Raw genomic sequence first — 52,876 nt, forward strand, 5'->3', positions numbered from 1 at the left:
TTGATCTCGTTGATCCCGGCGACCAGCTTCTGCATCTGCTCGTCGGCCTGCTCGATCTGCAGACGCGCCGAGAAATCCCCCGCCGCCGCAGCAGACACGACCTCGCCGACATCCGTCACGACCGCCTCCATCGACTGCGCCCGGGCGAGGCGAGCGGCCGCAGCGGCCTGTTCCTGCTGCTGTAGCATCGCGACCTTTTCGCTGCTCTCTCGGAGCACGGCGACGGCCCGCGCCATGCCGCCGATCTCGTCGCTGCGCGTCGTGTGCGGCACCTCGACAGCGTTGTCACCAGCCGTCAGCCGATCCATCACGGCGCCGAGATCGAGCAGCGGCTTGATGATGGCACGCCGCGAAAAGGCCACGGCGCCTGCGATCGAGAGCCCCAGCAGCACGAGCAGGGCGACCGGCAGCAGGACGCGCAGCTTGCTCGTAAAGGCCGCCGCCTCTGCCGAGGACGCCTCACCCGCCTCCTCGTTGAAGCGGCTGAACGCGGAGAGCTCCTCGATCAGCACCGTCCGGTTGCGCCGGCTGGCCTCGCTGTTGCCCCAGGCATCGGCGGCGCGGCCGGATACTTCCAAAGCGAGCCGAGCGGTTTCGGCGCGGGTCGTGGCGAAATCGGCGACCAGCTTGCTGATCTTGTCGGTCCGCTCGCGCTCGCTGGCGGGAACGGTCGCAAGGAAGATCTTAAGCCGCTCGTCGACGCGACTCAGCCCCTTCTCGATCGCGGTGGCGGCATTCTTCGCCTCGTTGGGGTTGCGCGCCATATAGGCGAGGCGGGAATCCTCGCTGAGCTGATTGACGGCGACGTTCAGGCGTTCCGTGGCCAGCGTGATGTCGCCCTGGTCGGCCACGCGCTTGTTCGTCGTTTCCAGCGCGGAAATGCCGACGAGCGCTCCTGCGAGCGCGATGACGGCTCCGATGGCGACAATACCTATCAGACCGAGGATCTTGTCCCGAATTGACTTCATCATACACCCCCGGCGTAGGCCATAGATAGATTCCATGCGTTTTACGGGGTGTAACTGAAGGCCGGGTTAAGTTTGGCCCGGACATAAGAGGAACATTCAAGGTTTCTCGTCGAAATGCTGGGGTTTTTCCTTTTATTGTGCCTCTTTCCTCGGCTTCGACTGCCCAAGGCGCGGGCAGGTGCCCAGTCCGCCCGAAGCGCGTCGTGTCGGCTGCGCGCCAAACGTCTTTCCAGAGCGGGGTGAAATGCTTTAGGAGGCTTCCAATCCATCGTGCGCGAGGCCAGCCGACAATGGCGAATGATCTGCCCCTTCCGAGCCAGCAACTCGTCACGGTTTTCGGCGGCTCCGGCTTCGCCGGCCGTCACGTCGTGCGGGCGCTTGTGAAGCGCGGCTATCGTGTCCGCGTCGCCGTGCGCCGGCCCGACCTTGCCGGCTTCCTGCAGCCGCTCGGAACTGTCGGCCAGATCCATGCCGTCCAGGCCAATCTGCGCTATCCGGCTTCGGTCGCGGCGGCGGTCAAGGGCGCGGACGCGGTCGTCAATCTGGTGGGCATCCTCCAGGAAGGCGGGCGACAGAGCTTCGCGAGCGTGCAGGCCAATGGTGCGCGCGCCGTGGCCCAAGCCTGCGCGGCCGCGGGCATTGGCCGTGTGGTGCATGTCTCGGCCATCGGTGCTGCACCCGATTCGCGCTCGCTCTATGCCCGCAGCAAGGCCGAAGGCGAGGCGGCGGTGCAGACTGCGGTGCCCGGCTCCGTCATTCTGCGTCCCTCCATCATGTTTGGACCGGAGGATGGCTTCTTCAATCGCTTCGCCTCGCTGGCGCGCATGCTGCCGGTGTTGCCGCTGGTCGGCGGCGGCGAGACCAAATTCCAGCCGGTCTTCGTCGGCGATGTCGCGGAAGCGGTCGCGCGCGCCGTCGATGGCGGCGTTGCCGGCGGGGTCTATGAGCTCGGCGGGCCGGAGGTGAAGAGCTTCCGCGAGCTCGTCGCCTATATTTGCACGGTCACGGATCGCAAGCCGCTGCTCGTCTCGCTGCCCTTCCCGCTGGCGCGGATACAGGCGCGCATCCTCGAGATCGTCAATACGCTGACGCTCGGGCTCCTGCCGGGGGCGCTGATGCTGACGCGCGATCAGGTGACCCTGCTCGAGAGCGACAATGTCGTTTCGCAGACAGCCGTCGCGGAGGGCCGCAGCTTCGAGGCGCTCGGCATCGCCCCGGTTTCGGCCGAGGCCGTCGTGCCGTCCTATCTCTGGCGCTTCCGCAAGACCGGGCAGTTCGACACCGCCCGCGCCGGCTGACGCCGCTGGACAGGTTAACGCGGCCATGCCCGATCTCGTCATCTATGATTGCGACGGCACGCTGATCGACACCGAGACGCTCTATGGCGAGGTCAGCCTCGCGGCCTGCCATGCGCTCGGCCTGACCGGGTGGACGCTCGACCATTATGTCGACAGCATCGTCGGCATCCCCTGGTCCGATGGCGTCAAGATCATCGAAGCTGCGCATGGCCGGGCGCTGCCCGCCGATTTCGAACAGAAGATCGAGGATGCGGTCGCGCTGCGACTCGAAACCGAACTGCGCGCCCTGCCGGGCGTGCGCGAGGCGCTCGATGCCATCGGAGGCCGCCGCTGCGTCGCCTCCTCGACGAGCCTCGCGCCGCTGCGGCGCAATCTCGCGATCACCGGGCTGATCGACCTGTTCGATCCGCACATCTTCTCCGCCTCGCAGGTCGCGCGCGGCAAGCCCCATCCCGACGTCTTCCTGCATGCGGCCGCGGAGATGGCTGTGCGGCCACAGGACTGCCTGGTGATCGAGGATTCCGTGCCGGGCGTGCTGGCGGCGCGGGCGGCCGGTATGCAGGTCGTCGGCTTCACCGGCGTCTCGCATGACAGGCAACGCAGTACCGCGCGGCTGGCGGAGGCCGGCGCGTTGGCTGTCATCGATGATTTCGCGCGTTGGCCGGACGTGGTCGCGGGGCTGCGCGCAGCAGCCTGACGTCTCAGAGCATACTGGGCAGCACGCGGTCCGGCGGCTTGTGGCCGTCCATGAAGGTCTTGATGTTGACGATGACCTTCTCGCCCATGTCGGCGCGGCCCTCATGCGTCGCCGAGCCCATATGGGGCAGCACCACGACGCGGTGATGGCGCGCGAGCTTGAGCAGGCGTGGATTGACGGCGGGTTCGCTCTCGAACACGTCGAGCCCCGCCCCGGCGAGTTCGCCCGCTTCCAGCATGCGCGACAGCGCTGTCTCGTCGACGATCTCGCCGCGCGCGGTGTTCACCAGAATGGCGTCGGGCTTCATCAGCTTCAGGCGCCGGGCCGAGAGCAGGTGATAGGTCGCCGGCGTATGCGGGCAGTTGACCGAGACGATGTCCATCCGCGCCAGCATCTGGTCGAGCGAATCCCAGTAGGTCGCGTCGAGCTTCTCCTCGATGCGCGAATCGAGGCGGCGGCGGTTGTGATAGTGGATCGAGAGGCCGAAGGCGGCGGCGCGGCGCGCCACGGCCTGGCCGATGCGGCCCATCCCGACGATGCCCAGCCGCTTGCCGGTGATGCGGCGGCCGAGCATCCAGGTCGGCGACCAGCCGTCCCATTCGTCGTCCGGAATAACGCGAGCGCCCTCGGCGATGCGCCGCGCCACCGCCAGGATCAGCGCGATCGTCATGTCGGCGGTGTCGTCGGTCAGGACGCCAGGCGTATTCGTCACGGTGATGCCGCGCTGCACAGCGCTGGCCACGTCGATATTGTCGACGCCGTTGCCGAAATTCGCGATGAGCCTGAGCTGATCGCCGGCCTGTGCGATCAGCGCGGCGTCGATCTTGTCCGTGATCGTCGGCACCAGCACGTCGGCGGTCTTGACCGCCTCGACCAGCGCGGCCTGGCTCATCGGCTTGTCGTCGACATTGAGACGCGCGTCGAACAATTCGCGCATGCGCGTCTCGACCACGGCAGGCAGCTTGCGCGTGACGACGACCAGCGGCTTTTTCTTCGTCATGGACGGCTCCCCCTCCGCTTCGGTCGCGCTCGCCGCCTTTTGGCCTCAACCCCTCATTAACCGCGGGGCTTCAGGAATGAGGACGGCGTGATCGCTCGGCTTCGCCCGATCTCTAAGTGGCGTGGCGGCGGATGACAACATGGCCCTTCGCCGGGGGCTCGATGCGATTTGCGGCGATGGCGGAATGGAGACCGGATTGATGGTGGGCTTGTCGAGACGTGGCGTTCTGGCCGGGCTGGCGCTGCTGGTGGCGCAGGCGGGAGCGGGCGCACAGGCTCAGGACATGCAGGCGGGGTCCGTCACGGGGTTGCCGGTGCCGCGCTATGTCAGCCTGAAGACCGATCGCGTGAACCTGCGCGAGGGTCCGTCCAAGGAACACCGCACCCGCTGGGTCTATCAGCGTGCCGGACTGCCGGTGGAGATCGTCGCGGAATTCGAGACATGGCGGCGCGTGCGCGACGCCGACGGCTCGGAAGGCTGGGTCCTGCACAGCCTGCTCTCCGGCCGCCGCACGGCGCTGATCGCACCCTGGTCCAAGGTCAAGGACGAGACCTTCACCTTGCGTAAGGAGGCTGATGAAGGTTCGGCCGTGGTGGCGCGCCTGCAGCCCGGCGTCATCGCCAATGTCGCCGCCTGCGCCAATTCATGGTGCCGGATCAGCGTCGCGAACACGCAAGGCTATCTCCGGCAGGACCGGCTTTGGGGTGTCTATCCCAACGAAAAGGTCGACTGAGGCGGCAGGGCGCCATGGCGCCCGCAATGCCTTGGCGGGCGCTCAGTTCGCCTGCTCGGGAGCGTCCGCGATCTTGCGCAGGCGCACCACGACATCGACGCGGGCGATCTCGTAGCCGGCCGGTGGCTCCGGCAGCGCTGCGACATCGACGGCCTCGGCCGGGATGTCGATCACCGTGTTCTCGCCGTCGACGACGAAGTGATGGTGTTCGCTGCTGTCGGTGTCGAAGAAGGTCTTGGCCCCGTCGATCGCCAGCTCGCGCAGCAGGCCGGCCTGTGTGAACTGGTGCAGCGTGTTGTAGATCGTCGCCAGCGAGACCGGGATCTTCTCCTTCATCGCCTCTTCATAGAGCATCTCGGCACTGATGTGCCGGTCGCCCCGGGCGAACAGGACCCAGCCGAGCGAGACGCGCTGGCGCGTCGGGCGCAGGCCCACGCGCCGCAGCCGCTCACGGATGTCGTGGAACGGGCAGCCCTTCCGTACGGTCGATCCATAGCCCTCGTTCTGGGAAATCAGATCGCTCATCGCTCCAGGCCGGGCCTTTCTCGAATGGTTGCGCCGACGGTGGCGCAGGCGCTTGTTTAGATTTGATGTAAGGCTTCAGGCCTGTGCTCGCAAGCTTTGCCGGTCCGTGCGGGCGCACGCATCCCGAAAAGGGCTCCATCCCCGCCCTTTCGTTTCGCCACGGCGGCGTGTTAGGCACTGCGCTGAGATCGCCGCTGGCAGCGGCCGGAATGGAGCGGACTGGGTTATGCAGCGGCAATCGTCTTTCAGCTACGAGGAGATCCTCGCCTGTGGTCGCGGGGAGCTGTTCGGGCCGGGCAATGCGCAACTGCCGCTGCCGCCGATGCTGATGTTCGACCGCATCACCGAAATCGCGGAAGATGGCGGCCCCCACGGCAAGGGCTTTGTTCGCGCCGAGTTCGATATCAAGCCCGATCTCTGGTTCTTCGATTGCCACTTCAAGGGCGATCCGGTGATGCCGGGCTGCCTCGGGCTGGATGCGCTCTGGCAGCTCACCGGCTTCTTCCTCGGCTGGCTCGGCCTTCCCGGCCGTGGCCGCGCGCTCGGGGTCGGCGAGGTCAAGTTCGCCGACCAGGTGCTGCCGTCGGTCAAGCAGGTCGTCTATGGCGTTGAGTTCAAGCGCGTCTTCAAGTCGAAGCTGGTGCTCGGCATCGCCGATGGCTGGCTCGAGGCGGATGGAAAGCGCATCTATACGGTCAGCGACATGCGTGTCGGCCTGTTCAAGCCTGAAGCGGCATAGGTCACGCTACATCGGGCCGACCGCCCGATGTGAAAGCGTGACCGTCCATTTGGAGATGAGCATCGCTGACGTGGAAAACCGGTTCCCACTTTTCCACGCGATGCTCTAGGAAAAAGCAGCGGCGCGACCTTGCGTCCCTGGTCCGCGCGGTCCATTTGCGCGGGAACGATATCGAAGCGCCGGAGCCGTCAAGGGCCCGCCAGCGCCCAATAGCAGCCGGAGTCAAAAGCATGAGACGCGTGGTGGTCACCGGGATGGGCATCGTCTCATCGATCGGCAACAATACGCAGGAAGTGCTCTCCTCCCTGCATGAGGCGAAATCCGGCATCTCCTTCATGCCCGAATTTGCCGAGCATGGTTTCCGCAGCCAGGTAGCCGGCGTGCCCTCGCTCGACCCCGCGACCGTGCTCGACCGGCGCGCCATGCGCTTCCATGGTGGCGGTTCGGCTTGGAACCAGGTCGCGATGGAGCAGGCGATCCTCGATTCCGGGCTCGAGCCGGCCGAGATCAGCCATGACCGGACCGGTATCATCATGGGCTCGGGCGGTCCGTCCACTCGCGCCTTGATCGACGCTTACGACAAGGCGCGCGAGAGCGGCTCCTCCAAGAAGGTCGGCCCCTTCGCTGTGCCCAAGGGCATGTCCTCGACCGCCTCGGCGACGCTGGCGACCTGGTTCAAGATCAAGGGCGTCAACTATTCGATCTCCTCGGCCTGTGCGACCTCGAACCACTGCATCGGCAATGCCTATGAGCTGATCCAGTGGGGCAAGCAGGACGTGATCTTCGCCGGCGGCTGCGAGGAGCTGGACTGGACGCTCTCGGTGCTGTTCGACGCCATGGGCGCGATGTCGACCGACTACAACGAGGCGGCGGCACGGGCTTCGCGCGCCTATGACGTCAACCGCGACGGCTTCGTCATCGCCGGCGGGGCCGGTGTCGTCGTGCTCGAGGAACTCGAGCACGCCAGGGCGCGCGGTGCGAAGATCTATGGCGAGATCGTCGGCTATGGCGCGACCTCGGACGGTTACGATATGGTCGCCCCCTCGGGGGAAGGCGCGGTGCGCTGCATGAAGATGGCGCTCGAAGGCGTCAAGGCGAAGGTCGACTACATCAACCCGCACGGCACCTCGACCCCGGTGGGCGACGCCAAGGAGATCGAGGCGATCCGCGAGGTCTTCGGCGCCGGCGAGAAGAGCCCGCCGATCTCGGCCACCAAGTCGCTCACCGGCCATTCGCTCGGCGCCACCGGCGTGCAGGAGGCGATCTACTCGCTGCTGATGCTGAATAACGACTTCATCTGCGAGAGCGCCCATATCGATGAACTCGACCCGGCCTTCGCCGACATGCCGATCGTGCGCAAGCGCATCGACAATGCGGGCTTGGGCTGCGTGCTCTCCAACTCCTTCGGCTTTGGCGGCACCAACGCCACCATCGTGATGAAGAAGCTCGAAGCCTGAGGACGCGACGATGCTCTTCATGGTGATCGAGCATTTCGACCAGGCGCGGGTGAAGGAGATCTACGCCCGCTTCCACGAGAAGGGCCGGATGATGCCGGACGGCCTGACCTATGTCGACAGCTGGATCTCCGCCGACTTCGCGCGCTGCTTCCAGGTGATGCAATGCGACGACGTCACCAAGCTGCAGGAATGGGTTCTCGCCTGGGGCGATCTCGCCCGCTTCGAGATCGTGCCGCTGGCCTCGTCCAAGGACACGGCGGCGGCGGTCAAGAAGCACCTGTAGCGTGACGGGTGGCGTCTAGACGATTATTGTGTTCGTCTAGACGAAGGAGGCGGGCTTGGCATTCCATATTCGCGACGAGCAGACCGATCGGGCGGTACGGGATCTGGCAGCCCGAAGGGGCGTCAGCCTGACCGAGGCCGTACGCGATGCAGTCCAGGGCGAACTCGCCAGGATGGACGAAGACAAACGCCCGATGCTGGAGCGGATCAGAGATATTCAGGAACGCGTCGCATCCTACCCCAGGACGGGCCTGAAAGCGGACAAGTCATTCTACGATTGTCTGTCGGGTGACGAATGATCTTCGTCGATGCGACGGCCATCGTCGCTTTCATTCTTGCCGAACCGGAGGCTGCGAAACTGGCATCGGCTCTCGATCAGGGCGACGATGCCTTTACATCGCCCATTGCCGTTTATGAGGCGTCTCTTGCGGTGGCCCGCATGGCCGCGGTGCCGGTCTCCATTGCCCAAACGGATGTAAGGCAGCTTCTACGACGCATGGCGATCAGCATTTTGGCGATCGACGACGATCAGGCCGCGCTGGCTCTCGCTGCGTTCGAGCGCTTTGGAAAAGGGCGGCATCCAGCCGCCCTCAATATGGGCGACTGCTTCGCCTATGCCAGCACTGCGTCGCGAGACGCGCGCATTTTGTTCAAGGGCAATGATTTCGGCCAAACCGACTTGCCTTCCGCTCTGTCCGCCTCCTGACAATAGAATCGAACGGTCCCCATGCTCCCTCTGATGCACAACAAGCGCGGCCTCGTCATGGGCGTCGCCAACCAGAATTCGATCGCCTGGGGCATTGCCAAGACGCTCCACGCCCATGGCGCCGAGATGGCCTTCACCTATCAGGGCGATGCGCTCGGCAAGCGGGTGAAGCCGCTGGCCGCAAGCGTCGGCTCGAAGCTCGTCATCCCCTGCGATGTCGAGGATATCGCGACGGTCGATGCGGCCTTCGCCGCGATCGACGAGGCCTGGGGCGGCGATCCCGAGCGGAACACGTTGGACTTTATCGTCCATGCCATCGGTTTCTCCGACAAGAACGAGCTCAAGGGGCTCTATGCCGACACCAGCCGCGACAACTTCTCACGCACCATGGTGATCTCCTGCTTCTCCTTCACCGAGGCGGCGAAGCGCGCGGCCGAGCGCATGCCCAAGGGCGGCAGCATGATCACGCTGACCTATGGCGGTTCGACCAGGATCATGCCGAACTACAACGTCATGGGCGTCGCCAAGGCGGCTCTGGAAGCGAGCGTGCGCTATCTCGCGGGCGATTTCGGCCCGCGCGGCATCCGCGTCAACGCGCTCTCACCCGGGCCGGTGCGGACGCTCGCCGGCGCCGGCATCTCCGATGCGCGCGCGATGTATTCCTGGCAGCGCGCCAATTCGCCCCTGCGCAAGTCCGTTTCTCTGGAGGAGATCGGTGGTTCGGCGCTATATTATCTCTCGGACCTCTCCGGTGGCGTCACCGGTGACATCCACCATGTCGATGCCGGCTACCATATCACCTCGATGCCAGCGCTCGATGGTCTGCGTGCCGCCGACGCCGGCAATGCCGAGTAGCGGAACCGTCGGCGCGCACCGCGGTTCTCTGCTCAAGCAGGGAGAACGCGATGGTCACGGTCAGGTATGAAATCGTCGAGCATGACGGCGGCTGGGCCTACAAGGTCGGCGCGGCCTTGTCGGAAACCTTCCGGTCCCATGACGCCGCGCTGAAGGCGGCGACGGCTGCCGCCGCGCGCCAGACGCTCGCCGGCCAGACGGACGGGATCGTCTACCAGGACGAAAACGGCCAGTGGCACGAGGAGGTGGCCGATGGCCGCGACCGCCCGGCGACGCGGGTCGTCGACCAGCCCTGACCTTTCCTATCGCGCGGTGAAGAAGGTCAGCAGCACCTTGTCCTTCTCGCCCAGCAGGCAGAGGAAGCGGCGCGGCTTGTCGGAACGGTCGGTCCGCAGATAGGCCTCGGCCATGATGATGCGCGTGACCGGCGTGTCCTCGACCTTCGTCTCCGAGACGGCGATGGTCGCGCCGTCCTCGTCGACATAGATGTCCTTGATGTCGGGCTCACGGGCCGAGAGCGTGCTGAGCGCCGCATTCTTGCAGAGCGCGACGGCGGGCGAGGCCGGCTTCTCGGCCGGTGCGCCGGAGGTCGGCCCCGCTGTCTGGGCCTGCGCCGTCGCGGCGAGCAGGGCACCGGCAAGCAGGGTGGTCGGAAACAGGCGGATCATGGCGTGACCTCTCGGGGGCGGGTGCCTTCCAACGCCCGAGAGGCCGATTGGTTCGCTCAGTCGCGCAGCGCGTCCGCGATCGTCCTCGCGAAGGGCGTCGTCGGACGCCCGATCAGGCGCGACAGCGTCCGCGTCTCGTCGTCGAGGGCGCCCTTGGCCGCCGCCGCATCGGACTCGGCGATCAGAGCCGCGAAACCCTCCGGCAGGCCGGCGCCCAGGAGCGCGGCCGCATACTGCGCTTCGGGCATGTCGACATAGGGGATCGTCTTGCCGGTCTGGCGCGACAGCTCGGCAGCGAATTCCGCCAGCGAATAGGAGCTGTCTCCGGCGAGTTCATGCACGACCCGCGGGCCTTCGTCGGAGACAAGCGCGACCGCCGCCGCCTCGGCATAGTCGATGCGGGCGGCGCTCGCGATGCGACCCTGGCCGGCGCTGCCGATGAAGGCGCCGTGCGCCAGGGCGGGCGGGATCGAGGCTGTGTAGTTTTCCGTGTACCAGCCATTGCGCAGGAAGCTGTGCGGCAGTCCGGATTCGGCGATGGCCGCCTCGGTCTCGCGATGCTCCGCGGCGAGGCCCAGCGGCGAGGTGTCCGCGCGCAGCACGCTCGTATAGGCGATCCGCGATACGCTGGCCAGCTTGGCGGCCGAAATCGCGTTGCGGTGCTGGGGGGTGCGCTGGCCGACGGCGTTCGACGAGATCAGCAAAAGCCGCTCGATGCCCGCGAAAGCGGTGGCCAGCTCCTGAGGCTGATCGTAGTCGCCCTTCCGGACCACGACGCCCTCGGGGAACAGCCCGGCGGCCTTCGCGGGATCGCGGACGATGGCCGCCACGGCGGAGGCGCCGACGCGCGCGGCCACAGCCGCGACGACGAGGCGGCCGAGCTGGCCGCTGGCGCCGGTGACGGCATAAAGGGGATTGGACATGGGAAACTCCGGTCTCATGTGGTAACTCGGTCTCAGATAGAGACTACGAGAGGCCGGCGGAAGACGGCACTTTCGTGTCACCAGGTTACCGTGGAGGAACCCGATGGATGCCTGCGAGGCGCTCGGCGCCAAATTCGAACTCTGGCAGACGCTGCAACTCGACCCGGACAGTTGCCCGGTCCGCGGGCTGCTGGACAAGATCGGCGACCGCTGGTCGACCCTTCTGATCTGCAGCCTCGCGGCCGGCCCCAGGCGCTTCAGCGCGCTGCACCGCCAGATCCCGGACATCTCCAAGCGGATGCTGACGCAGACCCTGCGGACCCTGGAGGCGGATGGCCTCGTCCATCGCGACGTCCAGCCCACCGTTCCACCGAGCGTGACCTATTCGCTGACGCCGCTCGGGCGCAGCTTCGCCGGCCCGCTGCTCGGCCTCGTCGAGTGGGCGGAGGCGCATTTCCCGACCGTGCTGCAGACGCGGGCGGAAACGAAAAGGGCCGCCTGAGGGGCGGCCCGTGATCGAGACGTCGAAGTCCGGAAGCCTCGCTCAGAGGCCGAGCTTCTTCTTGCGCTGGCCGAGCGTGCGCAGGCGCAGCGCGTTCAGCTTGATGAAGCCGGCCGCGTCACGGTGGTCATAGGCGACGGCGCCTTCCTCGAAGGTCACGAGATCCTGATCGTAGAGCGAATAGGGGCTGGAACGGCCGACGACGTGGACGCCACCCTTGTAGAGCTTGAGGCGGACCTGGCCGGTGACGAACTCCTGGCTCTTGTCGATCAGCGCCTGCAGCATCTCGCGCTCGGGCGAGAACCAGAAGCCGTTATAGATCAACTCCGCATATTGCGGCATGATCTGGTCCTTGAGATGGGCCGCGCCGCGATCGAGCGTGATCGACTCGATGGCGCGGTGGGCGGTGTGCAGGATCGTGCCGCCGGGCGTCTCGTACATGCCGCGCGACTTCATCCCGACGAAGCGGTTCTCGACCAGGTCGAGCCGGCCGATACCGTTGTCGCGGCCGAGATCGTTCAGTTTCGCCAGCAGGGTCGCGGGCGACATCTTCACGCCGTCGATGGCGGTCGCGTCGCCGGTCTCGAAATCGATCGTGATATAGGTCGGCTTGTCCGGCGCATCCTCCGGCGAGATCGTGCGCGAATAGACGTAATCCGGCACTTCCTGCGCCGGATCCTCCAGGACCTTGCCCTCGGAGGAGGCGTGCAGCAGGTTCGCGTCGACCGAGAAGGGCGCCTCGCCGCGCTTGTCCTTGGCGATCGGAATCTGGTGCTGCTCGGCGAAGGCGATCAGTTGCTCGCGCGAGCGCAGGTCCCACTCGCGCCAGGGCGCGATCACGACGACGTCGGGCTTCAGCGCATAGGCGGTCAACTCGAAGCGGACCTGGTCGTTGCCCTTGCCGGTGGCACCATGCGAGACGGCATCGGCGCCGACCTTTTCGGCGATCTCGATCAGCTTCTTGCCGATCAGCGGGCGGGCGATCGAGGTGCCCAGTAGATAGACGCCCTCATAGGCGGCATTCGCCCGGAACATCGGGAAGACGTAGTCGCGCACGAACTCTTCGCGCAGGTCCTCGATGAAGATGTTCTCCGGCTTGATGCCGAGCAGCAGCGCTTTGTCGCGCGCCGGGCCGAGTTCCTCGCCCTGGCCGAGATCGGCGGTGAAGGTGATGACCTCGCAGCCATAGGTGGTCTGCAGCCACTTCAGGATGATCGAGGTATCCAAGCCGCCGGAATAGGCGAGCACGACCTTCTTCACGCTTTTCTCGGTCATTTCTGTCATCTTCCTGCTGCTGCGCCAATCCGGTCTCGCGGGCCGCTTTTCGAACGCAATGGCGCACTATCCCAGCCCCGTAGGCGACGCAATCGGAACCTTCTGATCGATGTCGCGTCTTCGTGTGATGGATCGGTGTTGATGACGCCGGTCGGATGGCGCGTGGACATCCTCCGCACCTTGCGGTCGCGCATCGGGAGGCTCAGGCTCTGGATGCGCGACTTGAAACCTAGACGACCGACTCGGAGGCTGAATGCCGAATCGTCCTGTTCTGGACTTCTGGTATGAGTTCGCATCGCCCTATTCGTTCCTGAGCGCGCTGAGGATCGAACCGCTCGCCGAGGCAGCCGGGGTGAACCTGCGCTGGCGGCCGTTCTTGCTAGGGCCGATCTTCGCCGCCCAGGGCTGGTCGACCTCGCCTTTCGCGCTCTATCCGAGCAAGGGGCGTTACATGTGGCGCGACGTCGAGCGCCGCGCGGGCCGCAACGGCCTTAGTCTCGTCAAGCCCGAGACCTTCCCGCAGAACTCGCTGATCGCGGCCCGGCTCGCTCTGGCAGGGCGCGAGGCGGGCTGGCTGCCGGCCTTTTCCAAGGCGCTGTTCCGCGCCGGCTTCGGCGAGGGCCGCAACATCGCCGAGGAGGCGGTGCTCAGCGCGGCGTTGAAGGAGGCGGGGGCCGATCCCGGCATCGCCTTTCCCGCCTCGCGCAGCGAGGAGGTCAAAGGGAGACTGCGAGCAGAGATCGAGTACGCCAAGTCGCTAGGCATCTTCGGCGGCCCGACCTTCGTTACCGAGGATGGCGAACTGTTCTGGGGCGACGACCGGCTCGAAGAGGCGCTCGACTGGTCCCGGCACGGCCGCTGAGGGCGCCGGAGACCGCGGTCGGCGCCGGTGGCCTCAGCTTCGGTTGTTCGTCTTCCAGCATCCGGGGCTGCCGGGCGCCTTCCAGACGCCGTTCGCCTTGCATGTATTGAACGTCGTCGAACATGAGCGGGCGATGCAGCCGCTCGGATTGTTGCTCGCGCCCTGACATTTCTGTTCGCAGCTCGCGTTCAACTGTGAGCAGGAACTCTGCGCCATCTTGCACCCCTCTTGCGCAATGGCGGTATGCGGCGCCGCCGCGAGCATGAGCGAGCCGAGCAGGAATGCCGTCAGGTTCTTCATCGTCCACCTCCCTCTTCCCTAAGGGAAAGTTAACGCTAGGTCGTGGGCACAGTCACCGGGCGATGTCTTACCCATGATGGGATGCCCATCTAGGGGCTTGCGCTGCCGCCTCCGGGCGGTCGCGCCCACGGGCCACGTGCGGCCGGGTCGATATGCGCGGCCGATTCCTCGACCATCGTCTGCAGATCCTGCCGCTCCGCGACGCGGGGCGGGTGGGGCGGCATGGCAGGCATGCGCCCCCCGGCGGTTTCGACCAGCGCCTGCACGCGCTTGGTCACCGACGGGTGGGTCGAGAACAGGTCGGCGAAGTCGTCCGGATCGTTCTCGAAACACATGTCCATCACGCCGGACGGCACGCCTTCGATATCGGCGCGGCCGGCGATCTTGAGCAGCGCGGAGATCATCGCATCCGGGTTCTTGGTCAACTCGACGGCTCCCGCATCGGCGAGATATTCGCGCGAACGCGACAGCGACAGCCGGATCAGGACGGCCAGGAACCAAGACAGCGCGATCACGGCGAAGCCGATCAGGAGCGCGATCGCGCTGCCTTTCTTCGAATCGTCGGAAGAAAGCCTGATGCGGCTGCGTCCGAGGCCCCGGAACACCATCTCGCCGACCAGCGAGACGATGCCGGCGATGACCACGGCGATGATCATCAGCCTGACGTCGCCATTGCGGATATGGGTCAGCTCATGCGCGAGCACGGCCTCGACCTCGGCATCGTTAAGATGCGACAGGAGGCCGCTCGTCACGGTCACCGTGAACTGCTTGTCGTTGACGCCGCTGGCGAAGGCGTTGAGCGCCTCGCTCTCGACGATGGCGAGCTTGGGCACACTCAGCCCGCGCGAGATGCAGAGGTTCTCGAGCATGCGGTAGAGCTTGGGATTGTCGTCGCGCGCGAGTCCCGTCGCGCCCGCCATCGCGCCGATCAGCCCGACATTGACGCGAAAGCCGATGAAGACCCAGGCGCCGGCTGCGAGCGTGGTGAACGGCAGCATGGCCCAAAATTGCCGCCCAGCCTCGCCGAAGGCGGTTCTCCCGCGTGGCACGCCGCCATAGCCATAGAAGACCAGGAGCAGCCCCCACACCGTCAGATAGACCAGCGCGAACAGCCCCGCGATCAGAAAGCCCGACCTGATGCGGTTGTTGCGCATATGGGTGTAAAGCCCGAAAGCCTGGCCCACCATCGCCGCCGCCCCGTTCGTCGCCCGCGACCGGCGCTTAGAACTTCACGCTCGGCGCGACCTCGATCTGTCCCCGAACGGTCTCGCCGACATCGAAGAATTCGCGCTGGGTGAATCCCATCTGCGGCGCGAAGAACACCGCCGGGAAGGCCTGGATCGCGGCGTTGAACTCGCTGACGGCGTTGTTGAAGAAGCGCCGGGCAGCCGCGAGCTTGTCCTCGACATTGCCGAGATCGACCTGGAGCTGCTGGAAGTTCGCGCTTGCCTTGAGGTCGGGATAGGCCTCGCCCAGAGCCAGCAGCCGGCCGACAGCGCCCGAAAGCTGCTGCTCGGCGGCAGCCTTGTCATGCACGGTGCCGGCGCCCTGCGCGGCGTTGCGCGCGGCGATCACCGCATCGAGCGTGCTCTTTTCATGGGTGGCGTAGCCCTTCACGGTCTCGACCAGATTGGGAATGAGGTCGTGGCGCTGCTTGAGCTGCACGTCGATATCGGCGAAGGCCTGGTTGACCCGCTGTCGCATCGCGACGAGGCCGTTATAGGTCATGACCAGATAGATGGCGACGGCGGCGATCAGCCCCAAGACAACCCAGCCCATGGCGTGCTCCTCAAGCGCAGGCGAAACCCGGCGCGCAACCTTGCATGAAGGGCGACGTTGGGGAAGTCGAGCGGGCGAGGCTGTCCGCCGCGCCTCAATCCTCGCTGTAGCGTTCTTCCTGCCACGGGTCGCCGCGGTCGTGATAGCCGCGGACCTCCCAGAAGCCCGGCTGGTTGGCGAGCGTGAATTCGATCCGCTTCAGCCATTTCGCACTCTTCCAGAAATAGAGCTTCGGCAGCACGAGGCGCAGCGGCCCGCCATGCTCTGTCGGGATCGGCTTGCCCTCCCAGCGATGGGCCAGGATGGCGTCCTCGCTGGCGAAATCCTCCAGCGTCAGGTTCGTGGTGTAGCCGTCATAGGAATGCAGCACGACGAAGCCGGCCTCCGGCTTCGGGTGGACCAGATCAAGCAGGGTTCGCGTCGAAACGCCCTCCCAGCGGTTGTCGTAGCGCGACCAGGTCGTGACGCAGTGGATGTCGGAGACCTCGCTCGCCTGCGCCTGCGCCATCAAGTCCGCCCAGCGCCAGTGCTGGGGCTGTTCGACCGCACCGTCGATGTCGAGCGTCCAGCTGGACAGCGCGATCTCCGGCTGCAGCCCGAGATCGAGCACCGGCCAGTCCTTGACGAGATGCTGGCCGGGCGGCAGCCGCTCGCTCTCCGGCCGCGCCACGCGCCCGGTCAGGAACTTGCCCGTACGTGCCCAGGCCTGCTTGGTTCTCGTCAGCTTGGTGTCGACGGGTGTTTCGGGCTCGTCGGTCATGGTCGGCTCCTCGCGTGCCACCAGGGCGTCGATGAGTGCGGGCTGTTTTAAGGATCGCGATCACCGCAGGACTCCGCAAGGCCCGGGCCGGCGTTCTCCCCTTGCTCTAAGGCCTGTTTTCGCCTACATCGCGCCTGTCTGAAGGGCCGTGATCGATCACAGCCGGGGGCGGTCGCTCGACCTGCTCCCGTTTCGTGCTTGGCGCGTATCGTTCGGATGCGGATGTGGAGCCGGCGGCCTAGCGCCGTTCGCCTTGCCCGGCGCCGTAAGGCGTGGGTCTGGCGACAAGCCTCGTGGAGAGGCGCCGACGGCAGCATCCGGCCTGCAACACCAACCCAATCGGGCGCTTGCCGGACATCCGCGGGATACGTGGCCGGCGTCAGGAGAATACATGTCAGCTGTAGAAAGCTATGCGGGCCGCGAGGATTTCGCCGCCCTTCTCGAGGAATCCTTCGGCCAGAACGAAGCCCTCGAAGGTTCCGTCATCAAGGGCCTCGTCGTCGCCATCGAAAAGGACATGGCGATCATCGATGTCGGCCTGAAGACGGAAGGGCGCGTCGCGCTCAAGGAATTCAACGGCCCCGGCCGTGACCAGGACATCAAGGTCGGCGACGAGGTCGAGGTCTATCTGGACCGGATCGAAAACGCGCTCGGCGAAGCCGTCATCTCGCGCGACAAGGCTCGCCGCGAGGAGAGCTGGGTCAAGCTCGAGAAGGCCTTCGAGGCTCGCGAGAAGGTCTCGGGCGTCATCTTCAACACCGTCAAGGGTGGTTACACCGTCGATCTCGACGGCGCCGTGGCCTTCCTGCCGCGTTCGCAGGTCGACATCCGTCCGATCCGCGACGTCGGCCCGCTGATGGGCCAGCCGCAGCCCTTCGAGATCCTCAAGATGGATCGCCGCCGCGGCAACATCGTCGTGTCGCGCCGCACGGTCCTCGAAGAGACCCGCGCCGAGGCTCGCTCCGAGCTGGTCGCCTCGCTCGAAGAGGGCCAGGTCATCGACGGCGTCGTCAAGAACATCACCGAATATGGTGCGTTCGTTGACCTCGGCGGCATCGACGGCCTGCTGCACGTCACCGACATGGCCTGGCGCCGCGTGAACCACCCGTCCGAGGTCGTAACCATCGGCCAGACGGTCAAGGTCAAGATCATCAAGATCAACCAGGACACGCACCGCATCTCGCTCGGCATCAAGCAGCTGCTGGCCGATCCGTGGGATGGCATCGCCGCCCGTTACCCCGTCGGTGCGCGCCTCAAGGGTCGCGTCACCAACATCACGGACTACGGCGCCTTCGTCGAAGTGGAGCCGGGCATCGAAGGCCTCATCCACGTCTCCGAGATGTCCTGGACCAAGAAGAACGTCCACCCCGGCAAGATCGTCTCGACCTCTCAGGAAGTCGACGTTGCGATCCTCGAGGTCGACCAGGTCAAGCGCCGTATCTCGCTCGGCCTCAAGCAGACCCTCCGCAATCCGTGGGAGGTCTTCGCCGAGCAGCACCCTAGCGGCTCGATCGTTGAGGGCGAGGTCAAGAACAAGACCGAGTTCGGCCTGTTCCTGGGCCTCGAAGGCGACATCGACGGCATGATCCATCTCTCGGATCTCGACTGGAACCGTCCGGGCGAGCAGGTCATCGAGGAATACAAGAAGGGCGACATGCTGCAGGCTGTCGTTCTCGATGTGGACGTCGAGAAGGAGCGTATCTCGCTCGGCCTGAAGCAGCTCGGCGGCGATCCCTTCGTGGATGCCGGCGAGTTCAAGAAGGGCCAGGTCGTCACCTGTGAGGTGATCGAGGTCAAGGAAGCCGGTCTCGACGTCAAGATCGCCGGCACCGACATGACCACCTTCATCAAGCGCGCCGAAATCGCGCGCGACCGTTCCGAGCAGCGCCCCGAGCGCTTCGCGGCCGGCGAGAAGGTCGATGCCCGCGTCATCCTGTTCGACAAGAAGGCGCGCAAGATCCAGGTCTCGATCAAGGCCCTGGAGATGGCCGAGGAGAAGGAGGCAATGGCTCAGTTCGGCTCCGCCGACTCCGGCGCCTCGCTCGGCGACATCCTGGGCGCCGCCCTCAAGAAGGCGACGACCGAGAAGAAGTGAGGTTTCGGCCGCCTCGGCGGCCGGATATCCAAGACAGCCCGCGCGGAGAAATCCGCGCGGGCTTTTGTTTCGGCAGATACCTCTGCCTTCATTCTGATGAGGGCAGCGGGGATGGGCACCAAAAAGAAAGCGAACACCATGACCACCGCGGCGATCGGCATCGATTTCGGCACCACCAACAGCGTCGTCGCGCTGGCCAATGCCAATGGCTCGGTCACGACCCGTTCCTTCGCCACGAAGCAGGGCGCGGTCGATGCCTATCGCTCGGCGCTGATGTTCTGGCGCGAGGGGCGCCCGCCGCAGACATCGATCGCCCATGTCAGCGGTCCCGATGCGCTCGACATGGCCTTGGGCATGACGACCGAGCACCGCTTCCTGCAATCGCTCAAGACCCATCTCTCCAGCCGCGCCTTCCAGGAGACGCGGCTCTTTGGCAAGCTCTTCAAGCTCGAGGACCTGATCGGCGTCTTCCTGTCGGATCTTTCGGTCGGGCTCGACGGCCTCGCCGATACGCCGCTGGTTTCGGGGCGCCCCGTTGTCTTTGCCGGCGAGCGCCCGGACGAGGATCTGGCGCTCGGCCGGCTTCGCTCCTCCTATGCGAAGGCGGGCATGCCGCAGGTCGATTTCGCCTATGAGCCGCTCGGCGCCGCCTACTGGTACGCCCGCGACCTGAAGACGCCGCAGACCATGCTGGTCGCGGATTTCGGTGGCGGCACGAGCGACTTCTCGGTGATGCGCTTCGAGCCCGGCGGGGCAGGGCGGCTGGAGGCGATCCCGCTCTCGCATTCCGGCGTCGGCGTCGCCGGAGACACCTTCGATTACCGCATCATCGAGCATGCAGTCTCGCCCCGCCTCGGCAAGGGCACGCAGTACCGCTCCTTCGAGAAACTGCTGCCGATTCCGGCGCATTATCATGCCGCCTTCGCGCAATGGCACCGGCTGTCGCTGATGAAGAGCCGCGAGACCATGACAGAGCTCAAGGCGCTGATCCGCGACGCGGTCGAGCCGGGCAAGCTCGAGGATCTGCTGACCGTGATCGAGTACGATCTCGGCTACGAACTCTATCGCGCGGTCTCCGCCGCCAAGATCGCGCTTTCGGGGGCGGACGAGACCATCCTGCGCTTCAACCAGATGGATGTCGCGATCGAACGCAAGATCACCCGCGCCGATTTCGATGGCTGGATCGCGGGCGACGTCGGCGCGATCGAAACCGAGCTCGACAAGGCGCTGGCCGAGGCCGGGGTCGCGGCCGGATCGATCGAAGCCGTGTTCATGACCGGTGGCACCTCGCATGTGCCGGCCGTGCGGGCGCTGTTCGACCGTCGTTTCGGCGCTGGGCGCATCCATATCGGCGATGCCTTCCGTTCGGTCGCGAGCGGGCTCGCGCTTCTGGCGCTCGACAGGACACGCGCCAGCGTCGCGGCCTGAATGCCGTGCTTTGCCTTGCTCCTGCTCCGTCGCGAGGCTAAACCACGGGCCCCGGAGCATGGTGCCGAAGACGAGCCTTCGTTTTTGGGCTTCGTCATGATCTTTTGCTCTGAGCCGTCAGGAGCGCCCAGATGTCGTCTGATGCCGATCTGCTCGCGGACCGCCGCAATCTGCGCCGCAAGGTCACGCTCTGGCGCCTTCTTGCCGCGGTCGGCGTTCTCGGTGCGGCTGTGGTCGCGGGCCTGGCCTGGACGGGGCGGACACCGGGCTCGCTCAGCCAAGCCCATATCGCCCGCGTCACCATCTCCGGCTTCATCTCCGGCGACCGCCGCACGCTCGAACTGGTTAAGTCGCTCGAGGACAGCCGCGCCGCTGCCGTGCTGGTCCGGGTCGACAGCCCCGGCGGAACCGTCAGCGGCTCCGAGGCGCTCTACGACGCCCTGCGCAGGCTCGCCGCGAAGAAGCCGATGGTTACCGTCGTCGATGGGCTCGCGGCCTCCGGCGGCTACATCGCCGCGATCGGCTCGGATCGGATCGTCGCTCGCCAGACCTCGCTCGTGGGCTCGATCGGCGTACTCTTCCAGATCCCGAATGTCGCCCAGCTCCTGGGCACCGTCGGTGTGAAGGTCGAGGAGATCAAGTCGAGCCCGCTCAAGGCCGCGCCGAACGGCTTCGAGCCGACCTCGCCGGAGGCGCGCGCGGCGCTCCAGCGCGTCGTCGACGACAATTACGAATGGTTCAAGCGGCTGGTGCGCGAGCGCCGCAAGCTGGGCGAGCCCGAGATCGCGGTCGTCTCCGACGGTCGCGTCCATAGCGGCCGGCAGGCCGCCGCGCTCAAGCTGGTCGACGAGATCGGCGGTGAGCCGGAGGCGATTGCCTGGCTCGAACGCGAGAAGGGCGTCGCGAAGGGTTTGCGCGTGCGCGACTGGCGTCGCCAGAGCGAATCCTCGTCCTACGGGCTGTGGAGCGCAGGCGAGGCGATGGCCCGCGCCGCCGGGCTCGACAGCCTCGCCGCGATCCTGGCCCGCGCCGCCGATCAACCGCTTGGTTTGCGGCTTGACGCGCCCATGGCGCTCTGGCAGCCTGCAATCGAAAAGTGATGTTGATACAAGCGGTTATATTGCAACGATGATAAAATCAGAACTCGTTCAACGCATCGCCGAGCGCAATGGCCACCTCTATCAGCGCGATATCGAGAATATCGTCACGGCGATCCTCGACGAGGTCGTCAAGGCGCTCTCACGCGGCGACAGGGTCGAGCTCAGGGGCTTCGGCGCTTTCTCGCGCAAGGCGCGCTCCGCCCGCGTCGGCCGAAACCCTCGTACGGGTGACGCGGTCGAGGTCGAGGAGAAATTCGTCCCCGTCTTCAAGACGGGCAAGGAACTGCGCCTCAGGCTGAACGACAAGGCGTGATCCGGGCGGCGATGGCCCCGGTCCGGCGGCGCTCTCGGCGCGTCCGCTCTCCCTGAGCCTGCGGACTCGTCGGGAAGCTGCCGAAAGGAACAGCGATGAAATCCTTCTTCAAGGCCCTCGTCCTGGTGCCGATCGCATTGGCGATCGTGCTGTTCGCGGTCGCCAACCGTGCGCCGGTGCGGGTTTCGTTCGACCCGATCAGCCGTGATGCGCCGGTCTTCGCTTTCGACATCCCGCTCTTTGCCATCGTCCTCGCCGCGCTCGCGATCGGCGTGCTCGTCGGCGGCTTCGCGTCCTGGCTGGCTCAGGGCAAGCACCGCAAGGCGGCTCGGCGCAATCGTCGCGAGGCCGAGACGCTGCGTTCGGAGACGCAGATGCTGCGGGCGGCCGTGCCGGATTCCGCCTTGCCGGCTCTCACCAACGGGCGTGGCTGATGCGGCTCTTCGGACCTGACGAGATCAATGCCGCGCTGACCTTTCCCGCACTGATCGATACCCTCGCCGAAGCCTTCCGGGGCGAGACGATCGTGCCGCCGCGTGCGCATCACCCGATCGAGCGCCCCGGCGAGGAAGCTATCCTGCTGATCATGCCGGCCTGGAGCGCGCCGGACGCCGAGCATCCCTATATCGGCACCAAGATCGTCTCGGTCTTCTTCGGCAACGGCACGCGCAATCTGCCCGGCGTCATGGGCGCCTATCTCCTGATGAACGGCCGCACCGGCGCTCCGCTCGCGGTGATGGACGGCAATTGCCTGACCTTGTGGCGCACGGCGGCAGCCTCCGCGCTGGCTTCGCGCTACATGTCGAACCCGGAAGCCTCGAAGATGCTGATGGTCGGCGCCGGCTCTCTCGCACCGTTCCTGATCAAGGCGCATCGCTCCGTCCGTCCGCTGACCGACATCGCGATCTGGGCGCGCCGCCCTGAAGCGGCCGAAGCTGTGGTCGCGGAACTGGCGAACGACGGTATCGAGGCCCGTGCCGTGATCGATATCGAGGGCGAGGCGCGCACCGCCGACATCATCTCCTGCGCCACCAATGCGACACAGCCGCTGATCCACGGCCGTTGGCTCAAGCGTGACGCCCATCTCGATCTCGTCGGCGCCTTCACGATGCAGATGCGGGAAGCGGATGCCGATGCGCTCGAACGCGCCCGCGTCGTCGTCGATTCCGAGAAGGCGATCGACGAAGGCGGGGATGTCGCCATCGGCATTGACGAGGGCAATTATTCCGCCGAGCGGATCGCCGGGACCTTGACCGATCTCTGCCATGGCCGGATCGCGGGCCGGTCGGAGGAAGGCGAGATCACCCTGTTCAAATCGGTCGGGGTCTCGCTGGAGGATCTGGCGGCTGCGATCGCGGTCTGGGAAAGCCGCTCTCTCGCCTGAGGACCGCGCGCGGCCCTCAGGCGGGGACGCCGTCGGCGTCAGACGCGCACCGGCGCACCGCCCAGCGCGCCGAGGAACCACAGCACCAGCACGATGACGAGGGCGAGACCCAGCACACCGCCGAGGCCGGTCGCGCCATAGGAGCGGTGGCCATAATAGCCGCCGCCGCCGAGCAACAGGATGACCAGGAGAACGATGACGAGTGTGGACATGGCGAAATCCCTCTGAACTCTGCGATGCGATATCGATGCGACAGGTTGCAGAGGGGAACGCCGGCTGCGCGCGGCAGGTTCCGCGCGCCGGATCGCCGCGACGCTAGTCGGCCTTCACGCCGATTTCCTTGATCAGGTCGCCCCACTTCTTCATCTCGGTTTGAAGGTAGGCCCCGAGTTCGGCCGGCGTGCCGCCGACCGGTTCGGCCGCGAGCAGGTCCATCTTGGCGCGCAGCGCCGGGTCGGCGAGCCCGGCCTTGGTGTCGGCCTGGATCTTGTCGATGATCGCCTGCGGCGTTTTCGCCGGCGCGAACAGCGCGAACCAGGAGGAAACGTCGAAACCCGGTACCGTCTCCGCGATCGGTGCGAATTCGGGTGCGGCGGCCGAGCGCTTGGCGGTGGTGATTCCCAGCCCGCGGATCGAACCGGCCCGCACATGCGGCAGCGCTTGGGTGATGTTGTCGAAGATCACGTCGATGCGCCCGCCGATCAGGTCCTGCGTCGCCTGGGCCGTGCCGCGATAGGGCACATGCACCATCTTCGTGCCGGTCAGCTTCTGGAAATACTCGCCGGAGAGATGGACCGAAGTGCCGATGCCCGACGAGCCGTAGCTGAGCTTGCCGGGATTGGCCTTCGCATAGGCGACGAGCTCGGCGACCGATTTCACCGGCAGGTCCTTGTTGACGACGAGCAGGTTCGGCACCAGCGCAACCATCGTGATCGGTGCCAGATCCTTGACCGGGTCGTAGTTCAGCTTGGCGTAGAGATACTGGTTTGTGGCCATGCCGACCGAGACGATCAGCAGGGTGTCGCCGTTCGGTTCGGCCTTGGCGACGGCATCGGTTCCGATATTGCCGCCGGCGCCGGCCCGGTTCTCGACGACGAAATTGGTGCCCCATGTCTGGCCGAGCTTGTCGGCGACGAGGCGGCCCAGCACATCGGTTGCCCCCGCCGGCGGGAAGGGCACGACGAGCTTCAACGTGCGGCCCTGCGGCCAGGGCGCCTGCGCGAAAGCCGCTCCCGATGTCGCCGCGGTCGCGCCAAGGCCGCCCAGCAGGGCCCGGCGGTCGATCCTGAAATCGGTCATTGGTAGCTTGTCCTTCCCCGGTCGATCCGGAGCTTCAGCATCCGGTTTTGGTTCGTGCCGAGGCTGCAATCTCGGCGTCGGCTTGTCCATCGGCAAATCGTCGTTTCGACGCTTGACCTTTGTCGCCGGTCGGGCCGATTCTGCCGTGATGTTCGCCCTGAATCGCCGAATCCTCGCCGCCTCGGCGCTCCTGATCGCTGCACTCCTGCCCGCAGCGCTGCGGGCGCAATCGACTGCGGAGGAAGAGGCGAAGCGCCGCGCCGCCAATATCGCGGCCTTTCCGGAGGCCGCCCGCGCTCTCTTCGGCCAGAAGACGGCGCCAGCCAGCATGCAGGCGCGCGCGATCGGCTCCTATGCGCGCGGCTGCCTCGCCGGGGCGACCGCCTTGCCGGTCGACGGGCCGAGCTGGCAGGTGATGCGGCTCAACCGCAACCGCAACTGGGGCCACCCGGCGCTGATCGACTATCTCGAGGAATTCGCTCGCGAGACCCCGAAGATCAATGGCTGGCCGGGCCTGCTCGTCGGCGATATCTCGCAGCCGCGCGGAGGGCCGATGCTGACCGGCCACGCCTCGCACCAGATCGGCCTCGACGCCGATGTCTGGCTGACGCCGATGCCGCGCACCCGCCTCGACAGCGAAGCGCGCGAGAACATGCCGGCGGTCAACATGGCCCGGGCCGACTGGCGCGACGTCGATCCGAAGCACTGGACGCCAGCCCATACCAAGCTGATCAAGGCCGCGGCCAGCGAGCCGAGGGTCGAACGCATCTTCGTCAATCCGGCCCTCAAGGTCGCGCTCTGCCGAGAGGCCGGAGCGGACCGCGCATGGCTGAGCAAGGTCCGGCCGATGTGGGGCCACAACTACCACTTCCACATCCGCATGAGCTGCCCGGCCGGGATGGCGAGTTGCAGCGGTCAGGAGCCGCCGAATTTCGGCGACGGCTGCGGCGAGGAGCTCTCGGGCTGGATCGAGCGCCAGCGCGCCGCGATCTTCGCGCCGCCCAAGCCGCCGCCGAAGACCCCGCCGAAGCCGAAGCCACCGATGTCGCTCGACGCCCTGCCGCCGGAATGCCGGCAGGTGCTGGTTTCCCGTTGAGCGAACGTCAGCGGCGCAGCGCGGCGCCGCCCCCGCGATAGGCGAAGGGGTCGCGCTGCGGCGTGATCGCGGGCTGGGCCTGATCGTAGCCCTCCTGATCGAGCACGCCGGTGCCCTCGTCGTCGCCGACGATCATCTCTTCCGTCGGCGGCACCGAACCCGGCAGCATCAGCGGGCCGCGCTGCTCGCTCGGCAGCGATTGCGGCTGGTACTGGCCGCCGGTGGAGCGGTTCGCACGCGGCGGGTTGAGCGGCCGGTTATCGTACTCCTCGAGGAAGCGGCGCTGGGCCTCCAGCCCTTGTCCGGCATGGTTTGCCACCGGATAGGCTCCGGAACTGGCGACCGCGCCGGGTGGGCGCATGCCGCCGCTGGGCTGGCGCAGCAGCGCGCCGCCAGCGACGACGGCCGGAGCCGTGTCGCGCAGTTTCGGCTGCGCCATCGAATAGGGCCGTGCCGGGTCCGGCGGCGGCAGGTTGTGGTTCGGCGTGTATTTGATGATCGGCTTGCAGATCTGGCGGCCCTTGGAATGGCGCGCGAGGTCGATGTGGAAATGATCGTAGTGGAACATGTCCGCGCCCGGCCCGAGCACGGTCGAGAAATGCTCGCAGGCGCCGACGAAGATTTCGCGCAGGAAGTTCTGCTCCTCCGGCGAGCCGCGCCAGCCATCCTTGACGGTGACGTTGCGCCCGTCGTTCAGCCGGAAGGAGAACACGTCGACGGCGTTGCCATAGGCGTGCTCGGAGGTGCGGCTGGTGCCGCTGCCGTTGTTCATCGCGCGGCAGGAATAGGAGCCCGCCCGGATCTCGATCACCTGCGCGCCGAGCACGTTCATCGCCGCTGGCTGCACCACCTCGGCGAGCCATTTGTCGGTGGTCGCGACGATGGGGCAGGACAGCGTGGCGTTGCTGGTCAGGCCGATGCCGCCATTGGCGAAGGCCGAGACCTTCAGCGGCTTCTCCATGCCGCAGGTGCCGGGGCCGTCGATAGGCTTCTCGCGCAGGCTGACATAGGCGGAGAACTGCACCTGGCGCGAGGACAGGCAGGCGGCCTCCGCTTGGTCGCGCCAGGCGGCGCGCTGCGGTTTCTGGAATTTGCCGCAGCCAGCAAGGCCTGAGCCGAGCAGGCCGAGAGCAATGAGGGCGAGGTGAACGCGTCGCATGTCCGATCAAATGCGACCCGTTTCGTGAACGGTTTCTCAACCGGGTGAGCCCGCGGCGACACAGCCGGATTAACTTTGGCGCAGCGGTTAACGACCGCTTAACGGGCCTCTGCGGGCTGTCCGAACGTCACTTGGTTCATCAGCCGGCCGGGCGCCAGGGTGAAGGCGCCGGCGATCGCCAGCCCCGCAAAGAGGCCGATCATCGCGCCTTTATGGGTTGTGATATTGCCGCGGCGCCGCGCGATCACCGCGCGCGGCAGGGTGACGAGGGCGAGCAGCGTCAGCAGGTGGATGGCGCTGAAATGCCCGTCCCGCATGATGAAGAGCGAGCTCAGTGCCACGATCGCCATGGCGGGCACGAAGACCCAGCCGATGCTGCGATGCAGCTTCGTGCCCTTGGGCAAGGCCATCACCGCAATCCCGGCGATCAGCGCCGCCAGCGCGGCCCCGACATGGATCTGAATGACGGGCGAGGCTGCGGCCAGTGGCGTGAAGGTCATCGTCGGATGGTCCGTGAAATGTAAATATCATTCACATTGCGGTACCGGTTGCCGAAACGTCAAGTGCGCGGCGCGCCATGCCTGACTGCGAGCCCCGATGGGCGCATCCCTGCATGATCCAAACGTCACTGGTGCCACGGGTTTTCTACATGCGACAGAGCGGCAAGGGGTTTCCGCTTCTGCGAGAGGACATCGGCTCATGACCGGCAAGGCGCGTTTCATCTTTCCGATCCTGATGGCCGGCATCATGGCCTTCCTGATGACCGCGCTGGTGACCTGGCTCAATCTCGGCATGCCGCCCGATTTCGTCCGGCACTGGCTGGCGGCTTTCGCCGTCGCCTGGCCCTGCGCCGCCGGCGCGGCCTTCATCGCCATTCCCATCGCGCGTCGCGCAACGGGGCTGATCGTCCGCGTCATCGGCGAGTGAGATCCTGAGGAGAACGAGATGCAGAGCCTGCGCGACATCCTGAACCGCATCGAGCGCGGCGAGACGACACCGGCGGAAGCGCTGGCCGCCAGCGCCGCACGCATCGCGGAGGGCGAGCCGCAGATCAAGGCTTTCGCCAGCCGGCCGGACGCGTTGCTGCCGGGCAAGGGGCCGCTCTCCGGGATCGCCTGCGGCGTCAAGGACATCATCGACACCGCCGATCTGCCGACTGCCATGGGCTCCTCGATCTATGAGGGCTGGCGGCCCCGCGCCGATGCGCCGATCGTCATGGCGCTGAAGGCGGCCGGCGCGACCCTGGCCGGCAAGACCCACACCACGGCCTTCGCCTTTCTCGATCCGGCGCCGACGCGCAATCCGCACGACCTGACCGCGAGCCCCGGGGGCTCGTCGGCGGGGTCGGCAGCGGCGGTCGCTGCAGGGATGATCCCGCTCGCACTGGGCACCCAGACCGGCGGATCGGTGCTCCGACCTGCCGCCTATTGTGGCGTCGCGGCGATCAAGCCCTCCTACGCGCTCCTGCCTACCGTCGGGGTGAAGCCCTTCTCCTGGTCGCTCGACACGCTTGGCCTGATGGCTGCGAGTGCGGACGATGTTGGTGTCGCCTTGGCGGCGATCTCGGGCCGTCCGGAAATGGATGCCACCGCCGCCAGCCTGTCGGGGTTGCGCATCGGCGTCCACCGTCAGGCCTATGCCGGCGCGCCCGAGCCGGCTTCGGCGGCGGCGTTGCAGCGCTTCGAGGCGCTAGCCGGTGCTGCAGGCGCCGTGCTCGTCCCGCTCGACGGTCCGGCGGCGCTGGCGGAGGCCTTCCAGGCTCACGGCCCGCTGCAGGACTACGAGGCGACGCAGGCGCTTGCCTGGGAATACGCTGTTCATCGCGACGCGCTGCCGCCGAAGCTGCGCGCCTATCTCGACGCCGCGCGTGCCACCACGCCGGAGCAGTATGACGAGGCGCGCCGCCTGTCGCGCCGGGGCCGCGACGCGGCCCGCGCCTTCTTCGCCGAAGTCGACGTCGTCGTGACCTATGCCGCCCCAGGCGAGGCGCCCGATACGCTGGGATCGACCGGGGACTCCCGCTTCAACCGGCTCTGGACGCTACTCGGCGTACCCTGCGTGACGGTGCCGCTGATGCAGGGCGCGCGCGGCCTTCCGGCCACCATTCAGATCATTGCAGGGTTCGGCGACGATCATCATGTCCTCGCTGTGGCGAAGGGGTTTGAAAAGCTTGTCGCGGCAGGCGTATAGACGCGCTTATCCCCAAAACTCTTCAATGGTTTAACCATTGTTTAGGGATACTCTTGGCTTCGCCGCGATCGCGCCACGCTCCTGCCCCCTTGCAGCCGCTGCCAGTTCTGCTAGCGTTATGTCAGGTCAATGACAAAGGAGGATGTGATGAGCCTCACGCTACGTCTCGACCGATTGGTCATGGGTGCGGCATTCGCCTTCGTGATGCTGATCGTTCTGGGAGCGTTCTGACGGACGTCAATCTCAAGTCGCAGAAGACCACTGGAGCATTAAGCTACGCCGCTGGGACAACGTCCCGGCGGCGTTCGCTTTTCAGGTCATCCGCGTGACCGGCGCTCAGCTTTCCGGGCAGGGCGTCTCGGTGACCTGCCAAGACATCATGTTGATGACGCGGCCGCACTGGGCGATGCGCCGGCCCTGCGTCGTGCGGATGCAGGCGGCCGTCCCCTCCGCGATCTTGCGGCCCTCGCTCCAGCAGAAGCAGAGAGGTTCGGGCGCCTGGGCCAGCCTGGGCGGATCCAGCGCGACGGCGGGTTCGGCTGCTCGGGCGCTCGTGGCAGGCGAAGACAGGCAGGCGGCGAGCAGCGCGGCCGACAACGCGCCCCACAACACTGGGGCAGGCCAGGACGGCTTGGCTCTTGGCTCGCAAAGCGCGGGCGCAAAGGCGATCATCGTACACTCCCGCGGAACGGAAGGGGACATGCATCGGCGAGACGGCCAGTCTAGCACGCGTCGCTGCATTCGCCCAGCGGCGCTATAGTTGCAGATTATTGTTGTATCGCAATCTCTTAGTCGGCTTGACCTTGCGAATGCGTCAGTGATGGGCCATATTCCCCGGAAGAGAGCCCAAGGGGGGCTCCGGGAGGAACCATGTCTCTGATTTCGCTCGCCCGTCGTGGTCGTGTCGTTGCCGTGGTCGCAGGCGCCCTGCTTCTCGTCCCCGTGCTGGCGGAAGCGCGGCCCGGCGGTGGCAAGGGTAGCTTCGGCAGCCGTGGCTCGCGCACCGAATCCGCGCCGGCCCCGACCAGCACCGCGCCTAACGGCGCCCAGCCCTTCCAGCGCAGCGCGCAGCCTTCGCCGACGCAGGCGGCTCCCGCGGCCGGCGCTGCCGCCGCGGCCCAGGCTGCCCGGCCCTCCATGGCGCGCAACCTGATGATGGGCCTCGGCGCCGGCCTTCTCGGTGCTGGCCTGTTCGGCCTGCTGTCGGGCTCCGGCTTCTTCAGCGGTCTCGCCTCGATGGCCGGCATGCTCGGCTTCCTGCTGCAGATCGCCCTGATCGGTGGCGCGATCTGGCTGGCGCTGCGCTTCTTCCGCCGCCGTTCCGAGCCGCAACTCGCCGGCGCCGGCGCGCCGATGCCGCGCGAGATGTATCAGCCGCAGCCGGGCGCCCGCATGGGTGCCATGGGCGGTGGCCTCGGTCGCCCCGCGGCGGTGCCGCAGACCACCCCGATCGAACTCGTGGGCGAGGATTTCAACGCCTTCGAGCGTCTGCTCACCGAGGTCAACACGGCCTATTCGAACGAGGACGAGAAGGGCCTGCGCGACCGCGTCACGCCGGAGATGTTCGGCTATTTCGACGAGGACCTCACCAACAACGTCCGCAAGGGCCTGGTTGACCGCGTCTCGGACGTGAAGTTGCTGCAGGGCGACCTCTCGGAAGCCTGGCGCGAGGACAATCTCGATTACGCGACTGTCGCGATGCGCTTCAGCCTGATCAACGCGCTCTACGAGCGCTCCAGCGGCAAGGTCGTCGATGGCAGCGCCACCGTCCCGCAGGAGGTCACGGAGCACTGGACCTTCGTGCGCCCGCGCGGCGGCGCCTGGAAGCTCTCGGGTATCCAGCAGGCTGCCTGAGGCCAAGGTTCGATCGATCTATTGGAGAACGGCCGGGGCGACCCGGCCGTTTTTCGTTGCGCGGTTTCGGGTGCCTGAAGTTTCGGGTGTCCGAGGTTTCGGGTGTCGTTGCGCCGCGATCCGTCCTATAGGCGAACATCGCGGCGCTGGCGGGGTAAGGCGACGCGGCTGGCTCGATGTCATCCCCGACTGGCGGAGTGCACCCAAATGTCCGATATGCGTCTCGTCGTCGTCGGTGCCGCCGGGCGCATGGGCCGGATGCTGATCAAGGCGATCCATGAGGCGCCGGGCTGCACGCTCGCGGCCGCGATCGAGCGCCCCGGCTCGGTCTGGCTCGGCCAGGATGCCGGCGTGCTGGCCGGTCTGCCGGCGAGCGGCGTGCTGGTCGGCGACGACCCGCTGCCGGCCTTCACCATGGCCGAGGGCGTGCTGGATTTCACGACGCCGGACTCGACGGTCGCCTTCGCCGCGCTCGCGGCCCGGGCTCGCATCGCCCATATCATCGGAACCACCGGCCTCGAGCCGCAGCATCTGGCGAAGCTGGAACAGGCCGCGCGTGACACGGCGATCATCCGCTCCGGCAATATGAGCCTCGGCGTCAACCTGCTCGCCGCGCTCGTTCGCAAGGTCGCCGCGACGCTGGGCACCGATTGGGACATCGAGATCGTCGAAATGCATCATCGCATGAAGGTCGATGCGCCCTCGGGCACGGCCGTCCTGCTCGGTGAGGCGGCGGCGCAAGGGCGCCAGGCAGACCTGGCACAGCAGCGTGTCGCCGTGCGTGACGGATTCACCGGCGCGCGTGTGCCCGGCAAGATCGGCTTCGCCACGCTGCGCGGCGGCACCGTGGTCGGTGATCACAAGGTCATTTTCGCGGGCGCTGGCGAGCGGCTCGAACTCGCGCATGTCGCCGAGGATCGCAGCCTCTTCGCGCAGGGCGCAGTCAAGGCCGCGGTCTGGGGCAGGGGGCGTGAGCCGGGCCTCTATTCCATGGCCGACGTGCTCGATCTCGATTCCCTGTAAGGCGGCCGCGATGGCCCGGCTCGTCGTCGCGCCCGGCGTCGTCCACTGGCCGGGCTATCTCGCGCCGGATGCGCAGGCCGCGCTGGTCGCGGACCTGCGCGAGGTGGCCCGGCTCGCTCCCTTCTTCCATCCGCGCATGCCCAAAACGGGCAAGCCGTTTTCCGTTCGCATGACCAATTGTGGTTCGCTGGGCTGGGTCTCCGACGAGACCGGCTACCGCTACCAGCCGCTTCATCCCGTCACGGGCGAGCCCTGGCCGCCGATGCCGGACGTGCTGTTGCGGTCCTGGCGGGAGCTGGCAGATTATCCGCATGCGCCCGAGGCCTGCCTGGTCAATTTCTACGAGGCCAGCGCGAAGATGGGCCTGCATCAGGATCGTGACGAGCAGGACTTCGATGCGCCGGTGCTGTCGCTCTCGCTCGGCGACACCGCGATCTTCCGGATCGGCGGCACGCAACGCGGCGGCAAGACCCAGTCGCTGAAGCTCGCCTCGGGCGATGCGTTGCTTTTCGGCGATGAGGCGAGGCTGGCCTATCACGGCATCGACCGCATCCTCGCAGGTTCCTCGGCACTCCTGCCGCAGGGCGGGCGGATCAACCTGACGCTGAGGCGGGTCACCAGGCCCGGTGGCTGATAGCGGGCCCTCAGGCGCTCAGCGTGGCCCCTCGCCCGGCAGATGCGGAAACGACCAGCCGAGCAGGATCGAGCCGGCCCTGAGCCCGAAGCCGGCCGCGAGGCCGCCGAGCGTGACGACGGCGGGGGCGAAGCCGAAATAGGTCAGGAGCGCGGTGGCGCCTGCGCCCGCGGTCGCAGCGGTGACATAGAAGTCACGGCTCCACAGCACCATGGCACGGTCCCCGGCGAGGATGTCGCGCAGGATGCCGCCGAAGGAGGCGGTCACGGCGCCGAGCGCGATCGCCGAAAGCAGCGGGACATCTGCCGCCATTGCAATCCGAGTGCCGGAGACGGCGAAGAGCGCCATTCCAGACGCATCGGCCCAGAGCAGCACGCGCTTGGCGCTCCAGCCTTCGAGCTGGCCCGGCCGCAGATAGGCGATGAGCCAGGCGAGGAGCGCGACGGTCGCGCAGATCAGGACGTTCAGCGGCGCCTCGACCCAGCCGACTGGCCGGCCAAGCGCAAGGTCCCGCATGGTGCCGCCGCCGGTACCGGTCGTGGTCGCGAGCAGGATGAAGCCGAACGGGTCCATGCCCTTTCGGGCGGCGACGAGGGCGCCGGTCAACGCGAAGACGGCGACGCCGACGGCCTCGATCACGGCTCAGCGCATCGCGCGAAAAGGTGGGAGCCGGTCTTTCGCATGAGCCGCTCTCTCAACTCCGCTAGTGGCCCGTCGGTGCGGCGTCTTCGCCATTGGAGGCCTGCGGCTTCGGCGCGCCGGCCGAGACGCCGACCAGAGCTGGCCTCAGCACGCGCTCGCCGATCTTGTAGCCCACCTGCACGACCTTCGAGACGAGCCCCTTGGCGATCTCGGTGTCGGGCGCCTCGAACATCGCCTGGTGCAGGTTGGGGTCGAACTTCTCGCCTTGCGGGTCGATCTTGCGCACGCCGTGACGCTCCAGCGTCTTCAGCAGCTCGCGCTCGGTCAATTCGACGCCTTCGATCAGCGCGTTCAGCGCCGCATCGCCTGATTTGGCGGATTCCGGCACGTTCTCCAGGCCCCTGCGCAGATTGTCGGCCGAGCCCAGCATGTCGCGCGCGAAGCTCGTCACGGCATAGGCCTTCGCGTCGGCGACCTCGCGCTCGGTCCGGCGGCGCAGGTTTTCCATGTCGGCCAGCGTGCGCAGCAACTTGTCCTTGAGGTCGTCGCGCTCGGCCTCGATCCGGGCGAAATTGGCCTGGATGATCTCCTCGGGAGTCTGCTGGGCGGCCTCGTCGAGCGCGGGCTCGGCGTTCGGGTTTTCCGTCGCAGGGTTCTGCGTCATCGCATCATCCAATCCAAATCGAGAACCTTGCGCGAAATCGGACGAACCGGATTGCGCTGAAGCAAGGCTCTCGGCTTCATCAAAGCTCTGGTCGCGACATCGGAGCGCGACCGTGTTCCCGGCCGATATCGGGCTTATGCCGGCTTAAATCAAGCACGAGCGGGTGCCTTGCCCTTGGCTGAAGGACCCTTCTCTCCGTCTGGGCCGAAGACGTCGAGCAGGGCCTTGCGGATCGTTAGCTGGCGGGCGGTCGAGACGATCTTCGCATTGGTCAGGTCGGTGACGTAGAAAACGTCGACCGCCTTCTCGCCGAAAGTCGCGATATGCGCCGAGGCGATGTTGAGGTTGAGCTTCCCGATCGCCGTGGTCAGGTCGTAGAGCAGGCCCGGCCGGTCGAGCCCGGCGACCTCGAGCACGGTGTGGCGCGCCGACAGCACATTGTCGATGATGACCTCCGGCACGACCTGGAAGGTCTGGCCGCGAGGCGGCGGCGCCCGCCGCTGGGCGACGAGGTCGGCGATCTTGATCTCGCCCTTCAGGGCGCGCTCGATCGCTGCCGCGATGCGCTCGGCCCGGCGCAACTCGTCGTCGTCGCGCTCGAAGGCGCGCGAGACCGAGATGGTGTCGAGCACGAGCCCGTCGGTCGTCGTAAAGATCTGCGCATCGACGATGTTACCGCCGGCCGCGGCGCAGGCGCCCGTGATGATCGCGAGCAGGCGGGGGTGATCGGGGGCGAGGATGGTCAACTCGGTCACGCCGCGGAACTGGTCGGTCTCGACCAGCGTCGCGGTGGTGCGGCCTTCTTCCTCTGCCCGGCGCAGGAAGCGCGCATGCTTCTCCTGTTGGGCCACGTCGACCTTGATCCAATAGGCCGGATAGTGCCGGGCGAGATAGGCGTCGCGCGCCGCCTCGTCCCAGTCGGCGAGGCGCTCCTTCAGGCCGTCTTGCTTCTTCTCGACGCGCGCCTTGCGCTCGATCAGCGAATGGCCGCCGGCCAGCACGATCTCGGTCTCGTAATAGAGCGTGCGCAGGAGCTGGCCCTTCCAGCCGTTCCAGACGCCGGGCCCGACCGCCTTGATGTCGGCGACGGTGAGCACCAGCAAAAGCTTCAGCCGCTCCAGCGTCTGCACGGTCGCGGCGAAGCTCTCGATCGTCTTGGGGTCGCCGAGGTCGCGGCTCTGGGCCACGGTCGACATGTCCAGATGGTGCTCGACCAGCCAGGCGACCGTCTCCGTCTGGCCCTCGGTCAGTCCGAGGCGAGGCCCGAGCTTGCGGGCGATACGGGCGCCGGCGATCGAATGATCCTCGATCCGCCCCTTGGCGATGTCGTGCAGGAAGAGCGCGACGTAAAGCGCGCGACGATTGCTGATCGTCGGCATGATCTCGTTGGCGAGCGGATGCTCGGATTCGAGCACGCCGGCATCGATCTCGGCCAGGACGCCGATGGTCCGGATCAGATGCTCGTCGACCGTGTAGTGGTGATACATGTTGAACTGCATCATCGCCACGACGCGCCCGAAATCGGGTACGAACTTGCCGAGCAGCCCGGATTCATTCATCCGCCGCAGCACGGCTTCCGGCGATCGCCGCGCCGTCAGGATCTCCAGGAAGATCCGGTTGGCTTCGGGGTCGTTGCGCAGTTGCGGCGTCACCAGCCGCAGCGACTGCGTCACCAGCCGGCTCGCATCGGGATGGATGGCGAGGTCGTCGCGGCTGGCGATCTCATAGAGCCGCAGCAGGTTGACGGGATCGCGCCTGAAGGCGTCGGGGTCGATGACGTTCAGCCGCTGGCTCTTCAGCGTGAAGTCCGGGTGGCCGAGTGCCCGCACGCGTTTGCGCTTGGCAAAGGAGCCGAGCAGGCGCGAGAGCGTGGCGCGTGGCTTCTGCTGGCGGGCCTCGAGCCCGGCGCAGACGATCGCGGTCAGGTCGCCGACATCCTTGGCGACGAGGAAATACGCCTTCATGAAGCGTTCGACCGGTGCCTGTCCGCTGCGCCCCGCATAGCCGATCGCGGCCGCCACCTGTCGCTGCAGGTCGAACGAAAGCCGTTCCTCCGCCCGGCCCGTGATGAAATGTAGCCAGCAGCGCACGCGCCAGAGGAATTCCTCCGAGCGCTGGAACATCAGCAACTCCTTGCGGTCGAACAGGCCGGCCGTTTCCAGCTCGCGCACATCGTTGACGCGGTAGGCGTATTTCGCGATCCAGAACAGCGTGTTGAGGTCGCGCAGGCCGCCCTTGCCGTCTTTGACGTTGGGCTCGACGAGATAGCGCGAGCTGCCGGCGCGGCGGACGCGGGTCTCGCGCTCGGCGAGCTTGGCCTCGGTGAAGGCCGGCGCCGTGCCCTCGACCACCTCTGCGCCGAAGCGGCGGACCATGTCGTGGAAGACCAGGGCGTCGCCCGCGATGAAGCGCGCCTCCAGCAGCGCCGTGCGGATCGTCATGTCGGCGCGCGCCTCGCGCACGCAGTCGTCGACCGACCGCACGGAATGGCCGACCTTCAGCTTCAGGTCCCAGAGCGGGTAGAGCATGGCCTCGACCACGCTCTCGCCCCAGGCTGTCTGCTTGTGCGGGAACAGGAACAGGAGATCGACATCCGAGCCCGGCGCCAGGGTGCCGCGGCCATAGCCTCCGACCGCCACCACGGCGATGCGCTCGGATTGCGACGGATTCAGCGCCGGATAGAAATGCTCGGTCGCCGCGACATGCAGGCAACCGACGACGCCATCCATCACCGCCGAGAGATGCTGGGCGCAGACCAGGCCGTGGCGCGGGCGCTTGAGCAATTCGCGCGCCGAGGCGTGGCCCTGATCCAGCACCTGACGCAGCCCGCCGACGAGAAGGCTGCGGATATCGGCGGTGCTGCGGCGCTGGCCCTGTTCGAGCAGATGGTCGACGGCGCGCCGGGGACTCTCCAGCACATGGTTGAGTTCGAGCACCGGCTGATCGGCGACGGATGAGACCAAGCCTGACCTCGATTGTTTGCGTCTGTCGGCGCGGACGCCGTTATCGCTGGTTAGCATGCAAGGGGGATTCGCAAAGCGCTTTAATTAAGCAGATTTTATACGTGAAATACGAGATTCAACATCCATTAATGTGCTGTTTGACATACAGAACGATCGGACCTACAAGTCGGATACGCGCCGATTTGAGCCACCAGCTTGCGGGCGCGAAACAAGTGCAGCTAAAGCGTGGGGTACGGGTGCGTGTCCGCAGCTCGGTCCCTTCGCGCATCGAAAGGGACCTCCGATGACCATCACCCGCCGTCTCGCCGTCGCCGGCCTTGCCGCCTCGATCACCCTCGCCAGCACGCAAGCTTTCGCCCAGGCTCCCAAGGAGCTTCGGGTCGATTATGCGACCTATAATCCGGTCAGCCTCGTGCTGAAGGACAGCGGCATCCTCGAAAAGGCGTTGGCTGCCGACGGCATCGCCGTGCGCTGGGTCCAGTCCGCCGGATCCAACAAGGCGCTCGAATTCCTCAATGCCGGCTCGCTCGATTTCGGCTCGACCGCCGGTGCGGCGGCCCTGATCGGCAAGATCAACGGCAATCCGATCAAGTCGATCTATGTCTATTCGCGGCCGGAATGGACGGCGCTCGTCACCAGCGCCAAGAGCGATATCTCCAAGGTCTCGGATCTCAAGGGCAAGCGCGTCGCCGTCACACGCGGCACGGATCCGCATATCTTCCTGGTTCGTGCGCTGGCCGAGGCCAAGCTGACCGAGAAGGACGTCAAGCTCGTCCTGCTGCAGCATGCCGATGGCCGCCTCGCCTTGGAGCGCGGCGATGTCGACGCCTGGGCCGGGCTCGACCCGCTGATGGCCGCCGCCGAGGTCGAGAGCGGCGCGAAGCTGTTCCATCGCAAGGCCGAGGACAACACCTGGGGTGTGCTGAACGTCCGCGAGGCCTTCGCCAAGGACAATCCGGCGCTCGTCCGCAAGGTCCTGGCCGCCTATGAGGAGGCGCGGGCCTATTCGCTGGCCAATCCGGCCGAGCTGAAGAAGACGCTTATCACCTACACCAAGCTGTCGGACGCCGTGATCGAACGCCAGCTCACCCGCACCGAGCTGACCCATTCGGCGATCGGCCAGGCCCAGGCCGACACGATCATCGCGGCCGGGCTCGCGCTCAAGGAGGCCGGCGTCCTCCCCGCGGCGACCGATGTGAAGGCCGTGGTCGACGATCTGCTCGACCGGCGCTTCGCCGCCACCAACTGAGACGGCTCAGGCTAAGATGAGCGCGCTCGGCATCGAGACGGCGGCGATCGGCGAGCAGGGCGGTCTCTCCCGCTCGCGGTCGCGCCGCCGGATGCTCGCGCTCGCCGGCTTCGTGCTGCCGGTGCTGCTGGCGATCCTCTGGGAGATCGCCGTCAGGACAGGGCTGGCCAATGGCCGGCTGATGCCGCCGCCGAGCGTCGTCGGCGCGACGCTCTGGAGCCTCGCCGCATCGGGAGAGCTTTTCACCCATGCCACGGCGACGCTCTGGCGGGTCGCGGCGGGCTTCGGCCTCGGCGCGGCGGCAGGCACGCTGCTCGGAGCCGTAACCGGAGCGCTGCCCGTGGCGCGGGGCATCCTCGACCCGACGCTCCAGGCCCTGCGCGCCATCCCCTCGATCGCCTGGGTGCCGCTCTTCATCCTCTGGCTCGGCATCTTCGAGGCCTCGAAGGTCGCGCTGATCGCGGTTGGCGTGTTCTTCCCGGTCTATCTCGGCGTCGCCGCCGCGATCCAGGGCATCGACCGCAAGATCATCGAGGTCGGCCGCGTCTTCCGGCTCGGCCGGCTGGCGATGGCGCGACGCGTGCTCCTGCCGGCAATCCTGCCGGCCTGGATCACGGCGCTGCGCTCGGGGCTCGGGCTCGGCTTCATGTTCGTGGTCGCGGCCGAGATCATGGGTGCGAGCGAGGGTCTCGGCTATCTCCTGGTGGACGGCCAGCAGCTCGGCCGCCCCGACACCATCATTGCGGCCATCATCAGCTTCGCCGTGATGGGCAAGTTGGCGGACGGGCTGCTCGTCGCCCTCACGCGGCCGGTTCTCGCCTGGCAGGACACGGCGCGCGACAAACTTTAGAAAGCCCCCTCGATGCTGAGCTTCGAGACCCTCTCGAAAACCTATGCCGACGGCACGCAGGCCCTGTCGGCCGTCACCATCGATGTCGCGGCCGGCGAGATCCTGGCGCTGGTCGGCGGCTCCGGCTGCGGCAAGACCACGCTGCTGCGGCTGATCGCAGGCCTCGACCGTCCGAGCGCAGGGCGCATCCTGCTCAATGGCGAGGCGATCACCGAGCCGCGCGCCGATGTCGGCGTCATCTTCCAGGAGCCGCGCCTGTTCCCCTGGCTCTCGGTCGCGGAGAATGTCGGCTTCGGCCTGCCGCATCTCTCTGCCTTCGAGCGCGAGGGGCTGGTGACGAATGCCCTCGTCCGCGTCGGCCTCGCTGGCCATCAGGACCGCTGGCCGCGCGAGCTTTCCGGCGGCCAGCAGCAGCGCGTGGCGATTGCTCGTGCGCTGGTGACGCGGCCGAAGCTGCTTCTGATGGACGAGCCCTTCTCGGCGCTCGACGCGACGACGCGGGCGAGCCTGCACGGGCATCTGCTGGCGCTCTGGGGCGAAAGCCGGCCGACCATGGTGATGGTGACGCATGACGTCGAGGAGGCGGTGACGCTGGCCGATCGCATCGTGGTGATGCAGCCCAGGCCCGGACGAATCTTCGACGAGTTCGACAACCCGCTCGCCCGCCCGCGCGACCATCTCTCGCCGGCCTTCGAGGCGGGCAAACGTGAGGTGCTCCGCAGCCTCGACCGCTCGCTGCGCGACGAGGAGCCACATCAGCAGAAGACGGCGGAAACCGCGGGGATGTGGTGGTAGCGGACGGCCGCGACAGTCGCTACCAAGACGGCAATCACACCAAGGCCTGATCCGAGGAAATCCCATGGACGTCACCGCTCTTCGCGCCCTGCAGGCTCCGCTGAAGGATGCCTATCGCAATGACCCGAACGCTGCCTTGATCACGTTGAAGGCCAAGGGCGAGCTCGACGACCAGCATATCGCCTGCAAGGTCGAGACCGGCCGCGCGATCGCGCTCGCGGGCCTGCATCCGGCGACGGGTGGCAGCGGCGCCGAGCTCTGCTCGGGCGACATGCTGCTGGAAGCGCTGGTCGCCTGCGCCGGCGTGACGCTGAAGGCCGTCGCGACGGCGCTCGAGATCGAGCTGAAGAAGGGCGTGGTTCGTGCCGAGGGCGATCTCGACTTCCGCGGCACGCTCGGCGTCGCCAAGGACGCGGCCGTCGGCTTCAAGGCGATCCGCCTCTTCTTCGACGTCGAGACCGATGCCCCGCAGGAGAAGCTCGACAGCCTGCTGAAGCTGACCGAACGCTACTGCGTCGTGTTCCAGACGTTGAACGTGAAGCCGGAACTCTCGGCGACGCTCAAGGTCGGCTGATCACTCCGCCGCGTTCTTCAGCGACAGCCCCTGCGCGAAGGGCAGCGTCGGCTCGGCCTTCGCCTCGTCGAAGTCGAGCGCGACGATGCGCTCGCCGCGGCTTGAGATCTTCGTCGCGGAGGTGCGGATGCCCGCGACATCCTCCTGCGCCTGGCGGAAATGCTGGTCGAGCCTCTCGGCCCGCTCACCCAGCCGGCGGACATCTGCGAGCAGCTTGCCGACCTCGCTCTGGATCACCTGCGCCTCCTCGCGCATGCGGGCGTCGCGGACCAGCGACTGCATGAGCTGGATCGCCAGCGCCAGCAGCGAGGGCGAGACGATCATGATCCGGGCGCGATGCGCCTTCTGGATCACGTCGTCGAAATGCTCGTGCAGATCGGCATAGATCGACTCCGACGGCACGAAGAGCAGCGCCATGTCCTGCGTCTCGCCGGGCAGGAAATAGCGCTCGGCGATGTCCTTCACATGCACGCCGACATCGTTGCGCACGCGCGCAGCGGCCGCCTTCCTCGTATCGTCGCTGCGGGCCTCGCGAAGCTGCGTAAAGCTCTCCAGCGGGAACTTGGCGTCGATGACGAGCCCGCGCCCGTCGCCCGGCAGGGTGACGAGGCAGTCCGGCCGGCGGCCGTTGGAAAGCTGGGGCTGGAAGGCGAAGAAGGCTGTCGGCAGGCCGTCACGGATGATCGCCTCCATCCGGCCCTGGCCATAGGCGCCGCGCGCCTGCTTGTTGGAGAGCACGTCGCGCAGCGTCACCACCTCGGAGGTCAGGCTGGTCAGGTTCTTCTGGGCGCTGTCGATCACGGCCAGCCGCTCCTGCAGCCGGCCGAGGCTCTCGGTGGTCTGGCGGACATTCTGTTCCAGCCCGGCGCCGACCTGCTGCCGCAAACCGTCCATCCGGTCGGCGACGAGGCGCGCGAGGTCGCCTTGCCGCGTCGACAGGATCTCGGCCATGGACTGCATGCGCCCTGTCATCTCGGCCTGCAGCCGGTTCATCTCGGCGACCTTGTCGTCCATCTCGCGGGCGCGTTCGGCCGTCATAGCGGCTTCGATAGCGCGCTCCCGGCTGCCTCGCCAAGAGGACAGAGCCATGAGCAGGAGCAGGGCGAAGCTCAGCGCCGCGAAGCCGAAGGCGGCCTCGGCCCAGGTCACGGGGCGGTCGAGAAGAACGAAGGCGATCTCTTTCATACCGAGATGCTAGCCGATTCGGGTGAATGAATTCGAACGAAAGCGGAACAGTTTGACCGGCTGCGTGCAAGGGCTTATGTCGCCCCTTCATCACGAAATCCCGCGCAGAAATCCTTTCATGGCCATTCGCCCTCTCGTCATCCTGCCCGACGCCCAGCTTCGTTTGGTCTCGACCCCCGTCGAGGATATCACGGCCGAGATCCGCACCCTCGTCTCCGACATGTTCGAGACGATGTATGACGCGCCGGGCATCGGCCTTGCGGCCATCCAGATCGGCGTGCCCAAGCGCGTGGTCACGCTCGATGTCGCCAAGCGCCCCCCCGACGATAGGGAAGAGGGCGAGGGGGAAGAGGGGACCGATGGCGCCCAGGAGAAGCGCGACGCGCAGCCGCGCAACCCCATGGCCTTCATCAACCCCGAGATCACCTGGTCGTCGGAAGAACGCAGCGTCTATGAGGAGGGCTGCCTTTCGATCCCGGAATATTACGAGGAGGTCGAGCGCCCGGCTTCGGTCAAGGTCCGCTACACCGATCTTGACGGCAAGCAGCAGGAGATCGAGGCCGACGGGCTGCTCGCCACCTGCCTGCAGCATGAGATCGACCATCTCAACGGCGTGCTGTTCATCGACCATCTTTCGCGCCTCAAGCGCGAGCGCGTCACCAAGCGTTTCGCCAAGCAGGCGGCGAGGCGCTGAGGCGTAGCGGCACATCGGCGTTTTCCGCAGCCCTCATCCTGAGGAGCCGCGTCAGCGGCGTCTCGAAGGATGCTCCAGACGGTTCCGGAGCCTCCTGGAGCATCCTTCGAGACGCGGGCTTTTGCCCGCTCCTCAAGATGAGGGCTCGAATGATTGTTCGTCGGCGGGCAAGGCCGACCCCACCTAAGGTAAAGACCGGCGTATGAGTTTGCGCGTCATTTTCATGGGCACCCCCGATTTCGCGGTGCCGACCCTCACCGAGATCATCGGCCAGGGCCACGAGGTCGTGAGTTGCTACACGCGTGCGCCTGCCCAGGCCGGGCGCGGGCTGGAACTCAAGCCGTCGCCCGTTCAGAAGGCCGCCGAGCGCTTCGGCATCCCGGTCTTCACGCCCACGACTTTGAAGACCGCGGAGGCGGCCGAGCAGATCGCCTCCCATGATGCCGATGTCGCTGTGGTCGTCGCCTATGGCATGATCCTGCCCCAGGCGATCCTCGATCTGCCGGAACTCGGCTGCCTCAACCTGCATGCCTCGCTGCTGCCGCGCTGGCGCGGCGCGGCGCCGATCCAGCGCGCGGTCATGGCCGGCGATGCCGAAAGCGGCGTCTGCGTCATGAAGATGGAAGCAGGGCTCGACACCGGCCCGGTCGGCATGGTCGAGCGCCTCGAAATCGGTCCCGACATGACGGCCGGAGACCTGCATGACCGCCTGGCGCCGCTCGGCGCGGATCTGATGGTGCGGGCTCTCGCGGCGCTGGGCCGTGGCGGCCTGCACTTCACGCCGCAGCCGGAGGAGGGTGTGACCTACGCCGCCAAGATCGGCAACGCCGAGGCGAAGCTGAACTGGGCGCGCCCGGCGAAACATGTCCATGATCTCGTGCGCGGCCTTGCGCCGTTCCCGGGCGCGTTCGCAGAGGTCGATCTCGGCAAGGGGCCCGAGCGTCTCAAGGTCTTGCGCACGGCGCTCGCCGGCGGCGCGGCCGAGCCCGGCATGCTGCTCGACGACGAGGGCACGATTGCCTGTGCGGAAGGAGCCGTGAAGCTCCTCCAGGTCCAGCGTGCCGGTGGCCGGCCGATGAGCGGGGCCGAGTTCCTGCGTGGCGCACGACTCGCCGCCGGCGCCAAGCTCTGATGCCCCGCTACAAGCTCGTCATCGAATATGACGGCACGCCCTTTTCAGGCTGGCAGCGCCAGCTCAACGGCCCGTCCGTGCAGCAGAGCGTCGAGGAAGCGGTCGAGGCCTTCTGCGGCCATGCGGTTAGGCTGCATTGCGCCGGGCGCACCGATGCCGGCGTCCATGCCACGCATCAGGTCGCCCATGTCGATCTCGACAAGGACTGGCGCACGGATGTGGTGCGTGACGCCAGCAACGCCCGCCTGAAGCGCCTGCCGGTGGCGGTCGTCAGCGCCGAGGCCGTGTCCGACGATTTCGACGCGCGCATCTCGGCCAAGCGGCGTTATTACATCTACCGCATCCTCGACCGGCGCGCGCAGCCGGCGCTCGACCGCAACCGCCTCTGGCATGTGCCGGTGAAGCTCGATCACGAAGCGATGGATCGTGCCGGCAAAGCCCTGCTAGGCCATCACGACTTCACCACCTTCCGCGCCGCCGAATGCCAGGCCAACAGCCCGATGCGGACGCTGGATCGGCTCGATGTCCGGCGCGAGGGCGACGAGATCGTGGTCTACGCCCATGCGCGCTCCTTCCTGCACCATCAGGTCCGCTCGATCGTCGGCTGCCTGAAGATGGTCGGCGCCGGGCGCTGGCCGGAAAACAAGCTCGGCAAGGTTCTGGCGGCGCGCGACCGCTCGCAATGCGCGGCGCTGGCGCCACCCTGCGGGCTGTATCTGGCCGGCGTGGACTACTGAGGCTGGCTTCTTCGCAAGAGCCTCTCGCTCAGAGCGGCAGCAATCCGAATATCCGCACGACCCCATAGTCCGCGATCACGCTCGCCAGCACGATCGGGGCGGCGATCCGGCTCTCCGGGCCGAAGGCCGCGCGCGCCACGCAGTAGCGCAATCGCAGCACGATCACGCCGAAGGCCAGCGCCTGCAGGCCGGCGAGGCTCGGATACGACCAGCCGATCGCGAACACGGCCGCCGGCACGGCCATCAGGCTGGCCGAGACGATGCCGGCCCAGTTCCAGGCGATGACGAAGCTGGTGAAGCGCGGCGCCTGCGCGAGGCGCGGCGCCAGCGCGACCAGCAGGGTGGGAACCGCCAGCACGGCGAGAAGCTCGGCTCCGATCACCGCCATGGCCAGGCCGGGCGAGGTGAACAGGCCGGCCGTGTTCGGCAAGCCGGCGAGAAGGCGCACGGCGGCGAGAATGGCGATCGTCGCCGGCAGCATCAGCGCGAAGGCGAGGAAAGAGCGCCAGAACCCGTCGCGCGTCAGGTCCAGTTCCTGGAGGGCCTCGGAGCCGCGCGTCATCAGGTGCCATGACCCGCGCAGCGACCGCGCCACATCGTCAGCAGCAAGCCTCATCATCCGCTTCCTTAGACTTTCGTCTAAGGCAGACTATCCGCCTGCCGGGCCGGGGCGTCAAGGCCCATGCTGCACTGCAAAATAACTGCTGAGCAGCCGATGGGTGATCCGCTCCAGCGCCAGCAGGTCCGCGACCGCGACGCATTCGTCGACCTGATGCATGGTCTGGCCGACGACGCCGTATTCGACCACCGGACAGTAATTCTTGATGAAGCGTGCATCCGAGGTGCCGCCCGTGGTCGAGAGCGCCGGGCGTTTGCCGGTCTCGGCCTCGACCGCGTCGGCGACCATCGCGACAAAGGGGCCGGGCTGGGTCAGGAAGGCGACCGAATTGGTCGGGTCGAAGCTGATTTCGTAGCGCACCGCGTTGCCTGCGGCCTCGCGCAGGCGTCGCTCGATCTCGGCCGCCAGCGTCTCCGGCGTCCAGACGTCGTTGAAGCGGATGTTGAAGACGGCCTTCGCTTGGGCGGGCACGACATTGGTCGCGGGGTTGCCGACATCGAGCGTCGTCACTTCGAGATTGCTCGGGTCGAAATGCTCGGTGCCTTGGTCGAGAGGCGCAGCGTCCAGCGCCGCCAGCAGCCGCACCATGCCGCGGATCGGATTGTCGGCGAGATGCGGGTAGCCGACATGGCCCTGCTTGCCATTGACGGTCAGGCGGCCGGTCAGCGAGCCGCGCCGGCCGATCTTGATCATGTCGCTCATCGCGGCCGGATTGGTCGGCTCGCCGAGCAGGCAATGATCAAAGCGCTCGCCGCGCGCATGCGCCCAGTCCAGCAGCTTGATGGTGCCGTTGACGGCCGGGCCTTCCTCATCGCCGGTGACGAGGAAGGCGATCGAGCCCGGCGCTTCGGGGTTCTCACGCCGGAAGCGCAGGGCAGCCGCCATCATCGCGGCGAGCCCGCCCTTCATGTCGCAGGCGCCGCGACCATGCAGCGCGCCGTCCGCGACGGTGCCGCCGAAGGGATCGCGCGTCCAGGCCGCCGCATCGCCGACCGGCACGACGTCGGTATGGCCGGCGATGACGAAGACCGGTCCTTCCGTGCCGATGCGGGCGTAGAGGTTTTCGATATCGGGCGTGCCGGGCGCGCTGAAGACCGGGCGCTCGACGCTGTATCCCTCATCGGACAGCACGGCGCCGAGCAGCGCCAGCGCGCCGCCTTCATGCGGCGTCACGGAGGGGCAGCGGACAAGCGCCTGTGTCAGGGCGACGGGGTCGAGGGGATCGAGGTCGGGGCGTGGGGCGGTGTCCATGCTCCCGCTTTAGCATCGGCGCCATCCGCCGCAAGCGCTTCCCCGCCTTGCACTGACGGCATCAGGCCGAGATCGACGAGGGCGAACAGCCAGGCGATCAAGGAGACCGTGTCGAGCGAGGGCGCCCAGGCATAGGGCAGCCATGGCTGAATCTGGTCGGGCAAGACGATCGCGCAGATCAGCACGATCCCGTAAAGCGCGCTGCTCCCGCGATCCACCGCTCGCTTGGCCGCCAGAGCGGCCCAGGGGAACAGCGCGAAGGACTGCGCAAAGGCCACGGCCGCCGCTGCGTTATGCCCGAACAGCATTGGTGCCGTCTGCTGCACGCCGAGCAAGGCCAAAGTCACCAGCGCACTCCCCAGCCAGAAGCGGCCGAGGCCGATACGTCCGTCAAAGTCGGTGAGCAGGCGGAAAAGGGACATCGATCAGGCTCCGATGCCGTCAATCTGGCATGCCCGGGCCGCGGCTGGAAGGATATGGTGAATAAAGGGTTAACGCGCCGGCGGCGCACGCTCCGCAGAAAAGGCTTGAACGCCGGGTTCCGCGCCGCTAGCTGCGGCGACAGGTGTTGGCATTCCGCAGACGAGACTTGGCGCTTCAGTCCAGGCTTGGGCTTTTCGCGCGGTCGGGCCTCATTTCGGATTTGAGGGGCGCGCAGGCGCCCGAGCGAGGTTTGCGATATGACCATCCGTTTCCATCGCGGCGATCTGCCTGACGGCTTCGACGCCGGCGCCAGCATCGCGATCGACACCGAGACGCTCGGGCTGAACCCGCATCGCGACCGGCTCTGCGTCGTCCAGCTCTCGCGCGGTGACGGCACGGCCGATGTCGTCCAGATTCCGAAGGGCGGCGAACGCCCGGTCAATCTGATCCGGCTGCTTGAGGACCCGGCGGTCCTCAAGCTGTTCCATTTCGCGCGCTTCGACATCGCGGTGCTGCGCCAGGCCTTCGGCGTCGTCACCGGCCCGGTCTATTGCACCAAGATCGCTTCCAAGCTGACCCGCACCTATACCGACAGGCACGGGCTCAAGGATCTTGTGCGGGAACTGCTCGGCGTCGAACTCTCCAAGCAGCAGCAGTCCTCCGACTGGGGCGCTGACACGCTGAGCGATGCCCAGCTCACTTACGCGGCCTCGGACGTGCTGCACCTGCACGCACTGCATGCGCGGCTGGAGACGATGCTCGCACGCGAAGGGCGCACCCATTTGGCCAAGGCTTGCTTCGACTTCCTGCCCTTCCGCGCCGAACTCGATCTGGCGGGTTGGTCGGAGGCCGACATTTTTGCGCATGCTTGACAAATTCTAAGGCTTCTTGCGTCAGTCTGGCTGTGACTGGCCGGTGCGAGGGCGCGCGCCGGATGACACGAAAAAGCCGTTAGCGACTGCCATTGCGCGGGGCATGACTGTGGCGATGACAACCAATGACTGGGCCGCCCGCCCTGATGAGCGCGGGGAACGGAGGAGCTTGGCGCATCGCCAGGCGGCCTTCGGCGCCGCGCGCCGGCACACGACGCTCGTCCGCTTCCTGCGCCGCGCCATTCCCGTCGGCGCCGTCGTCGCCGTGCTGGCCCTGATCGTGGCGCCGTTCCTCAACCCGCTGCGCGGCGTCGCCAATGTGTCTCTCGGCGCGGTCGGTATCTCCGGCGGCAAGGTGAAGATGGATACGCCCCGTCTGTCGGGCTACCGCAAGGACAACCGCCCCTATGAGGTGACGGCCGAGGCGGCCCTTCAGGAGATCCGCAACCCGACGCAGGTCGAACTGCAGGCGCTGACCGCCAGGCTCCAGATGGAGCGCGAGGGCTGGGTCACGGTCAACGCGAAGACCGGCCATTTCGATACGCAGAAGGAAAAGCTGCGGCTCGTCGACGACGTCCGGGTCAAAACCGAGGCGGGTTACGATATCCGCATGAAGACCGCCGATGTCGATTTCAAGGGCGGCACCGTGGTCTCGAAGGACCCGGTGAAGGTCATCGTCGACGCTAACACGGTGGATGCCGATTCGCTCGATGTGAAGGACAATGGCGCGCTGATTGCTTTCCATGGCCGGGTTCGCGTCTATATTCCCAATGCACCGGCCGGCACGATTGCGGGTCCCGAGCGGGAAGGCAGCACGCCGCGCCTGGATTTGCTTGAGCCAGTGCGTTCAACGCCCGCCGGCGAAACGCCGCCGACGAGAAATCAGTCGAACGGGACGGGACAGTGACAATGCAGGTAGCCATGAGCCTCTCCGGCTTCATCCGCTTCGGAACCCTCTCCCGGCAGGCGGCCATGCTTGCAGTGGTGGCGGGCGCCATCCTTGCTTGCGTGCCGCAGGACGGCTTCGCCCAGGGCCGCGGCCGCGGCGGCGGTGCGGCGAGCTCGCCGCTCGGCGGCCTCGGCGGCGACAGCAAGGAGCCGATCAAGATCGACGCCGACAAGCTCGACGTGCTCGACAAGGAAAACAGGGCCGTGTTCAGCGGCAATGTCGTTGCCGTGCAGGGCGAGACGACCGTGCGCTGTACGGTCATGACCGTGTTTTACGAGGGGCGCGGCGGTGGGCAGGGCGGCGCCGGTGCGGCCCGTGCCACGGCTCCCGCGGCGCCGGCTGCCGCCGGTGCGGCGCCGGGGCAGTCGAACGACAGTTCGATCAAGCGCATCGAGTGCAAGGGGCCGGTCACGGTCGTCTCCAAGACGCAGGCCGCGACCTCCGACAACGCCGTGTTCGACCGCGCCAACAATACGGTCGTTATGACCGGCAATGTCGCGCTGAACGACGGCCCCAACATCACGCGCGGCGAGAAGCTGACCTACAATACCGTCACCGGCATCGCCAATGTCGAGACGAACAAGGGCGGCCGCGTCCAGGGCTTCTTCGTGCCGAATTCTGAAACGGGCGCCAAACCCGCGGCCGGCGCAACGCCCGCCAAACCGGCGACGCCGACCAACTGAGCTGGGTCCGCACGCCCCGCGGGCACCCCGCCTAACTCTCCTCCAGACCAGGCACAGCGCCCGCAGTGACAATCTCCGACATGCCGCAATCCGAGACGGTGCCCGCCCGCGCAGCGCCCACGACCCATCAATCCGGTGCAGGCGTGTTCAGCCGTCTGTTCGGGCGATCCGGGCGAGGCGACGGCAGTGTCGTGGGCATCGGCTCCGCGGAGGCCGCAGCGATCGGCGGCGCCGGCATCCTCGCGGTCAGCGGCCTGCGCAAGAGCTATGGCGGCCGCATGGTGGTGAGCGATGCGAGCCTTCACCTGCGCCAGGGCGAGGCCGTCGGGCTGCTCGGGCCCAACGGCGCCGGCAAGACCACGATCTTCTACATGATCACCGGACTGGTCGCGGCTGATCTCGGCACGATCTCGCTGGAAGGGAACGACATCACGCAGCTGCCGATGTACCAGCGCGCGCGGCTGGGCATCGGCTATCTGCCGCAGGAAGCCTCGATCTTTCGCGGTCTCAGCGTCGAGGACAACATCCGCGCCGTGCTCGAGGTGGTCGAGCCGAACCGCAAGGAGCGCGAGCGCCAGCTCGACCAGTTGCTCGAAGAGTTCACCATCGCGCGCCTGCGCAAAGCGCCTTCGATCGCTCTCTCCGGAGGCGAGCGGCGGCGTTGCGAGATCGCACGTGCGCTCGCCGGCAAACCCTCCTTCATCCTGCTCGACGAGCCCTTCGCCGGCATCGACCCGATTGCGGTCGGCGACATCCAGGCGCTGGTGCGGCAACTGACCGATCGCGGAATCGGCGTCCTGATTACGGACCACAACGTCCGCGAGACACTGGGCCTCGTCGATCGCGCCTACATCATCCATTCCGGCCGGGTGCTGACCGAGGGCTCTCCAGCCGAGATCATCGCCAACCCCGATGTGCGCCGCGTCTATCTCGGCGAGGATTTCCGGTTGTAAACGCGGTGGGGTGCGCCCGGCCGCTGATGGCACCAGCGCTGGCGTAACGAGCGGCGATCTGGCGGTTACCGCCGGCGCCGCGGCGAAATGGGTCCACGGGTCGGCAACGAAACCCCGAGCGGCCACTTCCCTCACATGTTGCAGTGCATTAATTTCCCTGCTCAATGCTGAGGCAAGGCTTTGACGCGCTCGTCAGACGGCGCTAGTCTGCCCCTCAAGCAAGAAGTGTGCCGAAATGGCGCGCTGGCAGGGAAGGGTCGATGCCGCAATGGCGATGATGCCGCGCATGGAGCTGCGCCAGGGCCAATCCCTGGTCATGACGCCGCAGTTGCTGCAGGCGATCAAGCTTCTGCAATTGTCGCATCTCGAACTGCAGAACTTCGTCGAGGGCGAACTGGAGCGCAATCCGCTGCTGGAGCGCGACGATGCCTCCGACGGCCCGTTTCAGGCCAATGGCGCGGATGGCGCCCATGCCGCCGACCCCGAGACCTATGCCCGCGCCGAAAGCCTGAACAGCCAGGAGGGCATGGAAAACCGGCTCGGCACCGGGCTCGACAATGTCTTCCAGGGCGAGCAGCCCAGCGTGGCGCGGTTCGATACGCGCGGCGCCGACAGCCTGCCCATCATCGGCGGCGCCTATGGCGGCTCCGGCGGCTCCTTCGAGGAGGGGCCAGACGGATTCGAGAGCAGCCTGACGATTGAAACCTCGCTGCACGACCATCTCAGCACGCAGCTCGATCTGGCGGTGCATCAACCGGCGGATCGCCTGATCGGTCGTCATCTCATCGATGCGGTCGACGATTCCGGCTATCTGGGCGAAGCCGTCTCCGATATCGCGGAGCGGCTGGGCGTCTCGATCGCCCGCGTCGAAGGCGTGCTGCGCATCGTCCAGAGCTTCGATCCCTCCGGTGTAGCTGCGCGCGACGTCAGCGAGTGCCTGTCGATCCAGCTGCGTGACCGCGACCGCTTCGACCCCGCGATGCAGGCGCTCGTTGCCAATCTCCACCTCGTCGCCAAGCGCGATTTCACGGCGCTCAAGCGGCTCTGCGGTGTGGACGACGAAGATATCGCCGACATGGTCGCCGAAATCAGGCGGCTCGATCCAAAGCCCGGCCGCGGCTTCGGCGGCTCGACCGCGGAGACGGTTGTGCCGGATGTCTTTATCCGCGCCGCGCCCGACGGATCCTGGCTGGTCGATCTGAACCCCGACACGCTACCGCGCGTGCTGATCAACCAGACCTATCACGCCCGCGTCTCCAAGGCGGCGCGCAGCGACGAGGACAAGGCCTTTATCGCGGAATGCCTGCAGACGGCGAACTGGCTCACCCGGTCGCTGGAGCAGCGCGCCCGTACCATCCTGAAGGTGGCGAGCGAGATCGTGCGCCAGCAGGACGGTTTCTTTGCCCATGGCGTCGAGCATCTGCGCCCGCTCAACCTCAAGACGGTGGCCGACGCCATCGGCATGCATGAATCGACCGTTTCGCGCGTCACCTCGAACAAGTATCTGATCTGCTCGCGCGGCGTCTTCGAGATGAAGTACTTCTTCTCGGCTGCGATCGCTGCCACCGGCTATGGCGAAGCCCACTCGGCCGAGGCCGTGCGCTTCCGCATCCGCCAGATGATCGACGAGGAGGCGCCGGCCGATGTGCTGTCCGACGATGCGATCGTTGCGCGCCTCAAGGCGGGCGGCATCGACATCGCGCGCCGGACCGTCGCGAAATATCGCGAGTCGCTGCGGATTCCCTCTTCGATGGAACGTCGGCGCGAGAAGGTTGCCATGGCGATGGGCAGCCGCTGAGCCCTGCGCGCGGCGGCCCTGGATCTTTGGGCCATATCATTGACATACCCGGTAGCCAGTTCTTAGCTCCTACTGATGGCCGATCTCCCGGCCATGACTAGCAAGGGGAAGCACTCCATGAGCTTGCGAATCTCCGGCAAGAACCTTGATGTCGGCGAAGCCCTGCGCGGGCAGGCCGAGGCACGCGTTGCCGCTGCCCTCGGCAAATATTTCGAGGGCGGTTATCAAGGTCATGTCACCGTCGGAAAGGACGGCACGGCCTTCAAGACGGACGGCGTGCTGCATCTGTCGTCGGGAATCACGCTCGAGGCCTCCGGCACGGCGCATGACGCCTATGCCAGCCTCGACAAGATGGCGGAGCGCATCGAGAAGCGGCTGCGCCGCTACAAGCGACGGCTCAAGGATCGCTCGGCATCAGCCAATGGTCGTGAGCAGGGCGTCGCAATCCCCAGCTATGTGATTGCTGCTCCGGACCATGAAATCGAGGAGGTCGAGTTCGACGGAGCTGGCGACAACCCCGTAATTGTGGCCGAAACGACCAAATCCCTTCATGTGATGACGATCAGCGACGCGGTCGCCGAGCTCGACATGACGGGCGCGCCGGTGGTGATCTTCAGCCATGCTGGCAATGGCCGGATGAACGTCGTATACCGCCGCCGTGACGGCAACATCGGCTGGATCGATCCGCCGGCGTCGCTGTCTTAAGGTCTGCCGGGGTCCCGGGCGGACCCCGAACCTTGACCCTGCCGCACATCTCTCCAGGCGCGGCATGGGACATGCATGGACTGGCGCATGACGCTGATCGATCTCCTGACTCCCGCGGCGGTGATTTCGCCTCTGCGGGCCAACGGCAAGAAGCAGGCGCTGCAGGAACTGGCCCAGCATGCGGCGCTGGTCACAGGACTGCCCGAACGCGAGCTCTTCGAGTCCTTGCTGCAGCGCGAGCGGCTGGGCTCGACCGGCATCGGCGACGGTATCGCGATCCCCCATGGCCGCATGCCGGGCATCGACCGCCTGGTCGGGCTGTTCGCCCGTGCCGACAAGCCGATCGATTTCGACGCCCTCGACGGCCAGCCTGTCGACATCATCTTCGTGCTGATCGCTCCCGAAGGCGCCGGCGCGGATCATCTGAAGGCGTTGGCCCGTGTCGCCCGCGTGCTGCGCAACCCATCGGTGCTCGAACAGATCCGCAATACCCGCGATCCCGCCGCGATCTACGCGGTCCTGGCCGAGTCGGCTGCGAAGGCGGCCTGACCCAGGCATGCGCATCGCGCTCGATGTGCCGGATGCGTGGCTGGCTTGAGCCCATCGCACTCTCTTGCATTTGACCAGATCGCAACATCGTCTATTCGATCCGGCGATCCTCCTGCCCGCAGGGGCCTGGGGACGCCGTTCAATGCGTTCAATGCCGGAGTTCCGCCGATGGCCTATACCCATGTCGATCTCTTCCCGCTCGGCGAGGATAAGACGCCCTATCGCGCGCTCGGCAGCGAAGGCGTCTCGGTCGAGAAGATCGGCGATCGCGAGGTGCTGAGCGTGTCGCGCGAGGCGATCCGCCGCCTCAGCGAGCAGGCCTTCATCGACATCAACCATCTGCTGCGCCCCGGCCATCTCGCCCAGCTCCAGAAGATCCTCGACGACCCCGAGGCGACCTCGAACGACAAGTTCGTCGCCTACGACCTGCTCAAGAACGCCAACATCGCCGCTGGCGGCGTGCTGCCCATGTGCCAGGACACCGGCACGGCGATTATCATGGGCAAGAAGGGCCGCATGGTCTGGACCGACGGCGAGGACGAGCAGGCCCTGGGCGAGGGTGTCGCCGACGCCTATTTCAAGCGCAACCTGCGCTATTCCCAGGTCGCTCCCCTGTCGATGTTCGAGGAGAAGAACACCGCGACCAACCTGCCGGCGCAGATAGATATCTATGCCGAGGGCAAGG

The 52,876-nt window shown here is 66.8% G+C and carries 61 protein-coding genes (1 of these 61 cut by a window edge); 39 read left to right on the top strand and 22 right to left on the bottom strand.

Features of this window, described 5'->3' with window-relative positions; genetic code table 11:
• Nucleotides 1-968 (bottom strand): HAMP domain-containing protein (locus AC1RMY_RS23890; RefSeq protein ID WP_492868846.1); only part of this gene is annotated, 968 nt, incomplete at its 3' end.
• Nucleotides 969-1,258: 290 nt separating this feature from the next.
• Between AC1RMY_RS23890 and AC1RMY_RS23895 the strand changes: the two genes are divergently transcribed.
• Complete coding sequence (locus AC1RMY_RS23895; RefSeq protein WP_492868848.1) at nt 1,259-2,266, top strand: complex I NDUFA9 subunit family protein; 1,008 nt, start codon at nt 1,259-1,261, stop codon at nt 2,264-2,266.
• A 25-nt stretch (nt 2,267-2,291) separates the two neighbouring features.
• A complete protein-coding gene (locus AC1RMY_RS23900) occupies nt 2,292-2,963 on the top strand; it encodes an HAD family hydrolase (protein WP_492868849.1) in 672 nt (223 codons plus the stop codon).
• 4 nt (nt 2,964-2,967) lie between these two features.
• Here AC1RMY_RS23900 and AC1RMY_RS23905 read toward each other — a convergent pair whose 3' ends face one another.
• Complete coding sequence (locus AC1RMY_RS23905; protein WP_492868850.1) at nt 2,968-3,963, bottom strand: 2-hydroxyacid dehydrogenase; 996 nt, start codon at nt 3,961-3,963, stop codon at nt 2,968-2,970.
• Between the two features lie 184 nt (nt 3,964-4,147).
• Between AC1RMY_RS23905 and AC1RMY_RS23910 the strand changes: the two genes are divergently transcribed.
• Nucleotides 4,148-4,696, top strand: a complete 549-nt coding sequence (locus tag AC1RMY_RS23910) for an SH3 domain-containing protein (RefSeq protein WP_492868963.1) — start codon at nt 4,148-4,150, stop codon at nt 4,694-4,696.
• Nucleotides 4,697-4,738: 42 nt separating this feature from the next.
• On the opposite strand, the gene irr is transcribed toward AC1RMY_RS23910, so the two are convergent.
• Nucleotides 4,739-5,221, bottom strand: a complete 483-nt coding sequence (gene irr / locus AC1RMY_RS23915) for a Fur family transcriptional regulator Irr (protein WP_492868852.1) — start codon at nt 5,219-5,221, stop codon at nt 4,739-4,741.
• A 226-nt stretch (nt 5,222-5,447) separates the two neighbouring features.
• Here irr and fabA point away from each other — a divergent pair, with 226 nt between their 5' ends.
• The 7 genes from fabA to AC1RMY_RS23950 all read left to right on the top strand — a co-directional run bounded on the left by fabA (nt 5,448) and on the right by AC1RMY_RS23950 (nt 9,556).
• Nucleotides 5,448-5,960 (top strand): 3-hydroxyacyl-[acyl-carrier-protein] dehydratase FabA, encoded by a 513-nt coding sequence (gene fabA / locus AC1RMY_RS23920; protein ID WP_492868854.1) that lies wholly within the window; start codon nt 5,448-5,450, stop codon nt 5,958-5,960.
• A 230-nt stretch (nt 5,961-6,190) separates the two neighbouring features.
• A complete protein-coding gene (fabB, locus tag AC1RMY_RS23925; RefSeq protein WP_492868855.1) occupies nt 6,191-7,417 on the top strand; it encodes a beta-ketoacyl-ACP synthase I in 1,227 nt (408 codons plus the stop codon).
• Between the two features lie 10 nt (nt 7,418-7,427).
• Nucleotides 7,428-7,700 carry a DUF3303 domain-containing protein gene (locus AC1RMY_RS23930; RefSeq protein WP_066719640.1) on the top strand — a complete coding sequence of 91 codons (273 nt, stop codon included), beginning with the start codon at nt 7,428-7,430 and terminating at the stop codon, nt 7,698-7,700.
• Between the two features lie 55 nt (nt 7,701-7,755).
• Nucleotides 7,756-7,998 (top strand): type II toxin-antitoxin system VapB family antitoxin, encoded by a 243-nt coding sequence (locus tag AC1RMY_RS23935; RefSeq protein WP_492868857.1) that lies wholly within the window; start codon nt 7,756-7,758, stop codon nt 7,996-7,998.
• Nucleotides 7,995-8,405 carry a type II toxin-antitoxin system VapC family toxin gene (locus tag AC1RMY_RS23940; protein ID WP_492868859.1) on the top strand — a complete coding sequence of 137 codons (411 nt, stop codon included), beginning with the start codon at nt 7,995-7,997 and terminating at the stop codon, nt 8,403-8,405. Before AC1RMY_RS23935 ends, AC1RMY_RS23940 begins: the two co-directional genes overlap by 4 nt.
• Nucleotides 8,406-8,426: 21 nt before the next feature.
• Nucleotides 8,427-9,260, top strand: coding sequence for an enoyl-ACP reductase FabI (fabI, locus tag AC1RMY_RS23945; protein ID WP_492868861.1), 834 nt, complete (start codon nt 8,427-8,429; stop codon nt 9,258-9,260).
• Nucleotides 9,261-9,310: 50 nt separating this feature from the next.
• The gene (locus AC1RMY_RS23950) at nt 9,311-9,556 is read left to right on the top strand and encodes a DUF2188 domain-containing protein (RefSeq protein ID WP_492868863.1); all 246 of its coding nucleotides are present in this window, start codon (nt 9,311-9,313) and stop codon (nt 9,554-9,556) included.
• 6 nt (nt 9,557-9,562) lie between these two features.
• Here the strand turns inward: AC1RMY_RS23950 and AC1RMY_RS23955 are convergent, their stop codons facing one another.
• Together AC1RMY_RS23955 and AC1RMY_RS23960 are read right to left on the bottom strand one after the other, a co-directional pair.
• Nucleotides 9,563-9,928, bottom strand: coding sequence for a hypothetical protein (locus tag AC1RMY_RS23955; RefSeq protein ID WP_492868865.1), 366 nt, complete (start codon nt 9,926-9,928; stop codon nt 9,563-9,565).
• A 56-nt stretch (nt 9,929-9,984) separates the two neighbouring features.
• Nucleotides 9,985-10,851, bottom strand: coding sequence for an SDR family oxidoreductase (locus AC1RMY_RS23960; RefSeq protein WP_492868867.1), 867 nt, complete (start codon nt 10,849-10,851; stop codon nt 9,985-9,987).
• Between the two features lie 103 nt (nt 10,852-10,954).
• Between AC1RMY_RS23960 and AC1RMY_RS23965 the strand changes: the two genes are divergently transcribed.
• On the top strand, nt 10,955-11,353 hold the full coding sequence (locus tag AC1RMY_RS23965; RefSeq protein ID WP_492868869.1) for a winged helix-turn-helix transcriptional regulator: 399 nt from the start codon (nt 10,955-10,957) through the stop codon (nt 11,351-11,353).
• 42 nt (nt 11,354-11,395) lie between these two features.
• On the opposite strand, the gene AC1RMY_RS23970 is transcribed toward AC1RMY_RS23965, so the two are convergent.
• Nucleotides 11,396-12,628, bottom strand: a complete 1,233-nt coding sequence (locus AC1RMY_RS23970) for an argininosuccinate synthase (protein ID WP_492868871.1) — start codon at nt 12,626-12,628, stop codon at nt 11,396-11,398.
• A 253-nt stretch (nt 12,629-12,881) separates the two neighbouring features.
• Here AC1RMY_RS23970 and AC1RMY_RS23975 point away from each other — a divergent pair, with 253 nt between their 5' ends.
• Nucleotides 12,882-13,490, top strand: coding sequence for a 2-hydroxychromene-2-carboxylate isomerase (locus AC1RMY_RS23975; protein WP_492868872.1), 609 nt, complete (start codon nt 12,882-12,884; stop codon nt 13,488-13,490).
• Nucleotides 13,491-13,523: 33 nt separating this feature from the next.
• On the opposite strand, the gene AC1RMY_RS23980 is transcribed toward AC1RMY_RS23975, so the two are convergent.
• The 4 genes from AC1RMY_RS23980 to AC1RMY_RS23995 form a co-directional block, all read right to left on the bottom strand.
• The gene (locus tag AC1RMY_RS23980; protein ID WP_492868874.1) at nt 13,524-13,790 is read right to left on the bottom strand and encodes a hypothetical protein; all 267 of its coding nucleotides are present in this window, start codon (nt 13,788-13,790) and stop codon (nt 13,524-13,526) included.
• Between the two features lie 89 nt (nt 13,791-13,879).
• On the bottom strand, nt 13,880-14,977 hold the full coding sequence (locus AC1RMY_RS23985) for a M48 family metallopeptidase (protein ID WP_492868876.1): 1,098 nt from the start codon (nt 14,975-14,977) through the stop codon (nt 13,880-13,882).
• Between the two features lie 34 nt (nt 14,978-15,011).
• On the bottom strand, nt 15,012-15,569 hold the full coding sequence (locus tag AC1RMY_RS23990; RefSeq protein WP_492868878.1) for a LemA family protein: 558 nt from the start codon (nt 15,567-15,569) through the stop codon (nt 15,012-15,014).
• A gap of 94 nt (nt 15,570-15,663) precedes the next feature.
• The gene (locus AC1RMY_RS23995) at nt 15,664-16,329 is read right to left on the bottom strand and encodes a sulfite oxidase-like oxidoreductase (RefSeq protein WP_492868880.1); all 666 of its coding nucleotides are present in this window, start codon (nt 16,327-16,329) and stop codon (nt 15,664-15,666) included.
• 391 nt (nt 16,330-16,720) lie between these two features.
• On the opposite strand from AC1RMY_RS23995, the gene rpsA reads away from it, so the two are divergent.
• From rpsA to lhpI, 6 genes are all read left to right on the top strand, one after another.
• Nucleotides 16,721-18,424 (top strand): 30S ribosomal protein S1, encoded by a 1,704-nt coding sequence (rpsA, locus tag AC1RMY_RS24000; RefSeq protein WP_492868882.1) that lies wholly within the window; start codon nt 16,721-16,723, stop codon nt 18,422-18,424.
• Nucleotides 18,425-18,562: 138 nt separating this feature from the next.
• Nucleotides 18,563-19,852 (top strand): Hsp70 family protein, encoded by a 1,290-nt coding sequence (locus AC1RMY_RS24005; RefSeq protein WP_492868884.1) that lies wholly within the window; start codon nt 18,563-18,565, stop codon nt 19,850-19,852.
• Between the two features lie 131 nt (nt 19,853-19,983).
• Entirely contained in the window at nt 19,984-20,952 is a 969-nt protein-coding gene (gene sppA / locus AC1RMY_RS24010; protein WP_492868886.1) for a signal peptide peptidase SppA, read from the top strand.
• A 28-nt stretch (nt 20,953-20,980) separates the two neighbouring features.
• On the top strand, nt 20,981-21,265 hold the full coding sequence (ihfB, locus tag AC1RMY_RS24015) for an integration host factor subunit beta (RefSeq protein ID WP_327530008.1): 285 nt from the start codon (nt 20,981-20,983) through the stop codon (nt 21,263-21,265).
• Nucleotides 21,266-21,360: 95 nt separating this feature from the next.
• Nucleotides 21,361-21,699, top strand: a complete 339-nt coding sequence (locus tag AC1RMY_RS24020; RefSeq protein WP_492868888.1) for a LapA family protein — start codon at nt 21,361-21,363, stop codon at nt 21,697-21,699.
• Nucleotides 21,699-22,649: a bifunctional Delta(1)-pyrroline-2-carboxylate/Delta(1)-piperideine-2-carboxylate reductase gene (lhpI, locus tag AC1RMY_RS24025; RefSeq protein ID WP_492868890.1), complete on the top strand. Its 951-nt coding sequence runs from the start codon at nt 21,699-21,701 to the stop codon at nt 22,647-22,649. The genes AC1RMY_RS24020 and lhpI overlap by 1 nt, the downstream gene beginning before the upstream one ends.
• 38 nt (nt 22,650-22,687) lie before the next feature.
• Here the strand turns inward: lhpI and AC1RMY_RS24030 are convergent, their stop codons facing one another.
• Together AC1RMY_RS24030 and AC1RMY_RS24035 are read right to left on the bottom strand one after the other, a co-directional pair.
• The gene (locus AC1RMY_RS24030; protein ID WP_327530005.1) at nt 22,688-22,861 is read right to left on the bottom strand and encodes a DUF3309 family protein; all 174 of its coding nucleotides are present in this window, start codon (nt 22,859-22,861) and stop codon (nt 22,688-22,690) included.
• Nucleotides 22,862-22,964: 103 nt separating this feature from the next.
• Complete coding sequence (locus AC1RMY_RS24035) at nt 22,965-23,948, bottom strand: tripartite tricarboxylate transporter substrate binding protein (protein ID WP_492868893.1); 984 nt, start codon at nt 23,946-23,948, stop codon at nt 22,965-22,967.
• Between the two features lie 148 nt (nt 23,949-24,096).
• Here AC1RMY_RS24035 and mepA point away from each other — a divergent pair, with 148 nt between their 5' ends.
• Nucleotides 24,097-25,044: a penicillin-insensitive murein endopeptidase gene (mepA, locus tag AC1RMY_RS24040; RefSeq protein ID WP_492868894.1), complete on the top strand. Its 948-nt coding sequence runs from the start codon at nt 24,097-24,099 to the stop codon at nt 25,042-25,044.
• Between the two features lie 7 nt (nt 25,045-25,051).
• Here mepA and AC1RMY_RS24045 read toward each other — a convergent pair whose 3' ends face one another.
• Nucleotides 25,052-26,203 (bottom strand): extensin-like domain-containing protein, encoded by a 1,152-nt coding sequence (locus AC1RMY_RS24045; RefSeq protein WP_492868896.1) that lies wholly within the window; start codon nt 26,201-26,203, stop codon nt 25,052-25,054.
• Nucleotides 26,204-26,301: 98 nt separating this feature from the next.
• Nucleotides 26,302-26,703 carry a DUF2306 domain-containing protein gene (locus AC1RMY_RS24050; protein ID WP_492868898.1) on the bottom strand — a complete coding sequence of 134 codons (402 nt, stop codon included), beginning with the start codon at nt 26,701-26,703 and terminating at the stop codon, nt 26,302-26,304.
• A 199-nt stretch (nt 26,704-26,902) separates the two neighbouring features.
• Here AC1RMY_RS24050 and AC1RMY_RS24055 point away from each other — a divergent pair, with 199 nt between their 5' ends.
• On the top strand, nt 26,903-27,130 hold the full coding sequence (locus AC1RMY_RS24055) for a DUF2798 domain-containing protein (protein WP_492868900.1): 228 nt from the start codon (nt 26,903-26,905) through the stop codon (nt 27,128-27,130).
• An 18-nt stretch (nt 27,131-27,148) separates the two neighbouring features.
• Nucleotides 27,149-28,393, top strand: a complete 1,245-nt coding sequence (locus tag AC1RMY_RS24060) for an amidase (protein ID WP_492868902.1) — start codon at nt 27,149-27,151, stop codon at nt 28,391-28,393.
• 336 nt (nt 28,394-28,729) lie between these two features.
• Here the strand turns inward: AC1RMY_RS24060 and AC1RMY_RS24065 are convergent, their stop codons facing one another.
• A complete protein-coding gene (locus AC1RMY_RS24065) occupies nt 28,730-29,065 on the bottom strand; it encodes a hypothetical protein (RefSeq protein WP_492868904.1) in 336 nt (111 codons plus the stop codon).
• A 198-nt stretch (nt 29,066-29,263) separates the two neighbouring features.
• Between AC1RMY_RS24065 and AC1RMY_RS24070 the strand changes: the two genes are divergently transcribed.
• The 3 genes from AC1RMY_RS24070 to AC1RMY_RS24080 all read left to right on the top strand — a co-directional run bounded on the left by AC1RMY_RS24070 (nt 29,264) and on the right by AC1RMY_RS24080 (nt 31,904).
• Complete coding sequence (locus tag AC1RMY_RS24070; protein WP_492868906.1) at nt 29,264-30,247, top strand: Tim44 domain-containing protein; 984 nt, start codon at nt 29,264-29,266, stop codon at nt 30,245-30,247.
• Nucleotides 30,248-30,463: 216 nt separating this feature from the next.
• Nucleotides 30,464-31,270, top strand: coding sequence for a 4-hydroxy-tetrahydrodipicolinate reductase (dapB, locus tag AC1RMY_RS24075; protein ID WP_492868965.1), 807 nt, complete (start codon nt 30,464-30,466; stop codon nt 31,268-31,270).
• 10 nt (nt 31,271-31,280) lie between these two features.
• Entirely contained in the window at nt 31,281-31,904 is a 624-nt protein-coding gene (locus AC1RMY_RS24080) for an alpha-ketoglutarate-dependent dioxygenase AlkB family protein (RefSeq protein ID WP_492868908.1), read from the top strand.
• An 18-nt stretch (nt 31,905-31,922) separates the two neighbouring features.
• Here AC1RMY_RS24080 and AC1RMY_RS24085 read toward each other — a convergent pair whose 3' ends face one another.
• The 3 genes from AC1RMY_RS24085 to AC1RMY_RS24095 form a co-directional block, all read right to left on the bottom strand.
• Complete coding sequence (locus tag AC1RMY_RS24085; protein WP_492868910.1) at nt 31,923-32,543, bottom strand: trimeric intracellular cation channel family protein; 621 nt, start codon at nt 32,541-32,543, stop codon at nt 31,923-31,925.
• A gap of 64 nt (nt 32,544-32,607) precedes the next feature.
• Nucleotides 32,608-33,210 carry a nucleotide exchange factor GrpE gene (gene grpE, locus AC1RMY_RS24090; RefSeq protein WP_492868912.1) on the bottom strand — a complete coding sequence of 201 codons (603 nt, stop codon included), beginning with the start codon at nt 33,208-33,210 and terminating at the stop codon, nt 32,608-32,610.
• 149 nt (nt 33,211-33,359) lie between these two features.
• Entirely contained in the window at nt 33,360-36,125 is a 2,766-nt protein-coding gene (locus AC1RMY_RS24095) for a [protein-PII] uridylyltransferase (protein ID WP_492868967.1), read from the bottom strand.
• A 331-nt stretch (nt 36,126-36,456) separates the two neighbouring features.
• On the opposite strand from AC1RMY_RS24095, the gene AC1RMY_RS24100 reads away from it, so the two are divergent.
• The 4 genes from AC1RMY_RS24100 (at nt 36,457) to AC1RMY_RS24115 (ending at nt 39,641) form a co-directional block, all read left to right on the top strand.
• Nucleotides 36,457-37,422 (top strand): aliphatic sulfonate ABC transporter substrate-binding protein, encoded by a 966-nt coding sequence (locus tag AC1RMY_RS24100; RefSeq protein WP_492868914.1) that lies wholly within the window; start codon nt 36,457-36,459, stop codon nt 37,420-37,422.
• A 91-nt stretch (nt 37,423-37,513) separates the two neighbouring features.
• On the top strand, nt 37,514-38,272 hold the full coding sequence (locus AC1RMY_RS24105; RefSeq protein ID WP_492868969.1) for an ABC transporter permease: 759 nt from the start codon (nt 37,514-37,516) through the stop codon (nt 38,270-38,272).
• Nucleotides 38,273-38,284: 12 nt separating this feature from the next.
• On the top strand, nt 38,285-39,067 hold the full coding sequence (locus AC1RMY_RS24110; RefSeq protein WP_492868916.1) for an ABC transporter ATP-binding protein: 783 nt from the start codon (nt 38,285-38,287) through the stop codon (nt 39,065-39,067).
• A gap of 64 nt (nt 39,068-39,131) precedes the next feature.
• A complete protein-coding gene (locus AC1RMY_RS24115; RefSeq protein ID WP_492868918.1) occupies nt 39,132-39,641 on the top strand; it encodes an OsmC family protein in 510 nt (169 codons plus the stop codon).
• Here AC1RMY_RS24115 and AC1RMY_RS24120 read toward each other — a convergent pair whose 3' ends face one another.
• Nucleotides 39,642-40,826 (bottom strand): DNA recombination protein RmuC, encoded by a 1,185-nt coding sequence (locus AC1RMY_RS24120; protein WP_492868920.1) that lies wholly within the window; start codon nt 40,824-40,826, stop codon nt 39,642-39,644. It abuts the gene before it with no gap.
• Between the two features lie 118 nt (nt 40,827-40,944).
• Here AC1RMY_RS24120 and def point away from each other — a divergent pair, with 118 nt between their 5' ends.
• The 3 genes from def to truA all read left to right on the top strand — a co-directional run bounded on the left by def (nt 40,945) and on the right by truA (nt 43,389).
• Nucleotides 40,945-41,520 carry a peptide deformylase gene (gene def, locus AC1RMY_RS24125; protein WP_492868922.1) on the top strand — a complete coding sequence of 192 codons (576 nt, stop codon included), beginning with the start codon at nt 40,945-40,947 and terminating at the stop codon, nt 41,518-41,520.
• Between the two features lie 202 nt (nt 41,521-41,722).
• Complete coding sequence (gene fmt, locus AC1RMY_RS24130) at nt 41,723-42,652, top strand: methionyl-tRNA formyltransferase (RefSeq protein WP_492868923.1); 930 nt, start codon at nt 41,723-41,725, stop codon at nt 42,650-42,652.
• Nucleotides 42,652-43,389: a tRNA pseudouridine(38-40) synthase TruA gene (gene truA, locus AC1RMY_RS24135; RefSeq protein ID WP_492868925.1), complete on the top strand. Its 738-nt coding sequence runs from the start codon at nt 42,652-42,654 to the stop codon at nt 43,387-43,389. Before fmt ends, truA begins: the two co-directional genes overlap by 1 nt.
• A gap of 28 nt (nt 43,390-43,417) precedes the next feature.
• Here truA and AC1RMY_RS24140 read toward each other — a convergent pair whose 3' ends face one another.
• From AC1RMY_RS24140 to AC1RMY_RS24150, 3 genes are read right to left on the bottom strand one after another with little or no spacing between them, the layout of a single operon-like run.
• The gene (locus tag AC1RMY_RS24140; RefSeq protein ID WP_492868927.1) at nt 43,418-44,005 is read right to left on the bottom strand and encodes a hypothetical protein; all 588 of its coding nucleotides are present in this window, start codon (nt 44,003-44,005) and stop codon (nt 43,418-43,420) included.
• A gap of 57 nt (nt 44,006-44,062) precedes the next feature.
• Nucleotides 44,063-45,259, bottom strand: coding sequence for a succinyl-diaminopimelate desuccinylase (gene dapE, locus AC1RMY_RS24145; protein ID WP_492868929.1), 1,197 nt, complete (start codon nt 45,257-45,259; stop codon nt 44,063-44,065).
• Complete coding sequence (locus AC1RMY_RS24150; RefSeq protein WP_492868930.1) at nt 45,208-45,681, bottom strand: DUF805 domain-containing protein; 474 nt, start codon at nt 45,679-45,681, stop codon at nt 45,208-45,210. The genes dapE and AC1RMY_RS24150 overlap by 52 nt, the downstream gene beginning before the upstream one ends.
• A gap of 258 nt (nt 45,682-45,939) precedes the next feature.
• Here AC1RMY_RS24150 and AC1RMY_RS24155 point away from each other — a divergent pair, with 258 nt between their 5' ends.
• The 8 genes from AC1RMY_RS24155 to AC1RMY_RS24190 form a co-directional block, all read left to right on the top strand.
• Nucleotides 45,940-46,554, top strand: coding sequence for a ribonuclease D (locus AC1RMY_RS24155; RefSeq protein WP_492868932.1), 615 nt, complete (start codon nt 45,940-45,942; stop codon nt 46,552-46,554).
• Nucleotides 46,555-46,723: 169 nt separating this feature from the next.
• Nucleotides 46,724-47,461, top strand: a complete 738-nt coding sequence (lptC, locus tag AC1RMY_RS24160; protein ID WP_492868934.1) for an LPS export ABC transporter periplasmic protein LptC — start codon at nt 46,724-46,726, stop codon at nt 47,459-47,461.
• A 2-nt stretch (nt 47,462-47,463) separates the two neighbouring features.
• The gene (locus tag AC1RMY_RS24165; protein ID WP_492868935.1) at nt 47,464-48,186 is read left to right on the top strand and encodes an LptA/OstA family protein; all 723 of its coding nucleotides are present in this window, start codon (nt 47,464-47,466) and stop codon (nt 48,184-48,186) included.
• Nucleotides 48,187-48,266: 80 nt separating this feature from the next.
• Nucleotides 48,267-49,139 (top strand): LPS export ABC transporter ATP-binding protein, encoded by an 873-nt coding sequence (lptB, locus tag AC1RMY_RS24170; protein ID WP_492868937.1) that lies wholly within the window; start codon nt 48,267-48,269, stop codon nt 49,137-49,139.
• Nucleotides 49,140-49,407: 268 nt separating this feature from the next.
• Entirely contained in the window at nt 49,408-50,937 is a 1,530-nt protein-coding gene (gene rpoN, locus AC1RMY_RS24175) for an RNA polymerase factor sigma-54 (protein WP_492868971.1), read from the top strand.
• A 117-nt stretch (nt 50,938-51,054) separates the two neighbouring features.
• Nucleotides 51,055-51,642 carry a ribosome hibernation-promoting factor, HPF/YfiA family gene (gene hpf / locus AC1RMY_RS24180; protein ID WP_492868972.1) on the top strand — a complete coding sequence of 196 codons (588 nt, stop codon included), beginning with the start codon at nt 51,055-51,057 and terminating at the stop codon, nt 51,640-51,642.
• Nucleotides 51,643-51,729: 87 nt separating this feature from the next.
• A complete protein-coding gene (gene ptsN, locus AC1RMY_RS24185; protein ID WP_492868938.1) occupies nt 51,730-52,191 on the top strand; it encodes a PTS IIA-like nitrogen regulatory protein PtsN in 462 nt (153 codons plus the stop codon).
• 168 nt (nt 52,192-52,359) lie between these two features.
• On the top strand, nt 52,360-52,876 hold the beginning of the coding sequence (locus AC1RMY_RS24190) for a fumarate hydratase (RefSeq protein WP_492868940.1). It continues 1,112 nt past the right edge of the window; only the first 517 of its 1,629 coding nucleotides appear in the window; it begins with the start codon at nt 52,360-52,362; its stop codon lies off the right edge, out of view.

The organism is Allobosea sp. GW822-FHT03F07, from assembly GCF_058801345.1.

Excerpts from the sequence above, each read along its gene's own strand:
- AC1RMY_RS23895 (WP_492868848.1), top strand. The coding sequence starts at position 1,259 with ATGGCGAATGATCTGCCCCTTCCGAGCCAGCAACTCGTCACGGTTTTC.
- AC1RMY_RS23900 (WP_492868849.1), top strand. The coding sequence starts at position 2,292 with ATGCCCGATCTCGTCATCTATGATTGCGACGGCACGCTGATCGACACC.
- AC1RMY_RS23905 (WP_492868850.1), bottom strand. The coding sequence starts at position 3,963 with ATGACGAAGAAAAAGCCGCTGGTCGTCGTCACGCGCAAGCTGCCTGCC.
- AC1RMY_RS23910 (WP_492868963.1), top strand. The coding sequence starts at position 4,148 with ATGGAGACCGGATTGATGGTGGGCTTGTCGAGACGTGGCGTTCTGGCC.
- irr (WP_492868852.1), bottom strand. The coding sequence starts at position 5,221 with ATGAGCGATCTGATTTCCCAGAACGAGGGCTATGGATCGACCGTACGG.
- fabA (WP_492868854.1), top strand. The coding sequence starts at position 5,448 with ATGCAGCGGCAATCGTCTTTCAGCTACGAGGAGATCCTCGCCTGTGGT.
- fabB (WP_492868855.1), top strand. The coding sequence starts at position 6,191 with ATGAGACGCGTGGTGGTCACCGGGATGGGCATCGTCTCATCGATCGGC.
- AC1RMY_RS23930 (WP_066719640.1), top strand. The coding sequence starts at position 7,428 with ATGCTCTTCATGGTGATCGAGCATTTCGACCAGGCGCGGGTGAAGGAG.
- AC1RMY_RS23940 (WP_492868859.1), top strand. The coding sequence starts at position 7,995 with ATGATCTTCGTCGATGCGACGGCCATCGTCGCTTTCATTCTTGCCGAA.
- fabI (WP_492868861.1), top strand. The coding sequence starts at position 8,427 with ATGCTCCCTCTGATGCACAACAAGCGCGGCCTCGTCATGGGCGTCGCC.
- AC1RMY_RS23950 (WP_492868863.1), top strand. The coding sequence starts at position 9,311 with ATGGTCACGGTCAGGTATGAAATCGTCGAGCATGACGGCGGCTGGGCC.
- AC1RMY_RS23955 (WP_492868865.1), bottom strand. The coding sequence starts at position 9,928 with ATGATCCGCCTGTTTCCGACCACCCTGCTTGCCGGTGCCCTGCTCGCC.
- AC1RMY_RS23960 (WP_492868867.1), bottom strand. The coding sequence starts at position 10,851 with ATGTCCAATCCCCTTTATGCCGTCACCGGCGCCAGCGGCCAGCTCGGC.
- AC1RMY_RS23965 (WP_492868869.1), top strand. The coding sequence starts at position 10,955 with ATGGATGCCTGCGAGGCGCTCGGCGCCAAATTCGAACTCTGGCAGACG.
- AC1RMY_RS23970 (WP_492868871.1), bottom strand. The coding sequence starts at position 12,628 with ATGACCGAGAAAAGCGTGAAGAAGGTCGTGCTCGCCTATTCCGGCGGC.
- AC1RMY_RS23975 (WP_492868872.1), top strand. The coding sequence starts at position 12,882 with ATGCCGAATCGTCCTGTTCTGGACTTCTGGTATGAGTTCGCATCGCCC.
- AC1RMY_RS23980 (WP_492868874.1), bottom strand. The coding sequence starts at position 13,790 with ATGAAGAACCTGACGGCATTCCTGCTCGGCTCGCTCATGCTCGCGGCG.
- AC1RMY_RS23985 (WP_492868876.1), bottom strand. The coding sequence starts at position 14,977 with ATGGTGGGCCAGGCTTTCGGGCTTTACACCCATATGCGCAACAACCGC.
- AC1RMY_RS23990 (WP_492868878.1), bottom strand. The coding sequence starts at position 15,569 with ATGGGCTGGGTTGTCTTGGGGCTGATCGCCGCCGTCGCCATCTATCTG.
- AC1RMY_RS23995 (WP_492868880.1), bottom strand. The coding sequence starts at position 16,329 with ATGACCGACGAGCCCGAAACACCCGTCGACACCAAGCTGACGAGAACC.
- rpsA (WP_492868882.1), top strand. The coding sequence starts at position 16,721 with ATGTCAGCTGTAGAAAGCTATGCGGGCCGCGAGGATTTCGCCGCCCTT.
- AC1RMY_RS24005 (WP_492868884.1), top strand. The coding sequence starts at position 18,563 with ATGACCACCGCGGCGATCGGCATCGATTTCGGCACCACCAACAGCGTC.
- sppA (WP_492868886.1), top strand. The coding sequence starts at position 19,984 with ATGTCGTCTGATGCCGATCTGCTCGCGGACCGCCGCAATCTGCGCCGC.
- ihfB (WP_327530008.1), top strand. The coding sequence starts at position 20,981 with ATGATAAAATCAGAACTCGTTCAACGCATCGCCGAGCGCAATGGCCAC.
- AC1RMY_RS24020 (WP_492868888.1), top strand. The coding sequence starts at position 21,361 with ATGAAATCCTTCTTCAAGGCCCTCGTCCTGGTGCCGATCGCATTGGCG.
- lhpI (WP_492868890.1), top strand. The coding sequence starts at position 21,699 with ATGCGGCTCTTCGGACCTGACGAGATCAATGCCGCGCTGACCTTTCCC.
- AC1RMY_RS24030 (WP_327530005.1), bottom strand. The coding sequence starts at position 22,861 with ATGTCCACACTCGTCATCGTTCTCCTGGTCATCCTGTTGCTCGGCGGC.
- AC1RMY_RS24035 (WP_492868893.1), bottom strand. The coding sequence starts at position 23,948 with ATGACCGATTTCAGGATCGACCGCCGGGCCCTGCTGGGCGGCCTTGGC.
- mepA (WP_492868894.1), top strand. The coding sequence starts at position 24,097 with ATGTTCGCCCTGAATCGCCGAATCCTCGCCGCCTCGGCGCTCCTGATC.
- AC1RMY_RS24045 (WP_492868896.1), bottom strand. The coding sequence starts at position 26,203 with ATGCGACGCGTTCACCTCGCCCTCATTGCTCTCGGCCTGCTCGGCTCA.
- AC1RMY_RS24050 (WP_492868898.1), bottom strand. The coding sequence starts at position 26,703 with ATGACCTTCACGCCACTGGCCGCAGCCTCGCCCGTCATTCAGATCCAT.
- AC1RMY_RS24055 (WP_492868900.1), top strand. The coding sequence starts at position 26,903 with ATGACCGGCAAGGCGCGTTTCATCTTTCCGATCCTGATGGCCGGCATC.
- AC1RMY_RS24060 (WP_492868902.1), top strand. The coding sequence starts at position 27,149 with ATGCAGAGCCTGCGCGACATCCTGAACCGCATCGAGCGCGGCGAGACG.
- AC1RMY_RS24065 (WP_492868904.1), bottom strand. The coding sequence starts at position 29,065 with ATGATCGCCTTTGCGCCCGCGCTTTGCGAGCCAAGAGCCAAGCCGTCC.
- AC1RMY_RS24070 (WP_492868906.1), top strand. The coding sequence starts at position 29,264 with ATGTCTCTGATTTCGCTCGCCCGTCGTGGTCGTGTCGTTGCCGTGGTC.
- dapB (WP_492868965.1), top strand. The coding sequence starts at position 30,464 with ATGCGTCTCGTCGTCGTCGGTGCCGCCGGGCGCATGGGCCGGATGCTG.
- AC1RMY_RS24080 (WP_492868908.1), top strand. The coding sequence starts at position 31,281 with ATGGCCCGGCTCGTCGTCGCGCCCGGCGTCGTCCACTGGCCGGGCTAT.
- grpE (WP_492868912.1), bottom strand. The coding sequence starts at position 33,210 with ATGACGCAGAACCCTGCGACGGAAAACCCGAACGCCGAGCCCGCGCTC.
- AC1RMY_RS24100 (WP_492868914.1), top strand. The coding sequence starts at position 36,457 with ATGACCATCACCCGCCGTCTCGCCGTCGCCGGCCTTGCCGCCTCGATC.
- AC1RMY_RS24105 (WP_492868969.1), top strand. The coding sequence starts at position 37,514 with ATGCTCGCGCTCGCCGGCTTCGTGCTGCCGGTGCTGCTGGCGATCCTC.
- AC1RMY_RS24110 (WP_492868916.1), top strand. The coding sequence starts at position 38,285 with ATGCTGAGCTTCGAGACCCTCTCGAAAACCTATGCCGACGGCACGCAG.
- AC1RMY_RS24115 (WP_492868918.1), top strand. The coding sequence starts at position 39,132 with ATGGACGTCACCGCTCTTCGCGCCCTGCAGGCTCCGCTGAAGGATGCC.
- AC1RMY_RS24120 (WP_492868920.1), bottom strand. The coding sequence starts at position 40,826 with ATGAAAGAGATCGCCTTCGTTCTTCTCGACCGCCCCGTGACCTGGGCC.
- def (WP_492868922.1), top strand. The coding sequence starts at position 40,945 with ATGGCCATTCGCCCTCTCGTCATCCTGCCCGACGCCCAGCTTCGTTTG.
- fmt (WP_492868923.1), top strand. The coding sequence starts at position 41,723 with ATGAGTTTGCGCGTCATTTTCATGGGCACCCCCGATTTCGCGGTGCCG.
- truA (WP_492868925.1), top strand. The coding sequence starts at position 42,652 with ATGCCCCGCTACAAGCTCGTCATCGAATATGACGGCACGCCCTTTTCA.
- AC1RMY_RS24140 (WP_492868927.1), bottom strand. The coding sequence starts at position 44,005 with ATGAGGCTTGCTGCTGACGATGTGGCGCGGTCGCTGCGCGGGTCATGG.
- dapE (WP_492868929.1), bottom strand. The coding sequence starts at position 45,259 with ATGGACACCGCCCCACGCCCCGACCTCGATCCCCTCGACCCCGTCGCC.
- AC1RMY_RS24150 (WP_492868930.1), bottom strand. The coding sequence starts at position 45,681 with ATGTCCCTTTTCCGCCTGCTCACCGACTTTGACGGACGTATCGGCCTC.
- AC1RMY_RS24155 (WP_492868932.1), top strand. The coding sequence starts at position 45,940 with ATGACCATCCGTTTCCATCGCGGCGATCTGCCTGACGGCTTCGACGCC.
- AC1RMY_RS24165 (WP_492868935.1), top strand. The coding sequence starts at position 47,464 with ATGCAGGTAGCCATGAGCCTCTCCGGCTTCATCCGCTTCGGAACCCTC.
- lptB (WP_492868937.1), top strand. The coding sequence starts at position 48,267 with ATGCCGCAATCCGAGACGGTGCCCGCCCGCGCAGCGCCCACGACCCAT.
- rpoN (WP_492868971.1), top strand. The coding sequence starts at position 49,408 with ATGGCGATGATGCCGCGCATGGAGCTGCGCCAGGGCCAATCCCTGGTC.
- hpf (WP_492868972.1), top strand. The coding sequence starts at position 51,055 with ATGAGCTTGCGAATCTCCGGCAAGAACCTTGATGTCGGCGAAGCCCTG.
- ptsN (WP_492868938.1), top strand. The coding sequence starts at position 51,730 with ATGACGCTGATCGATCTCCTGACTCCCGCGGCGGTGATTTCGCCTCTG.